We start from the raw sequence: 55,738 nt of genomic DNA, 5'->3' as shown, positions 1-55,738 counted from the left end.
GCGTCGTGATCCTCGCTCTGCCGACCCTGCTCGTGCTCGCGGGCGTCGGAGTCACCGCGAGTATCGCGATCTCGGTGCAGGAGACCAGCATTCGCGAGGCGACCGCCGACCGAGTGCGCGATGTGGCGACGAGCCTCGCGCAGCTCGACCAGGTGCGGGGCGTCCTCGACCACACGGGCGACGATCTCACCGCGGCGACCCGCGAACTGCAACCGCTCGCCGACGTCGTCGAGGAGGCAGCAGGAGTCGACTACCTCGTCATCACCGACAACCGTGGGCTGCGCATCACGCACCCGAACCCCGCCATGCGCGGCGGCAAGGTCTCGACGCCACTCGATGAAGTGCTCGACGGCGAGGAGTTTCTCGGCACCCAGGAGGGCACGATCGGCCGCACCCTTCGCGCGAAGGTGCCGGTGCGCGACGAAGCGGGCGACGTGGTCGGGTCGCTCTCGGTCGGCATCCTGGAGTCGCGCATTTCCGCCGATTTCGACGCCGCGCTCCGGCAACTGCTGCCCTGGGCGCTCGGCGCGCTGCTCGTCGGCACCGTCGCCAGCTCCTTGCTCGCCGCGCTGCTCGAGCGGCGATTCCGCCGTCTCGATGCGATCGCGCTCGAAGCCGAGAGCGCCCGTCGCACCGCCGCTGCGCTCCGCGAGCAAACGCATGAGTTCCACACCCGCCTGCACGTCATTCACGGCCTCGTCTCGCACGGCGACACCGCCGACGCACTCGCCTACATCGACCGCACGGCTCCCGTCGATGCGGGCACCACCGGCGCCACGACCGAGCCTCCGCTGCTCCGCGCCACGCTCGATGCGCTGCGCGCCGAGTTGGGGGGCCTCGGTGCGGTGCTCGAAACCGCGCTCGAGGTCGAATCGGATGTCGATGAGGGCGTCGTGCTCGTGCTCGCCAACCTCTGCCGCAATGCCGGCGAGGCCGGCGCCACGCGCGTGCGGTGCGCGCTCATCGAACGCGACGGAGCCTTCCACGGAGAGGTCGCCGACGACGGCCCAGGCATCGGCCCCGCCGCCGCAGACCGGGTGTTCGCGCGCGGGTTCTCATCGAAGCTCGATGCGACCGGCTTCGGGCGCGGCATCGGACTCGACCTCGTGCGCCGCACGATCGCCGACCGGGGTGGCATGATCGAGCTCGGGCGCTCCGACCTCGGCGGCGCCCGTTTCCGGTTCGAGTTGGAGGTGGGCACGTGAGCACTGCCGCACCTCCGCTGCGCGTGCTGATCGTCGACGACGACCCGGGCGCGCGCATGCTGCACAGCCGATATGTCGCCGGCGCTCCGGGGTTCGTGGTGACCGCGACCGTGGGAACGGGTCGCGCCGCGGTGCAGCACGGTCTCCGCGGCGATGTCGATCTGGTGCTGCTCGACATGCGCCTCCCCGACATCAGCGGCATCGAGGTACTGAATCGTCTGCGCACTCTGCACGAGGCGTCGCCCGATGTGCTCGTGATCAGTTCCTCCCGCGATCAGGTCACGGTGCGCCAGGCGCTTGCCGCGCACGTTGTCGGCTACCTCGTGAAACCGTTCACCGAAGAGGCGCTGCAGGCGCGTCTCGCCGCGTACCGCAGCGAGCGACGCACCGATGCCGGGGGCGCGCGGGAACTCGCGCTGGCGCAAGGCGAGATCGATCGACTGCAGTCGACGGGCCGGATCACCCTGCCGTCGCCTGCCGAGATCGACCGAGGTCGCGCAGCGCCGTCCCTGCCCAAGGGAATCTCGGAGGTGACGCTGGAATCCGTGCTGGAGGTGCTCGATCCGGTCACCCCGATCTCCGCGGTCGAGCTCGCGGCCCAGTGCCAGATCTCACGCCCCACCGCGCGGCGCTACCTCGACTATCTGGTCGACATCGGCGCGATCGATTTGGCCCACCGGTACGGCAAGCGTGGTAGGCCCGAAGTGCTGTACCGGCTCGTCCCCGCTCCGCCCGAGGGCTGACGCGGGCGCGGTCCGTGCGCTGCGCGGTCAGTGCGCTGCGCAGTCAGTGCGCGATGCCACCGAAGACGAGGCGTGCGGCGATCACGAGCATCGTCACCGCGACGATCCCGTCGAGAATGCGCCAGGATTTCGGGCTCGCGAAGAACCTGGTCAGCAGGCGGGCCCCGTACCCGAGCAGGAAAAACCAGCACAGGCTCGCAATCGCGCCACCCAGTACGAACCACCAGCGATCCGGATCACCCTGTGCGTTGCCGATGGTGCCCATCAGCACCATCGTGTCGAGATACACGTGCGGGTTCAGCAGCGTGATCGCGAGACACGCGAGCACCGTGCGGCGCAGCGTGGTCGACTCGCCGTCACTCGCGAGCAGTGCCTCGGGGCGCATCGCCCGTCGCGCGGCCGACCACGCGTACCAGAGCAGAAAAGCGACGCCGCCCCAGCGCACGATTTCGAGCAGGATCGGCGCGCGCTGCACAACGAAGCCGATGCCGGCCACGCCCAACGTCTCGAGCACCGCGTCGGCCAGCCCGCAGATGAGCACGACGGGCAGCACGTGCTCGCGCCGAATGCCCTGACGCAGCACGAACGCGTTCTGCGCACCGATCGCCACGATGAGCGAGAGTCCGCTGCCGGCACCGACGAGAAAGGGAATGATCACGCTCCGACGGTAGAGCTCGCCGACGCCTCCGCGCCACTTCAGCGCACCTCAATCTTCTTCAGTTGCATGAGCTGTGCTTAAGGTAGCCGTGTGGACTTCCCGATCGAGCACCTCGAGACCTTCGCCGCCATCATCGACGAGGGAAGCTTCGAGGGTGCCGCACGTCGCCTGCACGTGACCCCTCCGCCATCAGCCAGCGAGTGCGTGCGATGGAGCAGCGCGTCGGCACCGTGCTGATCGCCCGCACCCGCCCGGTCTCGGTCACCCCCTCCGGCGCCGTGGTGCTGCGCGCCGCACGGCAGATGCACCGCATCGCCGCAGATGTTGCGAACGAGCTCGGTCAGCACGGCGCCGACCGCAGTGCCGCGCTCATTCCCATCGTCGTCAACGCCGATTCGCTCGCCACGTGGTTCGTGCCGGCACTCGCGCGCGCCGCGCGCGAAACGGGCGCCACATTCGAGGTGCTGCGCGCCGATGAAACGATCTCCACCGAGCGATTGCGCAGCGGCGGAGCGGTGGCCGCGCTCACCCCCACCGCCGAGGCGGTTCCGGGCTGCACCTCGACTCGTGTCGGCACCGACCACTACCGCGCGGTCGCGAGCCCCGAGTTCGTCGCGACCCACTTCAGTGCGGGCGTCACCGCGCACGCGCTTGCGACGGCTCCCATGCTGGAGTTCGACCGGCACGATGCGTTCCAGCAACGATTCATCCGCCGCGTCACCCGCAGCCGAATTGATCCGCCGAAACACTTCATCCCCTCCTCCGCCGAGTTCGCCCTGGCAATCGAACTCGGTATGGGCTGGGGCATGCTCCCCGAGCTGCAATGCGCCGCAGGTCTCGCCGACGGCAGGCTCGTCGCGCTCGGAGATCGGCCGATCCTCATGCCGCTGTACTGGCAGCGGTGGAAGCTCGATTCCCCGATACTCGACGGCCTCACCCGGGTCGTGCTCGAGGAGGCTGCTACGGCGCTTGACACCGCCACGACGCCACCGCTCGCACCGCCCCTAGGATGAAAGGGGCGGGAGGGAGCTGAATGTTCGGGGTACTGCAGGGGTTCGCGCTCATTCTCGGAGTGATCGGAGCCGGCTACCTCACCGCCTTCTTCGGTGTCGTCAAGGGCGAACAGCGGCGCGTGCTCAACAACGTCGCGTTCTTCGTCGCGACGCCCGCGCTGCTCTTCACCGTGCTGCGCACCAGCGACCCGGCCATCGTGCTCTCACCGGTGATCCTGATCACCACGCTCGCCGCGCTGATCGTGGCCGCGCTGTTCGTCATCTCGTCGCGCCTCTGGTTCAAGCGCGACCTCGCGAGCACGACGCTGGGCGCTGCGGGGTCGGGGTACGTCAACGCCAACAACCTCGGACTCCCGGTCGCCGTGTACATCTTGGGTGACGCCGCCTACGTCGCACCGCTCATTCTCGTGCAGCTGATCTTCTTCGCCCCGACGATTCTCTCGATGCTCGAAACCACGCGCCGAGGTCGGCGCGGCGAGCTGTTCGGCGGAGACGCCACTACTCCTGCCGAACCTCGCGCTCAGAGCGGCGGAGCCCTGCGGGGTGCCGTGGCCGCACTGGGGCGTGCCGCCTCGAACCCGATCATCATCGCGTCCGTGCTGGGCCTGATCTTCGCACTGTTCGGTTGGGGCGTGCCCGACATCGTCTCCGCACCGCTCGAAATGCTCGGCAACGCCGCCATCCCGATGGTGCTCCTGAGTTTCGGCATCTCACTGCGCGGGCAGCGCGCACTGCAGCCCGGCACCGGTCGCGGAGCAGTCTTCGCCGCTTCGGCCCTCAAGCTCGTGCTGATGCCGGTCATCGCCTGGGGGCTCGCGAAGGCCTTCGGGCTCGCCGACCACGAGGTCTTCGTCGCGACCATCATCGCCGCGCTGCCGACCGCCCAAAACATCTACAACTACGCGGCCACGTATCGCCAGGGCGAGACGATGGTCCGCGACATCGTCTTCCTCACGACGTTCGCATCCCTGCCCATCATCGCCGCGATCGCGTGGCTTCTCGGCCCGCACTGAGTGCAACATTTCGAGCTGGGGAATACAGCGTCATGGTCGGGCGTTCTGCTGAGTCGGAAACCATCGCACGACCCAAGGAGCCTCCCGTGAGCCCGCGCACTGCCCAGACCAGCGCCCCCGTCATCGAACACCTCGCCGAGCGCTGGAGCCCCCGCGCGTTCGACGCCACCCACGCCTTCCCCGAGGGAGCTCTTCGCGGCCTGCTCGAGGCGGCCCGCTGGGCACCGAGCGCGAACAACTCGCAGCCCTGGCGATTCATCGTGGCCCGCCGCGGCAGCGAGAACTTCGAGCGCATCACCGAGACCCTCGCCGGCTTCAACCGCCAGTGGGCGGGGAGCGCAGCGGCGTTCATCGTGAACATCGCCGAGACCGCCGATGCCGAGGGCAACGCACGCCCGTGGGCGGAGTACGATCTCGGTCAGGCCGTGGCGCACCTGAGCGTGCAGGCGACCGCTGAGGGTGTGCACGTGCACCAGCTCGGCGGGTTCGATCGCGATGCGATTCGCACGGCATTCGGCCTGGAGGATCGCCAGCTCCCCGTGTCGATCAGCGTCGTCGGCAAGATCGGCTCCGCCGATGACTTGTCAGAGGTGCTCCGCGAGCGCGAGGTCGCTCCGCGCACGCGCATCGATCTCGACGCGCTCGTGCTCGTGCGCGACTGAGACGAAGCTCGGGCTCTGCGTCAGGCGCCGGCGTCGACCGCGGTCGCGCCGCCGTCGAGGCGCAGAGCCTGAATCAATTCGCCGGCGTGCACGGTCGACACGATCACCCGTGAGAAGTGGTCGAATTCGCCGTGCCAACCGTGATCTTCATCGGCCCCTTCGGGCGTCTCAAAGTCGATGACCACGGCCTTACGTCCGCGTCGAGCGAGCACGAAGTCCCGCCCTGTAAAATTACGCCAGGTGCCAGCGGCAAGTGTTCCGGGAAGCGACGCACCGGGTGCACGTACCCCGCGCACCCAGACCCAGGGGTCATCGGTGACGATGGCGGAGGTGATCGCGGTGCGATCGAGTTCGATATCTCGTCGGCGCATCGCCGCGATCTTTTCGGATGCGGTCAGCCGAATGATCACGCGGTCCGGGTGCACCTCGACTCTTGCCATCAGCTCAATCCAACATGTCGCTCTGGTCGATCACCGATTCGACCGTCTCGATCAGTGCGCGCTTCGGGGCGTACACCGGGTGCGACGGATCGTTGGCGTCGGCCGGAAGCCCCAGCGCCGCGGCGGCTTCGAGGGTGTTGACGCCGACGCAGGCGACGATGGTGTTCTCGGGGATGTCCGGGAACTGTGATGCGACCTCTTCGGCGATCTTCGCCGACGCGACGAGCAACGCGTTGATGCGGCCCGACTCGATGTCTTCTCGAATGTGCACCGACGCGGGCACTCCGACCGTGCGGAACGCCAGCACCTGGGTCACGTCGTGGCCGCGTTCGGTGAGGCCTTCGGTGAGCACGGGGACGGCGACGTCCGAGCGCAGGGTGAGCACTTTCAGCACCTCGTCGGTGTTGATCTCGCTCCACTCGTCAAGCAGTGCGTAGGTGCTGTTCTCTTCGCTCGGCGTGCGGGTGATCGGGTACCCCGCGTCCGTGAACGCAACGGCGGTGGCTTCACCGACGATCGCGACTTTCGTGTCGGGGTGAATCACTGCGTTGTGATGCTTGAGCACGTCGGCGACGGTGGAGCTCGTCGCTGTCATCCAGTCGAAGCTTCCTGCCTCGAGATCCTTGAGCGCATCGACCAGCTTGTCTTCTTCGCTCGTATGCGCGAAGTCGACGAGCGGCGCGATCACCGTGTGCGCTCCCCGCTCACGGAGAGCCCTCGAGACCAGATCGCCCCAGGTTCCGCCCCGAGGAACGAGCACCCGAAGACCACTGAGCGGCTTTGCCTCAGCAGACATACACCCCACTCACTCGACACCAATAAAAATGGCCGACACATCAATCTACCGGAGACTGCGGCCTGGCCCTTCACGGAATTCCGTTGACCCTATTCTTACCCTGCCACCGCGATGACGCAAAACGACGGCATCTGCGCAGGCGAACGCAACCGAACTGTGACCTGCAGTGAGAGTGTCTCGCCCGTCCGAGAAGCCTCAGCGAAGCTTCTTCGCGACCACCGAAGCGATACCCCACACGGCAAGGCCGGCGATTGCCGCGGCACCCGCCACTCCCGCGGCGAATGCGAGAGGGTTGCGCCGCTTTTCTGCGGCGATGCGCTGCTTCGCGTCATCAACGGCGTCGTCGACGCGCTGCGCGTAGTTCAATCGCACTTTCAGCTGTGAGAGCGTGTCGTAGAGCTCTGCGCGCGCCTGTGCCGCGTCTGCAACGCCCTGCAGCTTCTCTTCGTGGCTCATCGCCAGTTCCCTTCTTCTCCGACGCGAGGCATGCGCGAGGCGCGGTGCTGCTGCGGCGGTACCGGGGGCTCGGCGTTGATGCGCACCTCGCCCATTGCGGAGATGTCTCCCCCGACGCGATCGAGTGTTTCTTCGGGCACTGGGTTGCCGCGCTTGATCAGCGCGATTCCCGCCAGAATCGCGAGCGCCGCGAGCACGAGTAGACCCGCTGCGACGACGAGCGCTGCGAGCCACCATGGCCACACCAGTGCGAGTGCCGCGATCGCGGCGATGACCAGCGCTTCGAGCATGAAGAAGACGAAGAAGAGCGCGATCACGATGGCACCGGCACCGATGCCGGCCTTCTTGGCTTTCGATACGATCTCGCGTTTGGCGTTCTGGTACTCGACCTGCGCGAGCCCGACGATCTGCTGCGGCAGGCGACTCAGCAGTTCGAACGTGCCGGCTTCATCCCGGCGCTTGCGACTCATGCGCGCGCCTCGTCTGTGGTATCCGTGGCGTCTCCTGCTCCACTGTCACCGCCCAGCGACGTGGCCGTCGCCCCGCGCGGATTCGCGGTGGTTGCGGCGTTCCGATCAGCGGCTGCGGCAGTTCGCGCTGTCGGCGTTGCAGTGTCGGTGCGGCGATCCTGCTGATTCACGAGCGCGGTGAACGCGTTCTTGCCGGCACGAAGCGCAGAGTCCTTGATGTTTTCAACCGTGCCGCGCGTCGCGTCTTTGACGGCGTCGACGCCCTGCTGCACCGGAGCGGTTTGCCATACCTGCTCGGCCCCCCGCTTGATCTGTTCATAACGCTCGCGCCCTGCTCGACTCCCGAGAACATAGCCCACAGCTGCGCCGAGAACGAATGCGATCTTACCCTTCATGATGCCTCCAGTTCGTGGCGGTTCCTGGTCTTCGCCCAGCCTACTCCGGGTCGATGCCCGTTGCATGCGCCTTCGGTTATATACCCAGTCCTCCCAGGTGTCATTCGGCGATTCCCGTGAGGTGTCGGCGCAGCCGCACCGCCGCCTCACGCGCGTCGTGCACCGCAGTGGCGAGGTCTCCACTATGCCCACGGGTGCCCACCCGCAAACAAGTGGATTTCGCATCGCGAGACGACATGGTATGCACGAGCGCGCGGTCGCGATCGCTCTTCGCGGCGAAGGGAGCCAGCACGGTGAACGCATGCAGGCGACCGCCGGGCGCCCGCGTTGCACCTGCCGCTCCCAACGCCGCAGCTGCGGCCTGGTCACTATCGAGGTTACGCGCCACGCCGATCGAACTGCTCGCCCGAATCGTCCACGAGCCACTCCCCGCCGCATCGTCGGCACTGTGCGCAGTCGGGGCGTGCCAGCGCACGGCCCAGACGCTGCCCGAGTCATCGCGTACGAGTTCGACCAGGTCCCTCGCCGAAGCCGGATTCGTCGCAGCCCCGGCCCACTCGGGCTCGCTCACTTCCACGTTCACCACCCATCGGGCGTTCGGGTTCTCACCCGCACCCTGGAGTGGCGCGTCGGCGCCCGCTTCCGACTCACCGACCACCACCGCGCGCGCGGTGATCGAAGCCTCGCCGGCCGCGTCTCCCGATTCGACGACCTGCCAGGTCGCCTCGTCTGAAGCGGTCGTCTCAGACGACTCCGTCGCATCGAACGTGACTTCCGCGACCGTAACCACTCCCGTATCGACGATCTCAGTGCCGTAGAGCGCAAGTCGGTCGAGCAGTGTTTCGCGCAGCTTCTCCCACCCGTCAACCGGCTGCACGAAGGTTTCACGTGCAACGGAACGCGCGGCATATTCCATTGCGGCGCCGCAGAGAGAGCCCGCAGTCGTCACATCCTCGTTCAAACCAGGCGCCGCAATCGCCACATCGACCACGTCTGCGGAGACCCCATACTTTTCGTGCACCAGCGGCTCGACGAGACGTTGCAGCGCGGTCGCTCCGATGCGAGCGCGTACGAGCTTTCCGAGACGTTGGGTCTTGCCAATGGTCAGCAGCGGCATCACGCGATCAAGGAACGCACGAGTCGCCCCTGCCCCTCCGAGCACAGCCAGGCTCGCTTCCGAGAGCGGTACTGCAGGGATTCCGAAGACCGATGGCATCGGTTGTTCGACCGGGAGGCTCTTCGCACCCCGGAGCAGCACCGGCCCCGGTGCTGCGGCCAGCGGAGAAGCTCCCGGTGTCGCCGGGCCCCCAGTGGAAAGCGGTGCAGCGACGTGCGTGAGAAACTCACGCAGTGTGCCATTGGGATCGGTTACTCGATCCGGATCAAACGGCGCCAGCGCTTGTGCCGCTGTGCCTGCGTGTTCTGCGGCCGGCGCGCTCCCGCCTCGCGCGACTCGCACCGTGAGCCCCACCTCCGCGAGTTCGAGCGCGGCCGCAAGCTCAGGAATTCCATCTCCGATGACATAGACATCAACCACGCGGTTGCTCCTCTTCCGGCGAGACCGTGCCGGCCACCGGCATGGTCGGTGCGGGGCCAGGAACGGCAGCGCCACCACCCGCACCGGCACCCAGCGGAACTTCGATCTGCACGATATCAATGCGCGTACGCCCATAACCGTGCTTGCGGAACACCCGAATCACCAGCCAGATGAAGAGGGCGTACCCCACCACAGAGCCGATCAGTGACCCCACGCCCCCCGTCTGTTCGACCTGGGCGGTCTCGCCCCCGACGTTGAACGTCATGAAGCCGAATGCGATGAGGTTGTTGACGATGTGAATCGCGATGGCAGCTTCGAGCCCACCGGTGCGCCAGGTGAGCCAGGCGGCCACAACCCCAAGCAAGCCGACCGAGAGCAGCCCCCAGATGTCGTAGATGTGAGCGAGCGCGAACCCGATCGAGGGAATCAGAATGCCGAACCACGGGCTCTTCAGCCACGAACCGAGCACCTGCATGAACAGCCCACGGAAGACCACTTCTTCGGCAGTCGCCTGCAGCGGTACGAGGAGGATGACAATGACGAGCGAAGTCCACGCTGCGGTCCAGTCAAAATCTGCTGCGGCCGCCGTCGGGGCAGGCTCATTCAGCGATGCAGGGTTCAGTGCGATCTCCAACCCGATCGCAGCGACATTCATTACCCCGACCGCGAGCAGAGCCACGAGCGACAGTCGGCCGAGGAGACCCCAGCGGATGCGCGCAGCCACCGACCACACGCGCCCATTCGGCCGCATGTTCAAGGTGAGCATCGCAAGAATCACCGCGGGAATCATGATGATGATCGACACGAGACTCAAAAGCACCGACACCGGAACCTGCGTATCAAGCGCTGCACCCGTGCCCGTCGTCACCCCATTCAAATAATCGGGGTTCTGGAGCAGAAGCGGCAGGAACGCGACACTCACGATGATCGTGAAGATACCGAAGTACACCCCAGAGAGCAGCAAGAGCAGCAGCGGCTTCCACCAGCGGTAATTCTGCACTCCGCGGAGCAGTCGGTGGTACTCGAGCGGTTCGGTTTCGACCTGCTGGAGCTGCACTGCGGGGCGCGCCCACGCGTACTGCGGCGGCTCTACTGGTGCAGGTGCCGAAAATTCTGGGCGCTCGGAGGGCTCGGAACCAGTGCTCGTCATACGCTCCATCCTAGAAGCCGCCGCCGACATCCGCCCGAGTAGCGCAGGCGACCGCCTCCAGAACCGCAGGAGTTCTCCGCGCCTTCGGTCGAAAACCTGCAGTTCGGTCCGCAGGATCGAACTTCTCCTGCACGAACACCGAAACCCGCGCCGCACACGACGAAACCCGCCAAGATCCGAGATCTCAGCGGGGTTTCGATGCGTCACCGGCGCCGACCCCTCGCTGCGCTCCGTGGGCTGACGCTACGCGTCACCGGCGCCGACCGAAACGCGATGCGTTTCGCTAGGCGCCGCGCAAGCGCTCAGCGAGGAACGCGTGCAGCTCGGCACGCGGCACGCGCACCTGCTCCATCGTGTCGCGCTCGCGCACGGTCACCGCATCGTCGTCGAGCGAGTCGAAGTCGACGGTGACGCAGAACGGCGTGCCAATCTCGTCCTGTCGGCGGTAACGGCGGCCAATGGCTCCCGAATCGTCGAAGTCGACGTTCCAGTCGTCGCGGAGGTCCTGCGCGATCTCTCTGGCCAGCGGCGACAGCGCCTCATTGCGGCTCAGCGGCAGCACCGCGGCCTTGATCGGCGCGAGCCGCGGATCGAGCGCGAGCAGCGTGCGCTTGTCGGTGCTGCCCTTCGCATTCGGCACTTCTTCTTCGCGGTACGCGTCGACGAGGAAGGCCATCAACGAGCGAGTGAGGCCGGCGGCCGGCTCGATCACGTAGGGCGTGTAGCGCTCGTTCTTCGTCTGGTCGAAGAAGTTGAGATCCTTACCCGAGTGCTTCGAGTGCGTCGACAGATCGAAATCGGTGCGGTTCGCGATGCCCTCGAGCTCGCCCCACTCGCCGCCGGTAAACCCGAAGCGGTACTCGATGTCGGCGGTGCGCTTCGAGTAGTGCGACAGCTTTTCGGCGGGGTGCTCATAGAAGCGAAGGTTGTCGGGGTTGATGCCGAGGCCGGTGTACCACGACATCCGCTCATTCATCCAGTATTCCTGCCACTCCTCGTCCGTGCCCGGCTCGACGAAGAATTCCATCTCCATCTGCTCGAACTCGCGGGTGCGGAAGATGAAGTTGCCCGGCGTGATCTCGTTGCGGAAGCTCTTGCCGATCTGACCGATGCCGAACGGAGGCTTCATACGTGCCGCCTGCAGCACGTTCGCGAAGTTCACGAAGATGCCCTGCGCCGTCTCGGGGCGGAGGTAGTGCATGCCGGCCTCGTCATCGACGGGGCCGAGGTAGGTCTTCAGCAGACCCGAGAACGCGCGCGGCTCGGTCCACTGGCCGCGGGTGCCGCAGTTGGCGCACACGATCTCAGCGAGACCCCCCTCGGGCGCGCGGCCCTTCTTCTCCTCGAAGGCCTCGATGAGGTGGTCTTCGCGGTAGCGCTTGTGACACTGCAAGCACTCGACGAGCGGGTCGCTGAAGACCTCGACGTGGCCCGAGGCCTCCCAGACCTGCTTCGGCAGGATCACGCTCGAGTCGATACCGACGACGTCGTCGCGCTTCTGCACGACGGCCTTCCACCACTGGCGCTTGATGTTCTCTTTGAGAGCCGTGCCCAAAGGGCCGTAGTCCCAGGCGGAGCGCGATCCGCCGTAGATCTCACCGGCCTGGAAGACGAAGCCGCGGTGACGGGCGAGGGCGATGACCTTATCGAGGCGAGACTGCTCAGCCATTTTCTGAATTCACTCCAAGGTGCAAGCGGGGATCTTGGCACCGCAGCGCTCGTGGCGCAGCGGCATAGGGGTCCAGTCTACCGACCGCGACCGCGCACGGTCGGAGCGTTCATCCGCTGCTCAATTGGCGCCGAGAGTCTACGCGCGTGGTGTCAGGCCGAGCGCGCTGCGGCACTGAACTCGCGCCAGTCGAGTAGATCGGTGATGAGGGCGCTTCCCGGAGCGGCGGGCTCGTGCGTGGCACGCGGGTACTCCACTGCGGGGCGCTCGGGATCGCCTGCGGTCGCACCAGCGAAGCCTGGGTTGGCGGCTTCACCGCCGGCGCCCTCCCCCACGCGCGGCAGCCAGGGCAGGCTGATCGAGGAGGCCATCGTGCTCGACGGATCCCACACCGAGTGCGGCATCGGCAGAATCGGCAGGGCTGCCGTGGGCGTGATGATCATGTCTGGAGTGCTGGTGACCGCCGTGCGGCGGATCGCGACGAAGAGACCATACCCACCCATCAGTGCCCACACGACGTTCGAGACGAATGACGGCCAGGCGCCGAAGGCGATTGCCCCGCCCGCACCGAGAAACCCGCCGACGGTGTTGAGCACGAGATACCGTTTAGTCGTCGGGAGCCAGGTGCCGCGCAGCATCAGCACGTACGCGGTGAAAGTACCCAGGGTTCCGACCCAACCCAGAATGTTCCCGACGATCTCCTGCACTGCCTGCTCCTCTCGCGCTCAACTTGTGGCAGGTCGGGCTGCGGGTCGGCCGCTGAACGGGCCGTTGCTCCTGCAACTCGACAGGACTATCCTCAGGTGCCAACGCATCCAGCACAATCGAATCTTTCGTGATCCAGGGTGTAGAATTTCTAAACATGCGCATCGCAGTTTCGCGACTCCCGTTTCTGCTCCAGATTGCTCGGAGCGGCGGTGTGCTCGCTGCCGCCGAAGCGCTGACGCTGACCCCGTCGGCGGTGTCGCAGCAACTCGCGCGACTCGAGTCCGAGGTCGGTGTTCCGCTGGTGGTACGCAGTCCGCGCGGCATCACGCTCACCGCCGCCGGCCGCGAGCTGGTCGAGCTGGCCGAGAACGTCGAGCGGGAGGTCAACGAGGCGGCGTTGCGAGTCGGTGCGGCGAGCGAACTCCCCAGCGGTACGGTGCGCTTCGGCGCCTTTCAGAGCTTCATGAGCGGCGTGCTCGCGCCGGCGCTTCCTCGATGGCGCACCGAACTTGCCGGCGTTCATCTCGAGGCGGTCGAGGCCGACATGCCCGTCATGCTCCGCGGCCTGCGCGCCGCCTCCTACGACATCATCGCGATCGAGCGCGATGAGTCGGTGCCGCCACCGCCGCTCGGCCCCGGCGTGCGCGAAGTCACGCTTCTCGACGACCCCTGGGTGCTCGTCGCCCCTGCAGGAACACAGGCCGCAATGGGTGTGGTCGAACTCGATCGGCTGCGACTCCCGTGGCTGCAGATCGACCCCGGCTCAGGCGTGCATCACGCGTCGCAGCGGGTGCGCGCTCGCATCGAGAACTCGGCGATCGCCCCGCATCAATATGCAAGCCATCAGTCGGCGCTCGCGCTCATCTCCGCCGGCGAGGGCGTCGCGCTGCTTCCGCAGCTGGCACTCCGAGAGTTCTCGTTGAGCGGCGTCGAAACCCACGATCTCCCCGGGCTCGGAGTGCGGCACATCGCACTCCGGTATCGCGTGGGCCGCAAGCCCGATCCCGCGGTCACGGCCGCAGTGGAGTTCCTGCGCTTCCTCACGGCATCGAACGAGATCACGCAGGATCAACCGGCGCGCTGACGGGCTCTCGGCTTCGGTCAGTTCCACTCACCAAGCACGAGGTTCTCGGGGCGCTCCCCGCGCTGCAGATGCGCGATCTGGCGCTCGATGAGGCGTGCGACGCGCGGTAGCATCGCGCTGGAGTCGCCGCCGACGTGGGGCGTGATGAGCACGTTGGGCGCGCTCCAGAGCGGATGATCGTTCGGGAGCGGCTCGGGGTCCGTGACGTCGAGCGCGGCGCGCAGACGACCCGCGGAGAGTTCTGCAACCAGCGCATCGGTGTCGACCACCGGGCCGCGAGCCACGTTCACGATCAAGGCACCATCCGGAAGCGCGGCAAGCGCAGCAGCGTCGAGCAGGTGCGTGGTTTCGGCGGTCAGCGGCACCGCGATGATCACGATATCTGCGTCGGCGAGCGCCGCGTGCAGCCCGTCGAATCCCTGCACCGCAACCGAGGCTCCTGCCAGATTCTGCTGCTCTCTGGCCGTGCGGGCCAGTCGCGAGATCTCGACTTCGAACCCCGCGAGACGCGCTTCGATCGCCTGCGAGACGCCGCCGTACCCGATGAGGAGCACCCGGCGGTCGGCCAGGCTCGGGGTCGACCGTCCGATCCATTCCCGCGCATCGCCCTGGCGCACGAACTCCGCAAGCCCGCGCTGGGCCGCGATGGCGAGCCCGACCGCGAGTTCCGCAGTCGACGTCTCGTGCACCGTGGCCGCGTTGGCGACCGGCTGCTCGGCGCTCACGTACTTCGCGAGCCCGTTGTAGCCGATCGACTGCCACTGCACGAGGCGCACATCGACGCTCTTGAGCGCCGCGAGCGGCCGATTGCCACCCAGGTACGGGGGCACCACGATGTCGAAGCGCTCCCGCGGGGCCGGGCCGTCGAGATCCCACTCCACGAACTCGACTCCCTGCACATGCGCGAGTGCCTCGCGCAAACCGGAATCCGTGGGCAGTGAAACGACGAAGTCACTCATGCTCGCGAGTCTATCGACGGCGGCACTCCGGCCGCATGCGGATCGCGGTGCCCGAAGCGCTCGACATGCCACGGGGCACCGCGATCCTGCCCGCTAACGCGTCGTCACACGCCCGGTGCGTCGCCGAATCTCGTCGGCGACCTCCTTCGCATCGCCCTCGGGCGCACTCGACTGCGCATCCGGTCGTGCACCGAACAGGTACACGAGGCCGGTCACGAGCACCACTGCGAGGCCGATGAGCACGACATAGTCCGTCAAGAATGCTCCGGACGACCCTGGGATCGCCAGCAGTACCATCGCGAAGACCCCATAGGCGAGCGCGAGCACGTTCACGACGAGGCCCAGGGCACCGAGCGAGAACGGCCCGGCCGGTCGCCATCCGCGCAGACGCTGGCGCAGACTCGCGAACACGACCATCTGGAACGACAGGTAGATTCCGAGAATTGCGAACGACGTCACGGCAACCAGAATGCCGTCGTTGAAGAAGATCAGCAGGCAGATGAGGGCCGGCACCGTACACGCCACGATGAGCGCGTTCGTGGGCACCTTGCTGCGCTCCGAGACTTTCGACAGCCACACGTGGCCCGGCAGCATGCCGTCGCGTGCGAACGAGTACAGCAGGCGGCTGGCCGCGGCCTGCAGGCTCAGCACGCACGAAATGAACGCGAGGATCGCCACCGCCAAGAACACCTTCGCTCCGACCGCACCGAGCGTCGCGGTCAAGATCTCGGGGATCGGATCACCGACCTCGCCGGCGACGATTTGTTCCAGGTTCGGAGCCGCAAGCACATACCCGCCGAATGAGAACAGTGCCGAAACGGCACCGACCAGAATCGTCATGATCATGGCCTTCGGAATCCGTCTCGCCGGGTCGGCCACCTCTTCCGCAACGTCGCCGCAGGCTTCAAATCCGTAGAAGAGGAAGAGCCCGGCCAGCGCCGACGCGATGAACACTGGCAAGTACGACCCGTCGCCCGCGGTACCCATGGTGTCGAAGAACACCGAGAAATCATGCTTGCGCTGGAAGATGAGCAAGTACAGCCCGATCCCGATCACGCCGATGAGTTCGGCGAATAGTCCGATGCGCGCAATGCGTGCGAGCCATCGTGTCCCCGTGAAATTGATCGCGAGCGCCAGGAGCAGCAACGCGAGCGAGATGATCAGCGTGGACGCCGGCGTGAGTTCGATGCCGAGCAGCGCGGTCACGAAGCCCGCACCGAACTCGGCCACCGAGGTGATGGTCACGATCATCGCCCAAATGTAGACCCAGGCTGCAAGCCACGCGTAACGCCGGCCCCAGAGCCGCCGCGCCCACGGATAGATGCCGCCGTGGATCGGATACTGCGACACGACCTCCCCGAACACCAACGAGACGAGCAACTGCCCGCAGGCGACGATGACAATCCACCAGATCGAGGGCGGACCGCCCGTCGAGAGTGCGACGGCAAAGAGCGAATAGACGCCGACCAACGGCGACAGATAGGTGAAGCCAAGGGCAAAGTTCGCCCACAGGCTCATCGAGCGATCGAACTTCCCCTCGTAGCCGAGGACGGCGAGGTGTTCGTCGTCGGCGAGGCGCCCGTCTGATGAGGGAGCGGTCATGGTGTGTTCCTTTCGGATCGACGTTGATCCCGACGGATTCGATACCGTCGTCGAGCTGAGCATAGACCTGCCGCGCGGTCTCAGCCGGTATTGCGCGCTTCTTGAATTGAATCGGGGAGGCGCAGCACACTGACTCGCAGCAATCATCACGCGCAGCTAGCATCGGATGCATGTCGACAACGCACCGATCGGTGCTTCTGAGGGTCAAGATGCGTTCGTGTACCGCCACCAATCGGGTAATGCGTACTGGCGCGCTGTTCTCAGCCGGCCTGCTCACAGCGGGCCTGCTCGCGGGGTGCGCACCGACGACGGTGCCTGCGACAGACGCGGGGGCGAGCCCAGCCTCCGACGCAGCGCTGCGCGGGTTCCCCGCAGGCGGAGTCGTGGACTACCAACTGGGTGGGGCGTACACTCCGGCGCCCGAAGTCGAAATCGTCTCTCGGGATCGTATGGATGCACCCGACCCCGACCGCTACTCGATTTGCTACGTCAATGGATTCCAGACGCAGCCCGGCGAGCTAAGCGACTGGCCCGAGGACGCGCTGCTCACGAACGAGTCCGGGCCAGTGATCGACCCAGATTGGCCCGACGAAATACTGCTGAACACCGCCACCGTGGCTGCGCGCGCCCAGATTCTCGAAGTGGTCGCTCCGTGGATTACGAAGTGCGCGGAGGATGGCTACAACGCGGTCGAGTTCGACAATCTCGACACGTACACGCGTTCGAACGGTGCGCTGACGCGTGAGGGCAATGTCGCCCTGGCGCAGGCGTACGTAGAAGTCGCTCACGACGCTGGGCTCGACGCGGGCCAGAAGAACGCCGCGGAAGATGCGGAGCTGTTGCACGCAGAGGCAGGCTTCGACTTCGCAGTCTCAGAGGAGTGCGGCGCGTACCGGGAGTGTGCGGACTACACGGAGGTGTATGGCGATGCGGTGATCGATATCGAGTACACCGATGAGCTGCCTCGCAGCTTCGCGGAGATGTGCGCGGACCCTGAGACGCCGGCTTCGGTGGTGCTGCGCGATCGGGATCTCAGCACCCCTGATGACCAGGAGTACGTGTTCGAGACCTGCAGCTGATTCCTTTCATCGCAGGGCCCTGAAACACGAATGCCCCGCAGGCTTAAGCCTGCGGGGCATTCGTCACGCACCCACGCGGGTGCAGAAAAGGTTCGAGGGTCGTATCTGGTTTCACACACCGTCTTGGTATGTGCAACCTGATACGACCCTCGGTAAAAGGTGTCCGGCGGTGTCCTACTCTCCCACAAGGTCCCCCTTGCAGTACCATCGGCGCTGTCAGTCTTAGCTTCCGGGTTCGGAATGTGACCGGGCGTTTCCCTGACGCTATGGCCGCCGTAACTCTATTCACATATGACCACACCCCAACCATCTCGGGGGTGTGTGGCCGTACGTCTAGAACCACAAAGTGGACGCTTACATCGTTACTGAAGATACTCATGCCCCAACCACTCAAGGTTGGGAAGAAATCAAGTCATCGGCTTATTAGTACCAGTCAGCTCCACAAGTTACCCTGCTTCCACATCTGGCCTATCAACCCAGTCATCTACTGGGAGCCTCACCACCACAAGGGTGACGGAGATCTCATCTCGAGGCCGGCTTCCCGCTTAGATGCTTTCAGCGGTTATCCATCCCGAACGTAGCCAACCAGCCATGCCCTTGGCAGAACAACTGGCACACCAGAGGTCCGTCCAACCCGGTCCTCTCGTACTAGGGTCAGATCCTCTCAAATCTCCAACGCGCGCAGAGGATAGGGACCGAACTGTCTCACGACGTTCTAAACCCAGCTCGCGTACCGCTTTAATGGGCGAACAGCCCAACCCTTGGGACCAACTCCAGCCCCAGGATGCGACGAGCCGACATCGAGGTGCCAAACCATGCCGTCGATATGGACTCTTGGGCAAGATCAGCCTGTTATCCCCGAGGTACCTTTTATCCGTTGAGCGACAGCGCTTCCACAAGCCACTGCCGGATCACTAGTCCCGACTTTCGTCCCTGCTCGACCTGTCAGTCTCACAGTCAAGCTCCCTTGTGCACTTACACTCGCCACCTGATTGCCAACCAGGTTGAGGGAACCTTTGGGCGCCTCCGTTACTTTTTGGGAGGCAACCGCCCCAGTTAAACTACCCACCAGGCACTGTCCCAGAACCCGATCAGGGTCCGTAGTTAGATGTCCAATATGACCAGAGTGGTATTTCAACAACGACTCCACCCAAACTAGCGTCTGAGCTTCACAGTCTCCCACCTATCCTACACAAGCCACACCGAACACCAATACCAAGCTGTAGTAAAGGTCACGGGGTCTTTCCGTCCTTCTGCGCGTAACGAGCATCTTTACTCGTACTGCAATTTCGCCGAGTTCACGGTGGAGACAGCTGGGAAGTCGTTACGCCATTCGTGCAGGTCGGAACTTACCCGACAAGGAATTTCGCTACCTTAGGATGGTTATAGTTACCACCGCCGTTTACTGGGGCTTAAATTCAAAGCTTCGACCAAGGTCTAACCTCTCCTCTTAACCTTCCAGCACCGGGCAGGCGTCAGTCCGTATACATCCACTTGCGTGTTGGCACGGACCTGTGTTTTTAGTAAACAGTCGCTTCCCACTGGTCTCTGCGGCCACCACACCCTTTCCGGAGTAAATCCGTATAAGTGGGTGGCCCCCCTTCTCCCGAAGTTACGGGGGCATTTTGCCGAGTTCCTTCACCATGATTATCTCGATCTCCTGAGTATTCTCTACCTGACCACCTGAGTCGGTTTGGGGTACGGGCAACAGCAAACCTCACGTCGATGCTTTTCTTGGCAGCATAGGATCACCTGCTTCCCCAAACGGGTCCGCATCATGTCTCACCCAAAGCCGAAAACTGTTCATAATCGACGGGCTACACATTTACACCGGGACAACCATCGCCCGGCACAGGCTACCTTCCTGCGTCACACCTCACGCTCACCACCCCAGTTCGGGTTCGCAACCGCCACCCCACATCACCCGAAGGATCCATGAAGTATTGGATAGCTGAGCACTACTGGTTAGGTCTTTGACGGTTTACCGCCGGTACGGGAATATCAACCCGTTGTCCATCGACTACGCCTGTCGGCCTCGCCTTAGGTCCCGACTTACCCAGGGCAGATTAGCTTGACCCTGGAACCCTTGGTCTTCCGGAGGACGGGTTTCTCACCCGTCTTTCGCTACTCATGCCTGCATTCTCACTCGTGTGGCATCCACGACTGGTTCACACCGCCGCTTCACTCGCCACACGACGCTCTCCTACCCATCCATACGGCTGGACCACGAAGGCCTACCTGTTATATGAATGCCACAACTTCGGTGGCGTGCTTGAGCCCCGTTACATTGTCGGCGCGGAATCACTTGACCAGTGAGCTATTACGCACTCTTTCAAGGGTGGCTGCTTCTAAGCCAACCTCCTGGTTGTCACAGCAACTCCACATCCTTTTCCACTTAGCACGCGCTTTGGGACCTTAGTTGGTGATCTGGGTTGTTTCCCTCTCGACAATGAAGCTTATCCCCCACTGTCTCACTGCTGCGCTCTCACTTACCGGCATTCGGAGTTTAGCTGACGTCAGTAACCTTGTAGGGCCCATCGGCCATCCAGTAGCTCTACCTCCGGCAAGAAACACGCAACGCTGCACCTAAATGCATTTCGGAGAGAACCAGCTATCACGAAGTTTGATTGGCCTTTCACCCCTATCCACAGCTCATCCCCTCAGTTTTCAACCTAAGTGGGTTCGGTCCTCCACGACGTCTTACCGTCGCTTCAACCTGGCCATGGATAGATCACTTCGCTTCGGGTCTAGGACATGCGACTGAACCGCCCTATTCAGACTCGCTTTCGCTACGGCTACCCCACACGGGTTAACCTCGCCACATATCGCTAACTCGCAGGCTCATTCTTCAAAAGGCACGCTGTCACACCTACAAGGGTGCTCCAACGGATTGTAAGCAAACGGTTTCAGGTACTATTTCACTCCCCTCCCGGGGTACTTTTCACCTTTCCCTCACGGTACTAGTCCGCTATCGGTCATCTGGAAGTATTTAGGCTTATCAGGTGGTCCTGACAGATTCACACGGGATTTCTCGGGCCCCGTGCTACTTGGGATACACACCACGCGGTAAAACCATTTCGGATACGGGACTCTCACCCACTCCGGCCGCCCATTCCAAGGCGTTCTCCTATAGCTTCACTCTCACGTCCGAAGCTCAGCAGCGCTCCGAGGCATGTCCCACAACCCCGACCATGCAACCCCTGCCAGGTATCACACATGATCGGTTTAGCCTGATCCGGTTTCGCTCGCCACTACTCCCGGAATCACTATTGTTTTCTCTTCCTGTGGGTACTGAGATGTTTCACTTCCCCACGTTCCCTCTACCCGCCCTATATATTCAGGCGGGAGTCACCAGGTACGCACGCGCCCTGGCGGGGTTTCCCCATTCGGAAATCCTCGGATCACAGCCCGTTTATCGGCTCCTCGAGGCTTATCGCAGATTACTACGTCCTTCTTCGGCTCCAGATGCCAAGGCATCCACCGTTTGCTCTTTGAGACTTGAAATCACATAAGTATTCAGAACCACACACCCACCACCAAAACCCGAAAGCTTCGACAGTCAAAGTGTGTGACCAATGAAATTATTAGTATCAGCAGCACCAAACCACCCCGAACCACACCCAAAGGCATGTCCCTGATGTTTTGACGCTGCAAGATGCTCGCGTCCACTGTGTAGTTCTCAACGTACGGTCGATCCCACCCCTGAAGACAACACGTTCTCCAACAGTGGGTCAAGGATCCAGTCCACCACACCCCAAGGTGCGGCCGGCTGGTCTCCCAGGACCCAATAGTATGCACTCTTTACGCAAACCAGACCACTCACCCACGCGTTCCAATCACCCCGCCAAAACGGAAGTGACGTACTAGCACAGGCGAGCCATCAAAGCTTGCTTTGTCGTATGTTCCACCCATGAGCTGTGTGCGTCACGCGTTTGGTGACGATCACACATTCTCTGCACCAACCAATGGTTGGTGAGTGCTCCTTAGAAAGGAGGTGATCCAGCCGCACCTTCCGGTACGGCTACCTTGTTACGACTTAGTCCTAATCACCAGTCCCACCTTCGACGGCTCCCTCCACAAGGGTTAGGCCACCGGCTTCGGGTGTTACCGACTTTCATGACTTGACGGGCGGTGTGTACAAGGCCCGGGAACGTATTCACCGCAGCGTTGCTGATCTGCGATTACTAGCGACTCCGACTTCATGGGGTCGAGTTGCAGACCCCAATCCGAACTGAGACCGACTTTTTGGGATTCGCTCCACCTCGCGGTATCGCAGCCCTTTGTATCGGCCATTGTAGCATGCGTGAAGCCCAAGACATAAGGGGCATGATGATTTGACGTCATCCCCACCTTCCTCCGTGTTGACCACGGCAGTATCCCATGAGTTCCCACCATAACGTGCTGGCAACATAGGACGAGGGTTGCGCTCGTTGCCGGACTTAACCGAACATCTCACGACACGAGCTGACGACAACCATGCACCACCTGTTTACGAGTGTCCAAAGAGTTGACGATCTCTCGCCCGTTCTCGTATATGTCAAGCCTTGGTAAGGTTCTTCGCGTTGCATCGAATTAATCCGCATGCTCCGCCGCTTGTGCGGGCCCCCGTCAATTCCTTTGAGTTTTAGCCTTGCGGCCGTACTCCCCAGGCGGGGAACTTAATGCGTTAGCTACGACACAGAACCCGTGGAACAGGCCCTACATCTAGTTCCCAACGTTTACGGCATGGACTACCAGGGTATCTAATCCTGTTCGCTCCCCATGCTTTCGCTCCTCAGCGTCAGTTACGGCCCAGAGATCTGCCTTCGCCATCGGTGTTCCTCCTGATATCTGCGCATTCCACCGCTACACCAGGAATTCCAATCTCCCCTACCGCACTCTAGCTTGCCCGTACCCACTGCAGGCTGGAGGTTGAGCCTCCAGTTTTCACAGCAGACGCGACAAGCCGCCTACGAGCTCTTTACGCCCAATAATTCCGGACAACGCTTGCACCCTACGTATTACCGCGGCTGCTGGCACGTAGTTAGCCGGTGCTTTTTCTGCAGGTACCGTCACTTGCGCTTCTTCCCTACTAAAAGAGGTTTACAACCCGAAGGCCGTCATCCCTCACGCGGCGTTGCTGCATCAGGCTTGCGCCCATTGTGCAATATTCCCCACTGCTGCCTCCCGTAGGAGTCTGGGCCGTGTCTCAGTCCCAGTGTGGCCGGTCACCCTCTCAGGCCGGCTACCCGTCGTCGCCATGGTGAGCCATTACCTCACCATCTAGCTGATAGGCCGCGAGTCCATCCCGAACCAAAATTCTTTCCACCTACACACCATGCGGTGATAGGACATATCCAGTATTAGACGCCGTTTCCAGCGCTTATCCCAGAGTTCGGGGCAGGTTACTCACGTGTTACTCACCCGTTCGCCACTCATCCACCCCCAGCAAGCTGGGAGCTTCAGCGTTCGACTTGCATGTGTTAAGCACGCCGCCAGCGTTCGTCCTGAGCCAGGATCAAACTCTCCGTAAAAAACGATTGTCACAAGCTCCCGGGGAAAAACCGGAAACCGCAACGAGTTCAATCAGGCAACAGAACCATCAATACTGACGATTCTTGTTATCCAAAAAAGGAATCTCCCACACCCACACGAATGTGAATGTCGGGGATTGTTAAATAATTGGCATATGACAATTAAAAGTGCACACTATTGAGTTCTCAAAGACCAGACACCACCCGTCACCCCCAACCAAGGAAAGCTCCGAACAGCAACCTGTCATCAACCGCTGGGAGTGAAACACACTCCAGCTGGACCACCCTCTGGGCGTCCACCTTGCGGTGAGATCGAGTCTCTTACTTTACACGCTGCTGCATGACTTTTGCAAGTCTTGCTCATCGTAGCTTTCAGAGCCGATTTGCGATCCGATCCCGCCGCTTTCGCGTCGTTTTCCGTCTCGCTGACAAGGGAATACATTACGTGGGTCGACCCCGTGAGGGCAATTGCGCGCCCCATCCCGGGCGTGTCCCGCGTATTCGCGCGAATTCTGCTCCGAAGACCCAGATGCAGGCGCGTGCAACACGTACGAAACCCACGGGCACGGGCCCCGAAAACACCAAAAAGGCCCCGGTCTCGGTGATGTCTCACACGAGGCCGGGGCCTTGCTGGTGGCGGGTGAGGGATTCGAACCCCCGTAGGCAGTGCCAGCTGATTTACAGTCAGCCCCCTTTGGCCGCTCGGGTAACCCGCCGTCGGTTGCGCGTGCGCAACCAGGAAGCAACATTACCGTCTTCCCCGGGTGAAATGGAAATCGGACGTCTGCTTCGATGCTCTGCCGCCGGGCATCAGCACCGTGTGAGGATCGATTCATGACCACGCTGCCTGCTGAACTCACGCTCCACTCCGCCCACGTAAGTCACATCAACTCCCCCACGTTCTACCGAATCGCTGCGCTGCGCCAGCGTGTCTTCGTCGTCGAGCAAGACTGCGTCTACCTCGACCTCGACGGCCGTGACCTCGAACCCGAGACGCAGCAGGTCTGGGCCTCCGACGCGGTCGGCACCGTCGCCGCGACCGTGCGCATTCTCTCCGAGGATGCGCAGGAGCCCGGCCTTCGCAGCATCGGGCGCGTCGTCACCGATCACGACTGGCGCGGTCGCGGCATCGCCGCAGCGCTCATGAAGGCGGCCATCGCCACCTGCGGCGAGCACCCCGTCGTGCTGCACGCGCAGTCGCACCTCACCGATTGGTACGGCCGATTCGGCTTCAGCGCCGACGGGCCCGAGTACCTCGAAGACGGGATTCCGCACACCCCGATGCGGCTGACCGCTCGCTAGTCCTCGAGCCCGACGTCGAGGCCGGGCACCGGCACCGCCAACCCGTGGCGATGCGCACGCACGGAGACCGCCTGTTCGCGCAGCAGCGTCAGAAGTTCGACGGGCCCCGCCATCGTCACGGGTTCGCCCCAGATCGCCACGCGATCCTGCCCGCCCAACCATTCGGCCGCACGCACGCGATCTCCGTCGATGAGGCGCACTCGCAGTGCGACCTCGCCGCTCGCGCCCACGGGTCCGGTGACCGCAAGCCGCTCGACCCAGTCGTCATCGCGCTCGAGCGATACCTCGATGTCGCGACGCTCAAGAAACGCAGCAACTCCGGCGGGCAGCACCTCGCCGGTCGAGATCGTCACCGGGGCTTGCACCAGCAACGCGGCGGCGATGACGCGCACCAGGTGCGCCATCGCTCCGCCCTCCGCCAGTCGAATATGAGTCGGCACCGCTCGGTGCCGGAGCACATTGCGTTCGACTCCGAGCCCGACGACATCGCGGTCGACGCCAAAACTCGTGCGCCACGTCAAGGCATCGGCGAGAGCCGCGCGGCGCAGCGCATCGAACCCTGCGTAGTCGAGGTCCGCCTGCGCCGCCTCAATCAACAGCTGCACCTCTGCGTCCAGGCCGCGCAGATGCAAAGTCTCGCTCCGACTCCCCTCGCGGGGGCGCCATGCCCCGAGAGCGACCAACCGATTCGCGGCACCCGCGAGCGCAGCCAGCCCCATGCCGGCATCGTTCCAACCGCCACCGGGGTGCCGTTCGATCAGGGCACCGGTGGTCGGCCGATTGACGGCGAGCGCCGCGGCCTCGACCGATTCGAGCCAATCGGCGATCTCGTCGGCATCATGCGACTGCAGGGCAGCGACCCCGCCACTCCCCTCCGCGTTCTGCACAGCGATCGCCTCCGAAAGGGAATGCGCGGTGGCGATGCCGATGACCGGCACCGCACGCGAGTCATCCCAGAAAGTCGACGCTGCACTCACGCCGAGCCGCACGCCAGGGCTCCACAGCCGGCCAGCATCGTCCAGCCTGCGCGGTTGCACGAGCCACGATTCTCCACGGCCGAGCTCGGTCAGCGCTCGCAGTCCCGCGGCGTCGGGCGCTGCGATGAGCGGACCGATTGCGCCGTCGAGCGCATCGGCGTCACTCGGACGCGCGCTATCGACCACCGTGATCGCCCGTACCGCATCGGCGAGCCCGTCGCGGAATCTGCGGGATCGCGCGACGCTGCCGAGCAGCACTACGCCCCGAGCCGCCCGCGGGTCGCCTGCGTGAGCACCGAAGGCCGAAGCGACGATGTCGTCGATCGCACGGTCCAGGTCTGCGGAGGGCGTGACCAGCGTGGTGCCGCGCGCCCGGAAGCGCCCCTCCACCCGCAAATCGGGTCGGCGACGCGCGAGCTCCAGCGCATCCGAACGCGCACCGAGCACGACCGCGCGATCGATCCCGGGGTGCGCCGCGAGCTCGGCCACCGTGCGCCCGACGACGGTCGCTTCGAGTCGCACGACTCCCGGGGTGAGCCCTCCGACTTCGCACTCCTCGATGACCGCCGCGGCCGAATCGACCAGCGCCGCGGGTACCGACCACAGCACGCCACTGCCCGCCGCGAGGGCGGCGAACACGGATTCCGCCTGGATCGCGAGCGGCGTCGCCGCGTCGGCGACGACGAGCACGAGGCGATCCGGCACGAATGTCGCCCCGCGCACCGCGCCGAGCCCCTCGGCCAGCTGTCCGCTGTAGCGCGCCGCATCGATGAGGGTGTCGACCTCGGCATCGATCAACCACGGCGGCGCACCGGTATCAACGACGAGAGCTTGGATGAGACGATCACGCGCGGCCACCATCGCCAGCGCGGCGCGGCGGAGACGAGAGGCTCGGGTGCGGTGAGGTTGCGCCGACCACGCCTCGGCCTGGGCGCGCGCCTCATCGGCGACGTGCTGCGGGTCGAGGTCGGCTCGCGCGAGCGCAATGGTCGCGTTCGCTTCGTCGACCCGCTGAGCAGAAGCTGCGGCGTGCGCGAGAAGCTCGCGCACCCACTCGCGGTTCGCGGCGACCGTGGCGTCAGTGCCCGGTTCGTTCGCGAACCCCGAGTCGGAGACCACCGGAATCGCGCGCGGCGGTGCCAGCGCTTCCAAGGCGAATGCCCCCTCGGCACCGCGGGTCAACCCGAGCACGGCAGCGGTGAGCCCGCCCGTGTCGAATCGTGAGGGTTCATCGGGAGACCGATAGAAGAGCGCACTGTCGCGCTCGCTCGGATCCCACTCGCGCGCCCGCACCTGCGTGCGATGCGACGACGGAGCCGGATCGGCGGCCAGCTCTGCCGCAGCAGCGAATCGGCGCAGCGCAGCCGACATCGACGATTCCGGAAGCGGCGGTGCATCGTCCCCGGGTTCCGCGGCGATCAACGCCTCCAGTCGCGATATCGGCGACTCCGGGTCGGCGGCCTCGGCCGCAACTGCGACGAGCAGGTCGACCGCGCCGCCGAATTCCTTGGGAGCGACCACCGGAATCGCGACGCGCACCTCGATGTCGGCCGTTCGCAGTGCACCCGCCAACCCCGGAGCGACGCCGCTGCGCACCTGCAGTGCGGCGAGACCTCGAGCCGCGAGGTGCTCGGTCAGCGCGACGGTGCCGGCGAGGACCAGCAGATCCTCACTCGCGATCACCGGTCTCAGCACGGCAGCGCGGCCGGGATGCAGGGCCAGCTCGACGAGCCTGAGCATTTGGGCGGTCACCTCGGTCGGGTCTTCGAGCACCGGCACCGCAAGGCCGCTCGCAATCGATGCGATGCGCTCGGTACCAGCCACCCCACCGACACCGATGGTCACCTCGGCGGGAGCGCCACCGTCGGCGACTCTGCGCTGCGCCCACCGACTCAAACGTCCGTAGTACTCGCGTGACTCGGGCAGTTCGGCGAGCAGCCGCACCCCGATGCGGGCGCGGTCGAGAGCTGGATCGACGGTGGCGCGAATTGCGATGTCCGGAAGCATGCGAGCCCACCGCACCGTGCGCGCGGTCAAGTGCACCGTCGTTCCGTGCTCGGCAGCAGCCCGCAGCACGGGTTCGAGCGCCGCTGCCGCGCGGGCGACATCCGCGTCGTACGACCAGTCAGACCCACCGGGGGCGATCCGCGTGACATCGACGACGAGATGCCCGACGGTCGGGTGCGCTGCCAACGCAGCCAGTCGAGTGGCCTCGGCCGCAGCTCCCGCCGGCCCGTGCACCGCGTCGCCGAGCGGCTCGATCACCGGCTTCAGACCCGCGTCGGAATACTTGCGCAGGCCATCGGTGAGGCCAGCGAGGCGACCGTTACCGCCTCCTACTCCCGTCGGCAGCTTCGTCGCGAGCACGAGCCCCGAGACCCTGTCGCGCAGCCACTTGCGCGCCACCGGCATCACCGCCCAGGGCAGTCCGAGCGATGTCGCGCCACCCGCACGCACCGCCAACCGGTCGCGCACCGGCATCGACTCGGGAACCTCGCGAGCCATCGCGTGGAGACCGAGCGCCGAGGCGAAGGCGTCGTCCGTGCCCGCCACGAGTTCGAGCAGACGCCGCGTGAACTCGAAGCTCTCGGGGTCACGGCGCAGACCCTCGAGCAGGTGGTCGGCGCCACGCGCCTCGGCCTCGACATCGCGTTCTCGACCGCGGAGCGCCGCGACCCATTCGGTCGCGAGTGTCGACGTGCGCGCGGCGACGTCATCCCAGACCGAGACCGTCTCGATGGATTCACCTGCCATGTGCCCACTGTATGGGCGTGACCTGCGATTCCTGGGAGCGCGCGCCGAATGCGGATCAGGCGAGCAGCGCGCGATCGTCGAGCTGAGCGCCCTTGATCTTCGCGAACTCCTCAAGCAGCCCCGCAACCGTCAGCCGCTGCTTCTCTTCTGCCGAGGCCTCGAAGACGATGTTGCCCTCGTGCATCATGATGAGGCGGTTGCCGAGACGCAGCGCCTGCTCCATGTTGTGGGTCACCATGAGCGTGGTCAGCTTGCCCTGCGCCACGATGCGATCGGTGAGTTCGGTGACGAGCGCGGCGCGCTGCGGGTCGAGCGCGGCCGTGTGCTCATCGAGCAGCAGGATGCTCGGGTGCGTGAAGCCCGCCATGAGCAGCGACAGCGCCTGGCGCTGGCCGCCCGAGAGCAGGCCGACCTTAGCCGTAAGTCGGTGCTCGAGGCCGAGTTCGAGCGACTGCAGTTCGGTGCGGAACCGCTCGCGCAGCTGACGATTGAGGGCGAACCCGAGCCCCCGACTCTGGCCGCGGCGCACCGCGAGAGCGAGGTTCTGCTCGATGGTGAGGTCGGGTGCCGTGCCCGCCATCGGATCCTGGAACACACGGCCGATGTACTTGGCTCGCTGGTGCTCGCCCAGTCGGTTGACCCGCTTGCCATCGATCTCGATGCTGCCCGAGTCGACGGTGTAGCGCCCGGAGATGGCGTTGAGCAGCGTCGACTTCCCGGCGCCATTGGAGCCGATCACGGTGACGAAGTCGCCTTCGTCGAGTCGCAGGCTGAGGCCGGCGAGCGCGCGCCGCTCGTTGACGGTGCCGGGGAAGAAGGTCTTCTCGATGCGGTCGATGGTGAGCATGCGGCTACTTTCCGGCGGTGGGGTTCGAATGCGGGGCGGTGCCGGTCGCCACGGCGGGGGCCGGGTGAGCCGGTGCAGGATCTGCCGACGCCGCAGACGTCACGCCTTCGAGCACCACGCTGCCGTTCTTGCGGCGCAGCGCGGGGATCTTGCGCAGGAAGCCCCAGCGCGGCAGCAGCAGCGCGAGGATGACCAGGACGGCGGTGATGAGCTTCATATCGTTCGGGTCGAGCCCGGCCTGCAGCGCGAAGAAGATGATGAGGCGATAGACGACCGCGCCGAGCACGACAGCGAGGCTGGCGAGCCAGATGAAGCGCTGGCCGAAGATCGCCTGACCAAGGATGACCGAGGCGAGCCCGACCAGGATGAGGCCAACGCCCATGCTGATGTCGGCAAAGCCCTGGTACTGCGCGACGAGTGCCCCGCAGAGCCCGACGAAGCCGTTGGAGATCGCGAGGGTCAGAATCTTCGTGCGGTCGGTGCTGACGCCGAAGCTCCGGATCATCGGGCCGTTGTCGCCCGTCGCCTGAATGGCGAGGCCGAGGTTCGTCGACAGGAACCAGTCGACGATGAACTTCAGCACCAGCACGGCGACGAGGATGATCGCGACGCCGCCCCAGGTGCCGAGCAGGTCGGCCTCACGGGGCGGGGTGAACACGGTATCTGCGCGCAGCAGCGGCAGGTTCGCCGCGACCGCGGTGCCCTCTTTCGCGGTTCCCATGATGCGGAGGTTGATCGACCACAGCGCGATCATCGTGAGGATTCCGGAGAGCAGCCCGTCGATGCGGCCCTTCGTATGCAGCAGGCCGGTGATAATGCCTGCCAGGAGCCCCGCCCCGCCACCGGCGAGGGTGGCGAGGACGGGGTTTTGACCGTTCGTGATCAGCGCGGCTGCGACTGCGGCGCCCGTGGTGAAGCTTCCGTCAACGGTGAGGTCTGGGAAGTTGAGCACACGGAACGTCAGATAGACGCCGAGCGCCATCACGCCGTAGATGAGGCCGAGTTCGAGCGCGCCGATCATGCGGTGGTCTTTCTGTTCGTGTCGAGAGTTCGGATGGAGCCCGAGTTACTCGACGGTCTCCGCCTGATCGAGGATATCCTTCGGGATCTCCACGCCCATGCGCTCAGCGGCACCCGGGTTCACGACGTAGGTGAAGCTCTTCGAGACCTCGACGGCCATGTCTGCCGGATCTGCGCCATCCTTGAGAATCTTGATGGCCATCTCACCGGTCTGGTGGCCGAGGTCGGTGTAGTCGATGCCCAGCGTCGCCACAGCGCCGCCCTCGACCGTGCCGGCCTCCGCGCCGATCACGGGGATCTGCTTCGTCTCGGCAACCTGCACGAGCGAGGCGATGCCCGAGACGACGAGGTTGTCGGTCGGCACGTAGATCGCGTCGACGTCGCCGAGCGCCTCGGTGGCCTGCGCGATGTCGTTGGCGGTCGTGACCGTCTTGGTCACGATCTCGAGATCCAGATCTTTCGCGGCCTCCTCGGCGGCCTTCACCTGCACCTCGGAGTTGACCTCACCCGAGGCGTAGACGATGCCGACCTTCTTCGCACCGGGCACGATCTCCTGGATGAGCTTCAGCTGCTCGTCGAGCGGAGCGAGGTCGCTGGTGCCGGTGACATTGGCGCCCGGCTTCTCATTGGAGTCGACCAGCTCGGCCGAAACGGCGTCGGTGACGGCGGTGAACAGCACCGGCTTGTCGGTGATCGCCTGAGCCGCAGCCTGAGCCGCGGGCGTGGCCACGGCAAGAATCAAATCGTCGTCGGAGTTTGCGAACCCCTGTGCGATGGTGACCGCGGTCGCCTGTTCGGCGTTCGCGTTCTGCTCATCAAACTCGACCGTGTCGCCCTCGACATAGCCGGCGTCGATAAAGGCCTGCTTGAAGCCCTCCGTGGCGGAGTCGAGCGCGGGGTGCTGCACGAACTGGCTGATGCCGATCTTCACCTTCTCGGCCGCGGCGCCATCGCCACTGCCCGAGTCGTTGGAGGAGCAAGCGCTCAGGGTGAGAGCGGCCACAGCGGTGAGGCCGGCAACGGCGAGAGCGCGGCGGCGGAACGAGGTCTGTCGCATGGGTATCGGATCCTTCGAGTGGGGCGTCGCCGGGTCAGCACCGCGGCGAACTGAGGAATCGGCGCGAGAAAGCGCCGATTCCAGCATGCTAGACGGTGCGGGGCAGATCACACACACCGAGGGCGGCGTTCGTGATGGAGCCGTTGTGTTGATCCGGCCCCCGCGATGCGCTGGTCGTAAGCACCGCAGCCGCGGCTACGCGGCTCCGCCGAACTCCCCGGTCGCCACGATGAGCGCGCGAGCCAGCACGGCATCGCGCATCGTGAACCCCATCACCGCCGGCGTTGCACCCGGATCGACGTCGATGCGATCGACACTGAGTGCGTGCACGGCGAACCAGTAGTGGTGCACCCCCGTGCCCTCGGGCGGGGCCGCACCCGTGAACGACGGCTCGCGCATCTCGTTCGGCATCGTCAGCGCCCCGTCGGGCAACAGGTCGCTGCCCGGGCTGCCGGCCAGTGCACCGGCTCCGGCGGCCAGCTCGGTCACACTCGCCGGAATATTCGCGACTGACCAGTGCCAGAAGCCCGAACCGGTCGGCGCATCGGGGTCGAAGCAGGTCACGGCGAAACTCCGCGTGCCCTCGGGGAATCCTGACCAGCGCAGGTGCGGCGATCGATTCGACCCACCGGCGTACTCGGCGTAGACCTCGGCGGGCAGCGGCTCGCCGTCTTGAATATCACTGCTCGAGAGGGTGAACCCCGGCACCTCGCGCATGCCCGCATAGGGGTTGATGGCTCCGCGGCCCTGTGTTCCGGTCACTGCGTTCCCCTGCGTCATAGCGCTCCCTTGTCGGCTCGGAGCACGCGCTCGGACAGCGTCGTGCCACGCTTCACAGCCTAGGGCGCGCGGTGAGCGAAACCAATGGTCACGACCCGGAAACGCTCATCTCGCCCGGATATACTGGCACCTCAGCACCGGCGCACTTCGCGCCCGACGAATCGGAGCGGCTATGGCAGCGACCACTGGGTCAGATCGAGCACGCGCGACGCTCGCTTACCTGCGTCGCAAGATCACCACCGGAGAGTGGCCGGTCGGTGGTCGCATTCCCATCGAGCCCGAGCTCGCCGAGCAGACCGGCGTCGGCCGCTCGACCGTGCGCGAAGCCGTGCGCTCGCTGGCCAGCATCGGCATGCTCGAGACGTTGCCGGGTCGCGGCACGTTCGTGCGCTCGGCTGCCCCGACGAGCACGCTGTTGAACGAGTTCTTGAGCGATTTCACGCTCGAGGAGATTCTGAGCTACCGCCGCGCCCTTGAGATCGAGGCCGCGCAGCAAGCTGCGCTGCACCGCACCGATGAAGACGTCGCCGCGCTGGAGCAGGCCGCGCTCGAGGAAGTCGGCTGCACGCGCTGCCCCGTGCTCGGGTTCGCGGGCGACGTCGACACCGCCTTCGACAGCCGCTTCCACCGCCTCGTCTTCGACGCCGCGAAGAACCGCCTGCTCGCGTCGCTGTACGCCGGCATCAACGACCGTCTGCGCACCCCCGAGCACCGCGGCCGCCTGGCCAACGTCGCGACGGGTGCCGAGATGGAGCGCGACCACGCACGCGTGCTCGACGCGATCCGCCGGCAAGACTTCATCGACGCCGTGCACGCAATGGTCAACCACGTCGACCACGACGTCGTGATCGTCAACGACCAGCACGAGGTCGTGCCGCCGCTCGTGCGCTCGCCCGAGCAGCAGCAGCGCATCGACGAGGCGCAGCTCGCGCAAGATTACACGCAGGCGCAGGCCGAGGACCGCGAGCGGGTGTAACCGCCGCTCCTGTGCAGCCCCCGTCGCGTTCGCGCGGCGGGGGCTGCGTTGTGTACGCCCGTCGGCACGGCTGCGGCGTTTTTCGACGTGCTGGATCGCCCCGACACCATTAACTTGCACTACACACGCAGCACAAGTTGTGATAACTTCACAGCACAAGAATTGCTCGCGGCACCGCGCCGCCCGACGAATGGAGCTGTGTGGACATCGTCTTCTGGATTCGATCCCTGCTGCTGCCGGTGCGCGAAGTCTTTCCCATTGAAGCCGCCTCGACGCTCGGCCTGCTGCTCTTCGGTCTCTCGTGGGTGCAACGACGCAGCATCGTCGCTCTGCCTCAGGGGCGGCGTCGGAGCACGCTCGGCACCATCGGCATCGCCGGAGCTGCGGCAGTGCTCGCCGTCGGCACGGCCGCGAGCTACGTCTCGGCAGCGAACCCCATCACAGGTTGGGGCGGCTGGTGGCTGCGACCGGCGCCGCTCCTCGCTGTCGCTCTGGCGCTCGTGATCTTCACCGTGATGCTGCGCCGCGAGCCGCTCCCGGCACCCGGTGAACGGGCGATCGCACCGCGCCGCCATTGGTGGTCGTTCGCGCCGTCTCCGCTGCTGTGGACGACGGGCATCACCGCAGCGCTGCTGCTGCTCACCGCCACCTGGCAGACCGCGATCGGGGTCCCGCTACCGAAAGACGGCGACACCTACGGCGTCGGACCGACGGTGCACGGGCCCCCGGCTTACATGGAGCTGCAGCACGGCTTCGGATACGTGTGGGGCGCCGGGTGGCCCAACCACGCGCTCACGCTCATCGCGCTCGCCCTGAGTGGCGCCGCGCTGGTGCTGGTGCTGAGCGGCGACGCGAACCGTCCGGTCTTCGCCCGGGTCACCGCCGCGGAGGTGCGACAGGATCGCGCCGCGACTGCACGCATCGTGACGCTGATCGCGCTCGGCGGCGCACTCCTCACACTCGGTGCGGTGTGGGCGTTCATCGGCTTCAACGGAGATCGCTTCGTCATGCTCGGCGAACCCGACGCGAACGGTGCGGCAGACGCGATGATCGGATCCCGCTACCAAGACTTCGCGGGAATCTTGCACCTCGGCGGCTACCTCGTACAAGGCCTCGGCGCCGCACTGCTCATGCGCCTCGCCGTCGACACCTGGCGAGAGTTGCGTGCCGGACGACGTCGAGCCACGAGCCTGTCGGGCGATCCGGCCGCGACCACCAACGTCGCATCGCAAACCCCGACGCCACTGCGCGAAACTGGGTCGCGCCGATGACCGGATCGGCCGAAGAGATCGCCGCGCTCTTCCGCGGTGCGATTCAGACGGGCCAGCTCGGCGACAACGAACGCCTGCCGACCGTGCGTCAGACCGCGCGCGACTTCGGCGTGGCACAGGCGACGGCCGCGAAAGCGTATCGCGCGCTTGAGCAAGAGGGGCTCACCGTCACCCGCACGGCGGCGGGCACGCGCGTCGCGCCCGGAGCTTCGCGTGCGGCAGGTGCGGTTGTGGAGCGAGCGCGAGCGTTCGCCGAGTCAGCGCAGCAGGAGGGCACGAGCTTCGAAGACGCGGTCGCCGTGCTGCGGGCGGTGTGGCCGCCCAGCGAGTGACAGCGGGTCGCGTCAGCCAGCGGTGTCGCAGTAGGTCTTGAGATTTGCCTCATGGGTCTGCAGTGCTGCGTCCCACGCCTGGGTTGCCTCAGTGGCCTCGTCAATGTTGGCGTTGAGCTCATCGAGGCTGAGCTCTTTCACCTGCTCGATGGTCGGCGCCGTGGCGATCCAGTCATTGGCGTAGTCCAGATACAGGTCATACATGGCCCCGAGCTCGTCGTACGCTTGCCCGGCATCGACCTGCACGAGCACCGTTCGCATGCGCTCCATCGCTGCCGTCGCCTGCTCCATGCCCGCACTGGGATCACCATTGCCGGCAACACTGGTCGCGCTGTTGTACGCCAACCCCGCGTCGACCCAGTCGGTGTTGATGAGGTCGCAGACCTCACTGGCGGGCTGGTCGCTCTGCGTCGGGCCGCAGATGTCGTAGCGCTGCTCGTCGGCCGCGGCCATGTCGGCCTTGAGGTCGGCGGTCAGCTGCCCCAAGACCGCATGCGCACTCTGAGGATCATTCAGATCGACGGGCGTACCTACGGGAATGGCCTCGAAACCCGACCAGACCTGGTCGGCGTACTCCTGGTGCGCGGCGATCGTCGCGTCGAGTGCCTGCCGCAGTTCGGGCAACTCGACGCGATCCGCGATGCCCTGCAACGACGTGATCATCGCCAGTTGCTCGGAGCGATCCTGCTCGAAATCACGGTGGCCCTCACGCGCCTCGATCACCCGCCACGGTTCGAGCGCGTATCCCCATTCTTCCCACACGATGGCGCACGCACCTTCGATATCTTGCCCGCCCGCTGCATTCTCTGACGGGCTTGGAGACACGTCTGAGGCAGTGGTGTTGCCCGGGATCGCAGGAAGGAGTGCTGAGCACCCTCCGACTCCCATCATGAGCGCGAGACTCACGGCGATGATTCCGGCTTTCTGAGTGGATCTGAGCAAGGTTTCCCCTTATCGTTCGTTTCCCCGTGACCCAATTTAGTCGAGGAGCGGCGTCTCGGTATCCGCGTCGTCGCGCACGACGGAGTCCACCTCATCAACCGCGTGCAGCAGCGCGTCGCGCACGAACGTGGCTCCCTGCAGCCCGCCGTAGTTCGCCGCGAAGCGGTCATCGGAGACGTAGAGTTCGGCGAGCCCACGGATGTAGCCGGTGACGTCGCCGTCCGGGTCGGCCGCCGGCGTGCCCGGAATACCCCGAAGCCAGTCGATGTGGCGTGCGGCGAGCTCCTGCGCTTCCGCCGACGCCGGATCGGCTCCGCGATCCGCCGCCGCCATCCAAGCCGCAGCCAGTTGGGCTGAGCGCTCCTGCCAACTCGAACGCTCGTCGGCGCCGAGACCGCGCCACCAGCGATCTCCGGCGGCGTATGCGTCGGCGCTCCAGCGCTGCTCCACCTCCGCGCGGTGCTCCGTGTGGTCGAATCCGTCGAACATGCGGTGGGTCATGAGGTCTCCTTCCATGCGTTCGGTGCCGGATCGCCGCAGCGCGGTGATGGTGCGCTCGACGGCACTGATCTGTGCCTGCAGCCGGTCGCGTTCGCAGTGCAGGATCGCGAGGTGCGTCTGCAAGATCTCGGCCTCGGCGGTCGGCGCCGGGTGACCGCGCGCCTGCTCGTCTTGCGTGTCGAGTACGCGCGCGATCGTCTCGAGCCCCAGACCCAGCTCTCGCAGCAGCAGGATGCGCTGCAGGCGCACCAGCGCGCGGTCGTCGTAATAGCGGTAGCCGTTCGCGCCCATCTCGGTCGGCGGCAGCAGGCCGATGCGGTCGTAGTGGCGCAGGGTGCGCGATGTGGTGCCCGAGGCTCTGGCGACCTGCTGCACACTGCGCAGCGGCGTGGTGTCGGTCATGTTCGTCTCCGTTCACGTGCAACGGTAGATGTTGACGTCACGTCAATGTCAAGTTGCGAGCAAGGCGATCCCCTGCGGATTCCACCGCTCGCCCCGACGCGTACGATTGTCGGGTGAGCGAGCCCAAGATTCTGCTGTACTACGTCTTCGCACCGATCGCGGATCCCGAAGCCGTGCGCCTCTGGCAGCAGCAGCTCTGCGAATCGCTGGGGCTGCGCGGGCGCATCATCATCTCCTCGCACGGCATCAACGGCACCGTTGGGGGCGAGCTCGACGCGTGCAAGCAATACGCGCGCCGCACCCGCGAGTTCGGGCCGTTCGCCGGCCTCGAAGTCAAGTGGAGCGAAGGCACCGCTCTGATCGACGCCCCCGAAGAGCGGCTGCACGGCGTCGATCGCGCGCCGCGGTGGAAGCGCATCACCGACTTTCCGAAGCTCAGCGTGAAGGTGCGCGACGAGCTCGTCGCGTTCGGCATTCCTGGAGAGACCCGCGTGAACGCCGATGGAGTGATCGGCGGCGGTCAACACCTCTCGCCGCAGCAGGTCAATGAACTCGTGGCCGACCGCGGCGACGACGTCGTATTCTTCGACGGACGCAACGCGTGGGAGGCCGAGATCGGGCGCTTCCGCGGCGCCGTCGTGCCCGACGTGCGCACCACCCACGACTTCATCGCGCAGATCGACGCCGGCGACTACGACGATCTCAAAGGCCGGCCCGTGGTCACCTACTGCACTGGAGGCATTCGGTGCGAGATCCTCTCGGCCGCCATGCGCGAGCGCGGCTTCGGTGAGGTCTACCAGGTCGACGGTGGCATCGTGAAGTACGGGGAGGCGTTCGGCAACGACGGGCTCTGGGAGGGATCGCTCGCCGTCTTTGACGGGCGCGAATCGCTCGACTTCGCTCCCGGCGCTGCCGTCATCGGGCGTTGCCGCGTGTGCGATTCGCGCTCGAGCACCGTGGTCAACTGCGCGAACCCCACGTGCAAGCACCGCTTCGTCGTGTGCGCCGAGCACACCGGCGCCTCGTGCGCGGAGCACGCCGCGGCGTAGCGCTCGGGGCGGAGCGCGCCCATTCGTGGGAGCGGGGTCACTTTCGGAGGGTGTCGCGCATGCCGCACCCTCCGAAAGTGACCCCGCTCGCACGGGCAGCGGCCGCGGGACGCATACGCCTGATCTGCAGGGCCGTGCTCTACGCTGTGCGGCATGACCACTCCGTCGCGCCGCGAGCGCGTAATCGCGCGCTTCACGCAACCTCGCAAGGCTTCGGAGGGCGAACCCCGACCCATCGTTGAGCGCTCGATCGATCGCCTGCTGGCCGTGCAACGCCCGCCGGTGCTGGCGCACCTGCGTCGTATTCGCAAGAAGTACCCGCAGGCGACGCCCGACCAGATCGTGCGAGTGCTCGAGGTGCGCTATCTTGCCACTGTCACGGCTGGCGGCGCTGGGGTCGGCGCTGCCGCGGTGATTCCGTCGGTCGGCACCGGCATCGCGCTCGGGCTGGCAAGCGCTGAGACGATCGGCTTCGTCGAGGCCACGGCGCTCTTCGCGCACTCGGTTGCCGAGGTGCACGGCATCACGACGACTGATCGCGAGCGCACTCGCGCGCTCGTACTCGCACTGATGCTCGGGCAGGAGGGCGCCGACCTCGTGCGCCAGGTCACGATGCAGGCGGTCGGTGGCGGCGGATCGCGCCGCGACTACTGGGGCAAGATGCTCACCTCTGCGCTGCCGCGCTATGCGGTGGGGCCGCTGCTCGATCGGTTGAAGACCTCGTTCTTCCACCGACTCGCAGGCGTCGGCGGGGCCTCGGTGATCGGCAAAGTGCTGCCTTTCGGCATCGGTGCCGTCGTCGGCGGCACGGGCAACCATTTGCTCGCGCGCCGCGTCGTGCGCGCGGCTCGCGATGCGTTCGGGCCCGCTCCGTTGTCGTTGCCGAGCGACCTCGAACCCGTGCGCGGGCAGCTCGCACCGCCCGAGCCAGTTACCTACGTTGAGGTGACCGACGACGCGAGGGAGACCGCAGGCACCGCAGCGCTGACCACCGCGTCGGCTCACGAGGTGGTCGATATCACCTCGCTACCGCCGCGGCAACCGTAACGCCTACCAGATCGACACGCGCTCGGCTGGGTCGAGCCAAAGCCCGTCGCCGGGCTTCGTATCGAACGCCTCATGGAACGGGGCCAGGTTGCGTACGATCTGATTGCAGCGGAACTCGTTGGGCGAGTGCGGATCGATCGTGAGTAGTCGCACCGTCTCTTCAGGGCGCGATTTCTGCTGCCAGGCCTGCGCCCACGCGAGGAAGAACCGCTGGGCACCGGTGAGACCGTCGATCACGGGCGACTCCGCACCGTTGAGCGAGCGGAGGTACGCCTTCCACGCGATCTCGAGACCGGAGAGATCGCCAATGTTCTCGCCGATGGTGAGCTCGCCGTTGACCGTCTGGCCCTCGGCGCCCTCCGGCGACAGCGCGTTGTACTGGCCGATGAGCGCACCGGTGAGCTGTTCGAAGGCTGCGCGATCCGCCTCTGTCCACCAATCGGTCAGACGGCCATCACCGTCGTAGCGGGAGCCCTGATCGTCGAAGCCGTGCCCGATCTCGTGGCCGATGACGGCGCCGATCGCGCCGAAGTTGGTGGCCGCGTCCCACGTCACGTCGAAGAACGGCGGCTGCAGAATCGCAGCGGGGAAGACGATCTCGTTGAACCCGGGGTTGTAGTACGCGTTGACCGTCTGCGGTGTCATGAACCACTCGTCGCGATCGATGGGCTTGCCGAGCTTGCCGATCTCGCGCGCGAACTCGAACTCGGCGACGCGTCGCGAGTTGCCGAGCAGGTCACCGGCGTCTACTGCCAGTGCGGTGTAGTCGCGCCACTTCACGGGGTAGCCGATCTTCGGGGTGAACCGGTCGAGCTTGTCGAGTGCACGCTGACGTGTCTCTGCCCCCATCCACTCGAGGCGCTCGATGGAGTCTCGGTAGGCCTCGATGAGGTGGTCGACGAGCCCATCCATAGCGGCCTTGGCGCGCTCATCGAAGTGGCCCTCGACGTAGAGGCGCCCGACTGCTTCGCCCATGGCGCCCTCAACGAACGACACGCCACGCCGCCAGCGGTCGCGCTGCTCGGGAGCCCCGGTGAGAGCCGTGCCGTAGAAATCGAAGTTCGCTCGCGACAGCTCCTGCGAGAGCACCGACGCGGAGGCGCGAACGATGCTCCAGACCAGCCAGGCACGCCACGCCTCGAGTTCGGTCTCGACGAGCAACTCGGCGAGACCGGAAATGGCCTCAGGCTGCGCCGCGACCACCTCGGCGAAGGCGGACTTGGGCGCCCCGAGCGCGGCGAGATACGCAGTCCAATCGAACTGCGGCGTGAGGTCTTGCAGCTGCGCGAAGGTGCGCAGGTTGTAGAGCTTCTGGATATCGCGGCTCGCCACCTTGTCCCAGTGGCTCGCGGCGATGCGGCGCTCAAGCCCGTAGGCGAGCTCGGCCAGGCGATCCGCCTGCTCGACACCGGCGAGACCCAGCATGCGTGCGATGTGCGCCTGGTACTGCTCGCGAATCGCAGCGAACTGCTCTTCTCGGTAGTAGGACTCGTCTGGAAGGCCGAGACCGCCCTGCATCACGAACACGATGTAGCGCTCGGGGTCGCCCGGGTCGTTGTCAATGTACATGCCGTAGAAGCCGCCGAGACCCTGCCGCTCGAAGTCGGCGACCGCGGTCAGCAGTTCATCGATCGACGCGACCGACTGCGCCCGCGCGATGTCTGCGGCGATCGGCTGAGCGCCAAGCGCGTCGACCCGGTCGGTGTCCATAAAGCTCGCGTACAGCGCGGCGACCTTGTCGGCCTCGGTGTCGGCCGGAGCCCCGGGTGCGGGCGAATCGGTACCGGTGATGATGTCGCGCACCGCCTCTTCGGCGTTCTCTGCCAGCACCGCGAACGAGCCGTATCGCGCTTTGTCGCCGGGAATCTCGGTGCGCGAGATCCAGCTGCCGTTCACATGCCGATACAGATCGTCTTGCGGCCGCACCGCAGGGTCGAGTTCGGTGAGGTCGATGCCGGAGGCCGTCGCTGCAGTGCTCATGCGACCACCCTACTGGGGGGCCTCGGACAACGGGCAGAGTGTTTCGCGGAGCGCGATCTACGGGTGATGATCAGGCCACAGAGGCTGCGGGATCGACCGGCGTGCGGCACCACCCCCACGATTTCGGCGGCCGACGATACCGTTGGTCCATGCCCACCACAGCCGCCCGCGACGATCGCCGTCGCATCGACCGGAGCATTGCGCACCTCGCGGTTCCGGCGCTCGGTGCGCTCATCGCGGAGCCGCTGTTTCTCATCGTGGATTCGGCACTGATCGGGCACCTCGGTGCCGAGCCGCTCGCCGGTCTCGCCGTCGCCGGCGCCGTGCTGCAGACGGCGGTGGGCCTGATGGTCTTCCTCGCATATGCAACGACCCCCCTGGTGGCGCGCCGACGCGGGGCAGGCGACCTGCGCGGCGCCGTGCAGGCCGGCGTCGACGGCCTCTGGCTCGCGCTCGGCATCGGTCTTGCGGTCGGCGGCGCACTCTGGTTCGCCAGTCGCCCGATCGTCGTCGCGTTCGGCACGGCGACCGGCACCGCCGAGCAGGCACTCGCCTACCTCACCGTTTCGTGCCTCGGCATTCCAGCGATGCTCGTCGTCTTCGCCGCGAGCGGCCTGCTGCGCGGCTTGCAAGATACCCGCACCCCGCTCGCCGTCGCGGCAATCGGGTTCACCGTGAACGCGCTGCTCAACTGGTGGTTCATCTACGGCTTAGGGCTCGGCATTGCCGGCAGCGCATGGGGCACCGTCATCGCGCAGTGGTCGATGGTCGTGGTCTACCTCTGGGTGATCGCGGGCCACGCACGTCGCGCGGGGGCGAGCCCCCTGCCGCATCGCGACGGGCTGTCTCATGCCGGGCGCAGCGGCGGCTGGCTCTTCATACGCACCGTCGGGCTGCGCGCGGCGACCCTGGCGACGGTCTTCGCCGCGACGAGCCATGGCACCGTCGCGACAGCCGGCTATCAGATCGTCTTCACCATCTTCTCCACGGCGGCGTTCGCGCTCGACGCCCTCGCTATCGCCGCGCAAGCCCTCGTGGGCGACGCCCTCGGCGCGAGCAACGCTCCGCGGGCGCGAGCGGTGGTGCGACGCGTCATGTTCTGGGGCGTGGGCTGCGGCGTTGTCATCGGCGGAGTGCTCGCGCTGTCGAGCCCGGTCATCGGTCGCGTCTTCACCGACGACCCGTCGGTGCTCGCAATACTGCCGGCGGCGATGCTCGTGCTGGGGGTGTCCCTGCCACTCGGGGGCTACGTCTTCGTACTCGACGGCGTGCTCATGGGCGCGGGCGACGCCCGGTATCTGGCGTGGACGAGCCTGGTGAACCTCGCGATCTACCTCCCTATTCTGTGGGCGCTCACGGTGCTCGTGCCCTCCGGCACCCCCGCGCTGATCGCACTGACGATCGGGTTCGCCGTCGTGTTCATGGGTGCCCGAGCGCTCACGCTCGGCATTCGTGCCCGCGGCGATCGCTGGGTGCGCCTCGGCGTCTGAGCGCTGGAGCGCCTCGGCGGTGGAGCCAACTGAGCGGCATCTGCCCGATTCAGTCGTCGGTGCAGACGGTGCCGCGATCCGGCAGCACGCCGTCGACCAGGTACGCCGTCGCCGCCGCATCGATGCACTGCGAACGGCCGGTGTAGGAGGCGGCGTGCCCGTTGCCGTCCAGCGTCAGCAACCGGGCATTGCCCAACTGACGCACCATTTCTTCGGCTCCCTGGTAGGGGGTCGCATGATCGCCGGTAATGCCGATCACCAGAATCGGCGCGTCGGGGGAGCCCGAGAATGCGTCGGTGATGTCGTCGCCGCTCTCCGCGAGCGAGAAGCAGGAGAGGTCGAGGAAGGGCTCGAGAGTCTCGTCCGAGATCTCGGGGCCGCCGTTCAAGCGCGGCAGGCCCGCACGCTCGATCTCGGCAATCGTGCCGGCGATGTCGGGGTCCGCGGGGAAAGAGTGGCAGCGCACGAAGGTGCCCGCCAGACCAACACTTGCCCCACCCGATTCCATCTCGGTGGCGATGCCGTCGATCGCACCCTGGTCGCCGAACGCCGCAAGCGCGACGGTTTCGAGCGCGATCTCTCGGCCTGCCGTGCGCTGGTAGAGCGCCGAGGTGAGATACCCGAGCAGCGTCTCGCGGTCGATGGAGGTCCCGTCGCTCGCCTTCCAGGGGGTCTGCTCGAGATCGTCGAGCACGCTGATGAGCGACTCCTCGTCGGCGAACGGGCAGACCTCGACCTCATAGGCGCTGCCGCAGGAGGTCGCGAGTTCGACGAGTGAACGTGAAATTGCGGTGCTCTGCTCGAAATCGCCCGCGAGGCTCGCCCAGTCGGCGGCCGATGCACTGTCGAGCAGCATGCGCCCCACCCGTTCGGGGAAGAGCGTCGCGTACGTCGCACCGAGCATCGTGCCGTACGAGTAGCCGAAGTAGTCGAGGTGATCCGCCGCGACCAGCGTGCGCAGCAGCTCCATGTCGCGAGCCACCTGCGACGTGCCCATCGAATGCGCCAGCGGTTGCTGCTCCGCGCACTCCGCGAGCTCGACCGACATGATCCCCGACACCTCGTCACAGACGATCGGGGTACTGCGACCGATGCCGCGAGGGTCGAACCCGAGCAGATCGTAGTGCTCGCGCACATCGGCGAAGCCCGGAGCGGTCGACATGTCAAAGGCGAAGTCGAGGCCGCTGCCACCCGGCCCGCCGGGGTTACCCAGCAGCGTTCCCTGCGGTTCTGCGCCGGTGGCCGGGATCAGCGAGATCGCCAGATCGACCGTCTCGTGATTGCGGGGTTCGTTCCAGTCGAGCGGAGCCTGCACGATTGCGCAGCGGAACGTGTCGGTGTCGGCACCGCCATCGCGCAGTGCGGTGGCGTACTCGGTCGAGAGACCGTGCTCAGCGCCGCAATCGCCCCACTCGATCGATTGCGCGTAGGCGGCCGGAAAACGCTCGGCCTGCAGCGCACTCTCAGAGGTGTCGGGTTGCGGGCTGCACCCGCTCATCGCGAGCGAGACACCAACCACGGCGACGACGGCGCCTTTGCCCCAAGCGACCATTCCGACTCCTCGCCGACACTCCGATGGACTGGGTCCACTCTAACGCGGCAGATGCTCAGGTCGTTGCTACGCTGAGCACATCGTTCAGGCAGTCGGCCCATAGGAGCTCCGTGACTCGCACGTCATCCGCCCGCTTCGCGAGGCAGTGGACCACCGGCGTCATCATCATCTTCGCGCTGCTCGGATTCGGGTTCGGCAGTTGGCTCGGGCGGCTCCCCGCACTGCGCGATCACCTGGGCGCGAGCACGCTCGAGATGAGCTGGTTCGGGCTCGCCCTCGCGCTCGGTTCACTCACCGGGCTCGTCTTCTCGGGCCGAACGGTCTCATGGTTGGGCCCGCGCAAGGCCCTCGCGATCGGCATCACCGGTCAGGCGATCTCACTGCCGACCGCCGCGACCCTCTTCTGGTTCGACGCGCCCATCGCGGCCGTCGTCTTCCTGGTGATCTACGGGCTGATGTTCGGCACCTCGGATGTTGCGATGAACGTCAGCGGCGCTGGAGCCGAACGCGCCCTCGGCAAACCACGCATGCCGCTGATGCACGCCGCGTACAGCCTGGGCAGCGTCAGCGCGATGGGCGTCTCGGCACTGGCCGAGTCGGCGAAGCTCGCCGTGCCCGTGCACCTCGGTACGGTATATGCGCTGATCCTGATCGCCGCGATCTTCTCACTGCCGAATCTGCCGCCGGGCAATCATGACGAGCCCGAGGCCGACAGCCTGCGCAACGTGCACACGGGCCCGATCCCGATCCCGACCACCACCGGCAACGTGCCGGTCGCGCGACGACCCTACAGCCCGTGGCGCGACCCGCGTATCGTCGTGATCGGCCTCATCGCGATGTCGATGGCGCTCGCCGAAGGCACGGCCAGCGACTGGCTGCCGCTCGCGCTCGTCGACGGCCGCGGATTCACGAACGAGGCGGCGGCGCTCACCCTCGGCGTGTTCTTCGTCTCAATGACCCTGACCCGCGTGGCCGGGTCGGTGCTCCTCACGCGCTTCGGCCGAGTCGTGGTGCTGCGCGGCGGCGCGGTACTCGTGCTCGCCGGCCTCGCACTGGTGACGCTGGTGCCGCTGACCTGGGCGAGCGTTATCGGGTCGGTGCTTTGGGGAGTCGGGTGCGCGTTCGGGTTTCCGATCGGCATCTCGGCCGCCGCCGACAACCCCGCAACCGCCACGCGCGATGTCGCTGCGGTCTCGGCCATCGCCTACACCGCGTTTCTGCTCGGCCCCATGTCGATCGGATTCTTCGGCGAGCACGTCGGCCTGCTGCGCGCATTCTGGCCACTCGCGTTCTTCGCGCTCTTCGCGTTCGTCTTCGCTCGAGCGGCACGCGAACTGACCCCGGTGCGGGAGTCGTCGCTGCACGCATGAGCCGGTAAACTTCTGCGGGTGCGAATCGTTGTTGCAGACTGCTCCGTTGACTATGCGGGGCGCCTGTCGGCGCACCTGCCGCGTGCAAAGCGCGTGCTTATGCTCAAAAACGACGGCAGCATCCTGGTGCACTCCGACGGTGGCTCATACAAGCCGCTGAACTGGATGAGTCCGCCGTGCACCCTCGCTCCGCTCGAGCTCGACGACGATCAGACGAGCGCGGGCATCGTCGAAGCGTGGGAAGTCACGCACAAGAAGACCGCTGATCGCCTCATCGTCTCGCTCTTCGAGATCTTCCACGACAGCTCGCACGACCTCGGCATCGACCCCGGCCTCATCAAGGACGGCGTCGAGGCCCACCTACAAGAGCTGCTCGCCGACCAGATCGAACTCGCCGGCGAGGGCCACACCCTTGTACGCCGCGAATACATGACCGCGATCGGCCCGGTCGACATTCTCGCGAAAGACGAGAATGGTGGATCAGTGGCCATCGAAATCAAGCGCCGCGGCGGCATCGACGGCGTCGAACAGCTCACCCGCTACCTCGAACTCATGAACCGCGACCCGAAGCTCGCACCCGTCACGGGCGTCTTCGCCGCGCAAGAGATCAAGCCGCAGGCGCGCACACTCGCCGAAGATCGAGGCATTCGCTGCCTCGTGCTCGACTACGACGCGATGCGCGGCATGGAGGATCAGAACACGCTGTTCTGAATTAGGCGTTGCGACGCCTACGAAGTAGCGGGGATAGTCCGCGAGGAGTCCGCAGTAATCTCCGGACGCTCCTCAAACACTGCTGCGACAGCGCGCCGTGCGGACTCGTCTGAGTCGGGCCAGAGATGCCCGTAGATGTCGAGCGTCGTCTTCGCTGACTTATGACGGAGACGCGCTTGCACCGCTTTCACGTCACAGCCTGATGCGATCAGCATCGACGCGTAGTAATGCCGGAGGTCGTGGATCCTGAAGCCCTCGGGCAGCCCTTCGACTTCATTACGGGCGGTAACGAACGTCGCGTTGAGAAGCTTCGGAGTTGCCGCCCGTCCGCGCTCGTCGACGACGATCGTCTCACTCCCCCACTTCGCCGGCATCTTATTCAGCTCGAGAGCGAGCTCTTGCGGGATTGGAATGGGTTGCCGCGACTCGTCGGTCTTGAGCGGGTCTGCCGGGTACTGGATCGCAGGGGTGATGATGCCGCGCATGAAGTCGACGTCGGAGACGCGCAGCGCAGCAATCTCGCCGCGGCGCAGCCCAGCGAAGGCACCGAGCAGAACAGCGGCTCTAACGTGTTCGGGCAGCGCATCGTGGAGCGCCCAGATCTGCGCGGTCGTGGCGACATGAGGGCGCTGAGAGGGCGTCGGAGGCGATGTACGCTTTGAGGCCGGTGAGCGCGGTATAAGGCCGTCTAGGACTGCGTCGCCGAAGATCTGCGCGAAGCGCTGGTGTGCGGCTCTCACGGTGGCGGGTGCGAGCCCTGCGGACTGCATCTCACCGATCCACGCCTTCACTTCCGACGGTCGGATGGAGACGAGTGTGCGCGTTCCAAATCGGGCGTTGATGCGTTTGATCTGAGTCTTTGCTTGCGCAACGGAGCGCGGGCGTTTCGCGTAGCCCTTGACCCATGTCTCGCACCATTCAGCGACGGTGAGTTTCGCCTTCTTCGGGTCGACGTAGTTCCCGGTGAGGGTGGCTGTGGTGACCTCGTCGAGCCAGCGTCTCGCGTCGCGCTTCGTATCGAAGTGGCGCGCGTGCTCTTTGCCGGCGTCGTCGCGGTATCGGGCCCGCCACTTACCGTTCGGGCGTTGCCTGATGCTCGACATGCGCTTCTCGATCCCATCGGACTTCGCTGCGAGTCTTCGCAGAGAACTCCATCCACCCGACGTTCTTCACTTCCTCGGCGCCGAGGCCCAAGACCAGGTCGATCCTTCCAAACCAGTCCATTTCAAGCTGCGGGGTATTCAACCACGCGGGGACAGATCGAGACACGAAAGCACGCTCGTCGTCTGAGATGAGCGGGCTCTCTCCGATAGCCCAAGCCCACAATTTCGCATTGCTCGCGCGCATGCCCGTCACCTCGACGACCGCATCGGGGGAATCCCGAGGGAGCATGAGACCAACTGGCGATGTGTCCAAGGCCGTGGCGATTGCAAGCAGGTCGTCAACGTCTACACGGCGTTCTCCGCGTTCGATCTTGCTGAGCCCCGAGAGACTGATACGTCGACCCAATCGCGTTAAGCGCTCTTCGACCTCCTGAAGGCTGAGCTGCTGGCTCTTCCGCGCCCTGGAAATGTTTGCCGCAACGGTTTTGCCAGTCGCACCGATGTCGTTGCCGCGCTGTCTCTCGTTAGCCATAGAAGCGAATCTATTCGCTGTAGTTGACAAATGCAACCGGCATACGCATCATTGTCCTATACCGCCAATCGTTGGCCGTATTGGAGAAAAGAGGCAGATGTGTTTGACAAGCTGATGTACGTGCCCGAGGTCGCAGAGCGTCTCCGGCGATCCGAAGCGCAACTCCGATGGATGATGCACGCCGGCACCGCGCCGCGCCACGCCAAGATCGCGGGTCGCATCGTGTTCAAAGAGTCCGAGGTCGAGGCGTTCATCGCGGCAGCCTTCGACGAGGCATCGGCGCAGGTGACCCAGTGAGCGCCAACAAAGCCGCCGCCGAGTTGCACCTCGACGACGGCCAGAAGTCCGCTGAAAACCTAGCCAGGTCACGAACCACGCCCATTCTCGCACCGGCCGCCGCGCCCGTCGAGTCGCGATTCGATACCGCGTTCACGCTGTACCTCGGATCGCACCAGAAAGCCACGGTGCGGCCGTGGACGCTCACGGATGGATCTCCGACTGTTGAGCTCGATTTCGGTGACGAGGGTGGCGTCCGCGTGATGCGACTGCATGAGGCGCGATCGCTCGCGGCCGCGCTGCAGGCCGTGGCATTGTTCCAGGACGAGCAGCCGCGCGAGCTTCACCGTCGCGCGGAACTCGCAGCGGCGCCGGAGACCGACGGTATCGGGGGCGGACTGTGAACATGACACTCATTCGACCGGGCGCAGCGCAAACGCGCGTGCAGGACGACGCTGCTGCCCTGTGGGCGGCTTCGCACCTCGCAGACCTCCCCACGGTCACCCGGTTCACTGAAAAGCCCGTACGCCTCATTCCTGACGCGCAGGGCCGGTGGGTGCGATCGGCGTTCACCGTGACGATCCGCCTCGAGGAGCCGCAGCGCTTCATGATCCACCTGCACGCGGAGGCGTCACTGCTCGACGTTCAAACCGCGCTACAGGTTATCGAGCGGGCGAAGGCGTGCGGCGTCGGCGACCAGGTGCACGGCGATGACCTCTGGGATCGCACCGAGTACGGGTGGCGGTGGATGGGCTGCGTCGTGCAGGACGGCACCGAACGCCACGACCGCAAGATTCGTGAATGCGCTGAGACTGCGTGCGTTGAGCAGTTCCACGAATGGAATGACGACGGGCCGACAGAACCCTGCATGCTCGAGCCCCAGCATCCGGCGGACTGGTGCAGCGTGTACGCGTTCCGCTTCCCCGGCCGCGACTGGGAAACGTCGGCATCAGCCGGCGACCCATCCGAAGGGCCGCAAGGTCTGCAGGAAATCCAGGCTTTCGCCGCAGCCTATGAGCGGATGCAGGCCGAATGCGATCGGCTCAACAACCAGACGACCGGAGTAACAGCATGACCGAAATGCATCACACCACGCCCATGAGCAGCCCGCTGGACACTCTGAAAGCTCTGGTGCTGCGCAATATCGACGCGCTCGATTACCTCGGGTCCGAGCTCGCGGGCGGCGATGCGGAAGTGCCCGAGAGCGTGCTCGAGTACATCGACGCGATCCGACAGCAGCAGTACCGCGCGATTGCTGAACACCTTCCTGTCGGCCGCGACGAGCAGCTCGGAGATCTGCGGATCCTGCCGCCTGCCGCTCGTGCCTATGACGATGGGACACCAGTGGTGGAGGGGTTCCGCAGTGGCACTGTGGTGTCGTTCTACTATCCGCGGTACGACGGAGATCGGGTGGAGTTCATCGAGCGCCACAGGGTCGCAGTGAGCGAGATTACGGCGGGTATCGCTGCTGCATCTGCTCCAGCGATGATCTCGGACATCAACGAGTGGCGTCGGTCGGCGGCGAGCAGGGGCGGCGTCGGGGAGGGTGACGGTGACGCATGAGCCTATCCGCCCGCAATTGGGCGTGGGCGGTGCGCGAGGTCCACAACCGAAAGATCAAGCCCGGCGAGAAGCTCGTGCTGCTCTGCCTCGCGGAACACGAGAACCCCCAGCTGGGTTACGCGTTCCCAAGCCAAGAGCGGATCGCGGAGTGGACAGGGCAGTCATCGAGAACGGTGCGGGAACACCTTGCATCACTGGAGATCGTCGGCGCCTTCTTCATGGAGAAGCGACGCTCCCCGAAGGGGCGCTGGATGCACAACGTCTATGTGCTTGAAGTACCAGAGAAGTTTCGCGAGTCCGACCCTGAGTGGATCCGCGAACAGGGCATTTGGCCCGAGTGACCACAGGCAGTTTTCGCCGGTTCTTTTGCGCACCACCGGAAGATTTCGCACTACCGTCGGCAATTCTCGCCAGAACCACCGGCGATTTTCGCCAAACCGACCGGAAGATTTCGCCTACTAACAGTTAGAGACCAGTTAGAGATCAGTTATTCAGATCAGGGTTTGTCCGATCCGCAAGCGAATCGGACTAACCGCGATTGAAAAACCTATTCAGAGAGAAGAGATTATGAGCACAACTTGCTCAGTAACCGGGGAGGCTACCCTCGCTGTCGCAACCCAATCCGGCGAGCTCCTTAGGTCACGATCGCTCGAACCATCAATTGACGACGAAAGTCTTGAAGACGTCGTCGTGTTGCTTGAGCCGAGGCACGGTGACTTTCAATGACTCGGGAGCGGACGGCTGCGGGCCTCGCGGATGAGGCGGCGCGGTGGCGTCGGAAGTACCGCACCGCTGAGCAAGTCATTAGCGAGCAGAACCAGATCATGCTGGGCCTGTTTCTGCGGGAACGTCTCGCGGACCCGTCCGACTTCGGCACGTATGTGGATCTCGCGATGGTCGTCGATCAGCGGGGTGCGATCGTGTGGTCGCGGGTCGATCTCCTCCTCGAGGAACTGCTCAATGCGAAACCGCATCTCGCATTGACACCCGACGATGCGAACCCGTTCAGGCAGGGGGTGAGCGCGGTAGAATGGTTCACGAACGGGACGCGGTGAGCCAGGGGCCCGCGTTCACGGTTCAGGAGCCCAGGGGGCAACGCGCAGCGAGTCGGTGACCGGCGCGACAGGTCGAAATGACTGGAGCTCTCTCATGTCTCACCACACCATCGTTCGCGGGCTGACTGGTCCCGATCGTTTCCACGGGGCCGTGCGGCCGGCGCGCAGTGACGCGTCGGCCGCTTCTGCGTCTCGGAAGACGTTCCTCGCGCGCCTCGGATTGCCCGAGAACGCGACGAAGGCCGAGTTCGAGGCCGCACTCGACCAGATCAAGCCGAAGGGTGCTGCGCGGGCGCCGCTGAGTGCCGACGACGCACTGTACGAAGCCATGTACGGCCAAAAGCCCGTGTCGGAGCTGACGGCCGACGACGAAGCGATCTACGCGGCGATGGGGTGGTCCTGATCATGGGCGACTACCTGCCGAAGTTTCAGGACGGAGCCGCCGTCACGTTCACCGCGGAAGAGACGATCATCGGGGGCCGTCTCGTCGAGGCAGCCGGACCGCGGAGCATAGTCACCGCGGTCGACGGTTCAGACGCCGTTGTCGGGGTCGCCGGCTTCGACGTCGAGAGTGGCGATCGCGTCACCGTGTTCACCAGGGCGGGGGGTGTGCATCCGCTCGTCGCTGCAGCTTCCGTCGACGCGGGCGCCCGAGTCGGTGCGGCAAGCGCTGGCCGTGTGCGCCCGGTCGCGTCAGAAGAGGTTGGGATCGGGGTCACGTTGACAGCTGCGGCGGCCGGCGCGACCGTGGAGGTGCTGTTTGCATGAGTGAACCGATCAACCCGTACTTGCTCGGCGATACCCGCTATCGCGTGGTCGCACCTTGCGTTGTCGCGCGCCTCACGGGAGGGCAGGAGCGGTACATCTATCGCGGCGCCGTCCTCCCCCTCGGCACGCTCCCGTCGCATATCGAGCACATGCTCGCGAGCGGCCTGATCGTGAAGGTGGATGCACGATGAACTTCGACCCGAAGCGTCTGAACTTTGCGCAGGCCAAAGTGTTCACGAAGCACGTCACGGCTCTCGGGCTGACGCCGCCGGCGGCGATCGAGCGGGCGTTGAAGCTCCTTGCTGTACTCGAAGAGCACAAGCGTCAGCCTGAGGGGCCTGTGCTTGAGATGACGCCGAAGCAGGCCCGAGACCGCGTGACGGAGATCTCGATCCGCAGGCACAACAGCGGGAAGGACTCGGAGCGCGGTATGAACGCCGGCATCGATGTCTTCCGTGATCAGCTCGCAGAAGAGGCCCGCACTGCTGCACTGCCCGAGCTCGAGGAACTGGTGCGGTCGCTGCAGGCCCGCTTCGCAGAGCTCGCGGCCCCGCTCGAGCTTGCCGCGCAGAAGTACGGGTTCACCGCGCGCACGACCTCGGATCAGGTGATCGAGCTCGCCGACGAGGACGCGAGCGCAGCATGGCGCGGCGCCCGTAAGGCGTGGAGCGAGATCTCCGCGATCGTCGCGCTGCGTATCGAGATCTCGAAGGTGTTCAACGTGAGCCCGACGCGGGAAGACATGAGCTGGCAGGTGTTCCCGCGCATGCTCGGCGATTCACCCGTGAACTTCTCCGTGGCCTTCGCTGCGGGGGAGAACTGGTCTGGGGAGGGCGGCTACTACCTCGAGGGGCGCACGGTGGGACACCTCGACTGGCTCGCTCTCGCCGCCGGCGGTCTACGCCTCAACACCCCTGAGGAGACGGCTGCGAAGATCGCTGAGCGCCCGAACCCTCGCCTGAGCGTCGAGCCTGAGGACGACAGCGATCTCGACGCTCCGATGCCGATCTACCGGTAGGGCAGAAGACGTGCGCCGGCGAACAGGGTCGAGAGTCGGCGCTCGAGCGCGGTGGGGTAATCGGTTCCGCATCATGCGGCCCACCACGCACCGAGCGGGGGTTCAGCAGCACACCAGCTGCAGGGCCCCCGCTCTCCTGCATCCACGCGCATCACATCGCTCGTCCGGTTCAGCGCCCGCGGCGACTCGCGAGCGAGATCGGTGGAGCAGGCTGCGGCTCGTGCTCGCACTGTTCACCAGCGACCCACGCATCAACGCACTCACCGCGGGTGCGCCACGTGCCACCACTACCACGCTGCTGCCCGTGCAGGACGCCCTCCCGCAGTGCTCTACGCACGGTCTCAGCACACCGCCCCGCACGGCGCGCAGCATCAGGCACGCGTAACCACACGTCACCCACCGGCTCGACCGGCGCCGACGTCGTCACCACGGCCTCTACGCGCATCAACATCTCATCGAGAAGCCGCGCAGAGACACGCTCCAGCTCCTCCCGCACAATACTTCGAACGATCACCTCGATACTCATCACACGATCCTCCGGCCACCCGCATGCAGGGGTCGAAAAAACCAGCAACCCCAACCCGCTGCCTCGCTCCCGCGCGTCCGAGGCGCGTATCCCCCCGCGCGAATTCGCGCATTTGACTCGAATTGAATCCTGACTCGAATTGGAGATTGATCATGGCTCGTCCGAAGGCCCCGTGCGGGACGTATCCCGCGTATCAGCGGCATTTGCGTGAGAAGAGCAAGGTAGATGCGGCGTGCCGGCGCGCGCAGCGGGAGCATGACGAGGGGCGCGGGAGACGTTCTCGCGCGTCGGATCGTGGCGAGGTGCGACTTACACCGGTGCCCGTAGTCTCAGGCCTCGAGGAGCGCGCCGAGGCGCTGCGGGCCCGGTATCTCGGTCTGGTTCGCGCGCTTGAGCTCCTGATGATCGATGACGATCTGTACGGTGTGATCGACACGACGCAGGAGATGGAGGAAGTGCTCGACGAATGGCTTGATGCCCGTGATCAACTTCGGGACATGTGAAGCAGACAACACACCCCCGCCTATGCTCGCGATGCTTGAATCGGAGCAATATCCAACATTGCTGAGTCATAAGGCTTGTGCGTGTAGATCATAGTGTGCCAATGTCGATTCATGCCGAAGCGGACCCTCACGATTTCTTTGCTCACTGCCACCGTCAAGAAGGGGTCCAAAGACGACCTAATTCCCCTCGATGACATTCACGGTGAGTCGATTCTCGAACTTTTCCAGGACTGGGTTGAGAATCTCGACAAAGCGACGTTGGTTAACCGCTCTAAAGAGCAGTACACCTCCATCGAGACTGTGCAGTTTGAAGGACGCTCTGCTTTCGTTGAGGGCCTTAACGGGCGATTCGGATCTCCCGGAGTGACCGTACAGGTCAACACTCATAACGTGGAGCACACGCGCGACAATGACCATGCGGCGACAATCCCAACGCGCACGGTAGTGACGGCTCCGCCGGGGGCGACCCACGCGGCATTTGCGATCGAAAGGCAGAGCAATTCAGGTAGCGGGACTGGCATTCTGCTTGGATTCCAACATCACCTCACTAAGCGCTTCAACGACATCTCGTTCTCAATCGCGACCTTTCAACAGTCAGATCTGTGGCTGAACAAGGCTGAGCTGCTCTCAGTAACCGCAATCGAGTACGCTCGGCCTCTCGATCCGGCCGATGGCCTGAACGCCGAAAAGGGTGTGGTCGGTCAGGTTGAGACGAAGTTTCGGCCGGTCAAAGGCGACCACTCGCTCCCAAGACGCGTCCTCGACTGGGTACGAGGGCGCTCGCTTTCACCGAATGCCGCGCTTTCAATTCCCGATGCCGCAGACGGGGACGTGGTCGTTGAGCTCGAGTTGAATGAGCAGACGAAGAGATTCTCGATTGATCGAGAGAGTGCGCCAGCATTCCGAGCACTTCTTAACAATGATGGAGAAGTGCCGCTTACGGACGAAGCGTTTCTCGATGAATGTCGGACCCAGGTGGCAGACTGCTACAGCCGGTACGGACTGAGTTGGGAGGGGTCATGGCTAAATCGCAAGATCCTGGGGGCTCCAAAGATCGAAGGGGCGGTATTGTCCGCGACCATTTCCTGACACTGTCGGGAACCAACGATGCCCCGTTAGCTCGTCACATTCTCGTTCAAATAGAGATTCCTTTTGCTCTGGGGATTCTGACCGCAGTGACGGAAACGAGACTTCACAGTTTCGATTCACTACTGGCTGGAATGTCCGTCATGGCTGGGTTTCTATTTGGCCTCGTCCTATATGTGTTTCAACTTCGTCGGGAGCTTGCCAAGAAGATCGAGAAGCAACACGCCGCGGGATTGAAGACGTTCATCGACGAGCTCTTTTCCAATGTCCTATATTCCGTTCTCGCTGCGTTGTCCGTCGTGGGAGTCCTGACACTCGTGACAGCGCTTGGTTACGACACAAAAGTGGGAGTGAATCCTTGGACGTCTGCACTTGTCGTTTTCCTTATGGCTCATCTGATCGCAGTCATTCTGATGTGCCTTAAGCGCACGAGGCGCGCTTACCTGGAACTGAAAGGTCTCGAATAGTCAGCGGGGTGCGCGGGATCAGATACGCGTGGCAACAAGACCGAGCCGCACACGCACGCCCACCAGCGCCCAGTCGCTTGCATCGGGTGGAGGTCGCAGGCTGGGCACGACGGGACGCGCAGGTCGCAGTACTCATCACAGTTCAGATGCGGTTCGCTCACGGGATCATTCGACCATGACCGACTACCGGCTCCCCGCTAAGGAGGAATGCCGGAAGGTCGCGGGCCGCGCCCTCACCGCAGGATTTCTCGAGATGCTCGTCCTCGACCCCCGCGATGCAACAGTCGCCGCTTACATCCCGAACGTTACCCGCTCAGTGGAAGAGCTTGAGGCCACTATTCGTGAGCTTCACGCCGCAGCAGATCGGCGCCAGAAAGAGGCTGAACGTCGCGCCGACGCTCGAGCGAAACCTACCTAGGTCGCGCGGGAATGGGGAAGCGCCAGACCAGCGGAGTGTCCTCATTATCGGTGCGCCAAGTAACAACGATGTCCTTGACCCACGGATCCGCGAGAGAGGATGCGTACATGATCTTGACCGCACTTCGGGCGCCAATTGCCGAGCGGGGTTGCATGCCAACATCGATCTGAAGTCGATTCGGGTCTGTGGAGATCTCAACATTTAGTGCATCGCGGGAACTGGTATTGGTGAGCAGGAACGTGTCTCCGCTCCACCATTCAAAATTCCACGGCGGACTATTGAAGATGCTCTCCTGCATCACGAGAGCGCGCTCGTCTGCGACAGCGGCCCTCTCAGCAGCAGCAGTCGCAGCATCCTGGGCCTTCAGGGCGTCGGCGCGAGCGAACCATGCAACCACCGCCGAGGCAACCGCCGACGCAGTTCCGAAAAGCGCGATCCAGAGAGAAGCAGCTTCCATTCCCCAACCTTAAGGCGAGTCCGCAGCGAGTCCGCAAGAACCCCATGTTTCCCCCGTTACGGACAAGCACTGACTAGTGCGAAAACGGCAGAAACACGCGCTACCCAGCAATACCCCATGATTCACTAGCAGACATAAAGAGAACACGCTGTTCTGAGAAACCCCACCACTTTGTGACCGAGCCCTTCGGAGATTTGGAACCTTATCCCGAGAAGGCGATGTTGCTTCAGCCCGAGATCGCAGCCGAGTCGCGCGAAATTTCTGCATCGCGTCGTCGTTGCGTTGCGGCGCTTGGCGAGTATTGATGCCAGGATTCAGAAGTCACCGCATGCCATCGCGCCTTGCGCTGAGCATCGACTTGCTGCGCTTCCGAGAGCGGAAACGGATGTTCGACGTGTTCTGTGTCGAGACGCTTCCTGAGCCGAAGCTTGAGAGCCTCGAGTGCGCGTGTTGC

General features: G+C 65.1%; 56 protein-coding genes, 1 tRNA gene and 3 rRNA genes (1 of these 60 running past the window's edge). 31 read left to right on the top strand and 29 right to left on the bottom strand.

Annotated elements, in window-relative coordinates; translation table 11 throughout:
* A protein-coding gene (locus ACZF5Y_RS01400) for a sensor histidine kinase (RefSeq protein WP_497534039.1) crosses the window boundary here: on the top strand, positions 1–1,205 show its 3' portion. Its footprint begins 91 nt before the window's first position; only the last 1,205 of its 1,296 coding nucleotides appear in the window; its start codon lies off the left edge, out of view; the stop codon is at positions 1,203–1,205.
* Entirely contained in the window at positions 1,202–1,948 is a 747-nt protein-coding gene (locus ACZF5Y_RS01395) for a response regulator (protein ID WP_497534038.1), read from the top strand. The genes ACZF5Y_RS01400 and ACZF5Y_RS01395 overlap by 4 nt, the downstream gene beginning before the upstream one ends.
* A 43-nt stretch (positions 1,949–1,991) precedes the next feature.
* Here the strand turns inward: ACZF5Y_RS01395 and lysE are convergent, their stop codons facing one another.
* On the bottom strand, positions 1,992–2,606 hold the full coding sequence (gene lysE, locus ACZF5Y_RS01390; RefSeq protein WP_497534037.1) for an L-lysine exporter: 615 nt from the start codon (positions 2,604–2,606) through the stop codon (positions 1,992–1,994).
* Between the two features lie 90 nt (positions 2,607–2,696).
* On the opposite strand from lysE, the gene ACZF5Y_RS01385 reads away from it, so the two are divergent.
* From ACZF5Y_RS01385 to ACZF5Y_RS01370, 4 genes are all read left to right on the top strand, one after another.
* Complete coding sequence (locus ACZF5Y_RS01385) at positions 2,697–2,843, top strand: LysR family transcriptional regulator (RefSeq protein ID WP_497534035.1); 147 nt, start codon at positions 2,697–2,699, stop codon at positions 2,841–2,843.
* Positions 2,816–3,619 carry an ArgP/LysG family DNA-binding transcriptional regulator gene (locus ACZF5Y_RS01380; protein WP_497534034.1) on the top strand — a complete coding sequence of 268 codons (804 nt, stop codon included), beginning with the start codon at positions 2,816–2,818 and terminating at the stop codon, positions 3,617–3,619. Before ACZF5Y_RS01385 ends, ACZF5Y_RS01380 begins: the two co-directional genes overlap by 28 nt.
* A 20-nt stretch (positions 3,620–3,639) precedes the next feature.
* The gene (locus ACZF5Y_RS01375) at positions 3,640–4,632 is read left to right on the top strand and encodes an AEC family transporter (RefSeq protein WP_497534032.1); all 993 of its coding nucleotides are present in this window, start codon (positions 3,640–3,642) and stop codon (positions 4,630–4,632) included.
* 86 nt (positions 4,633–4,718) lie between these two features.
* Complete coding sequence (locus ACZF5Y_RS01370) at positions 4,719–5,294, top strand: nitroreductase family protein (RefSeq protein WP_497534030.1); 576 nt, start codon at positions 4,719–4,721, stop codon at positions 5,292–5,294.
* Positions 5,295–5,314: 20 nt separating this feature from the next.
* Here the strand turns inward: ACZF5Y_RS01370 and ACZF5Y_RS01365 are convergent, their stop codons facing one another.
* The 9 genes from ACZF5Y_RS01365 to ACZF5Y_RS01325 form a co-directional block, all read right to left on the bottom strand.
* Positions 5,315–5,734: a hypothetical protein gene (locus tag ACZF5Y_RS01365; protein WP_053351221.1), complete on the bottom strand. Its 420-nt coding sequence runs from the start codon at positions 5,732–5,734 to the stop codon at positions 5,315–5,317.
* 4 nt (positions 5,735–5,738) lie between these two features.
* Positions 5,739–6,530 carry a uroporphyrinogen-III synthase gene (locus ACZF5Y_RS01360; RefSeq protein WP_497534029.1) on the bottom strand — a complete coding sequence of 264 codons (792 nt, stop codon included), beginning with the start codon at positions 6,528–6,530 and terminating at the stop codon, positions 5,739–5,741.
* A 195-nt stretch (positions 6,531–6,725) separates the two neighbouring features.
* Complete coding sequence (locus tag ACZF5Y_RS01355; RefSeq protein ID WP_497534027.1) at positions 6,726–6,986, bottom strand: DUF3618 domain-containing protein; 261 nt, start codon at positions 6,984–6,986, stop codon at positions 6,726–6,728.
* On the bottom strand, positions 6,983–7,456 hold the full coding sequence (locus ACZF5Y_RS01350) for a phage holin family protein (protein WP_497534025.1): 474 nt from the start codon (positions 7,454–7,456) through the stop codon (positions 6,983–6,985). The genes ACZF5Y_RS01355 and ACZF5Y_RS01350 overlap by 4 nt, the downstream gene beginning before the upstream one ends.
* Positions 7,453–7,851, bottom strand: coding sequence for a YtxH domain-containing protein (locus ACZF5Y_RS01345; protein WP_497534024.1), 399 nt, complete (start codon positions 7,849–7,851; stop codon positions 7,453–7,455). The genes ACZF5Y_RS01350 and ACZF5Y_RS01345 overlap by 4 nt, the downstream gene beginning before the upstream one ends.
* A 100-nt stretch (positions 7,852–7,951) precedes the next feature.
* Complete coding sequence (locus ACZF5Y_RS01340) at positions 7,952–9,388, bottom strand: hypothetical protein (protein ID WP_497534022.1); 1,437 nt, start codon at positions 9,386–9,388, stop codon at positions 7,952–7,954.
* Positions 9,381–10,538: a CPBP family intramembrane glutamic endopeptidase gene (locus ACZF5Y_RS01335; protein WP_497534020.1), complete on the bottom strand. Its 1,158-nt coding sequence runs from the start codon at positions 10,536–10,538 to the stop codon at positions 9,381–9,383. Before ACZF5Y_RS01335 ends, ACZF5Y_RS01340 begins: the two co-directional genes overlap by 8 nt.
* 283 nt (positions 10,539–10,821) lie before the next feature.
* On the bottom strand, positions 10,822–12,207 hold the full coding sequence (locus ACZF5Y_RS01330; RefSeq protein ID WP_497534019.1) for a glycine--tRNA ligase: 1,386 nt from the start codon (positions 12,205–12,207) through the stop codon (positions 10,822–10,824).
* Positions 12,208–12,359: 152 nt separating this feature from the next.
* Positions 12,360–12,914, bottom strand: coding sequence for a CBU_0592 family membrane protein (locus tag ACZF5Y_RS01325; RefSeq protein ID WP_497534018.1), 555 nt, complete (start codon positions 12,912–12,914; stop codon positions 12,360–12,362).
* Positions 12,915–13,069: 155 nt separating this feature from the next.
* Here ACZF5Y_RS01325 and ACZF5Y_RS01320 point away from each other — a divergent pair, with 155 nt between their 5' ends.
* Positions 13,070–13,999, top strand: coding sequence for a LysR family transcriptional regulator (locus tag ACZF5Y_RS01320; RefSeq protein WP_497534017.1), 930 nt, complete (start codon positions 13,070–13,072; stop codon positions 13,997–13,999).
* 17 nt (positions 14,000–14,016) lie between these two features.
* Here ACZF5Y_RS01320 and ACZF5Y_RS01315 read toward each other — a convergent pair whose 3' ends face one another.
* The gene (locus ACZF5Y_RS01315) at positions 14,017–14,958 is read right to left on the bottom strand and encodes a 2-hydroxyacid dehydrogenase (protein ID WP_497534016.1); all 942 of its coding nucleotides are present in this window, start codon (positions 14,956–14,958) and stop codon (positions 14,017–14,019) included.
* 93 nt (positions 14,959–15,051) lie between these two features.
* Positions 15,052–16,560: an APC family permease gene (locus ACZF5Y_RS01310; RefSeq protein ID WP_053351211.1), complete on the bottom strand. Its 1,509-nt coding sequence runs from the start codon at positions 16,558–16,560 to the stop codon at positions 15,052–15,054.
* A gap of 239 nt (positions 16,561–16,799) precedes the next feature.
* Between ACZF5Y_RS01310 and ACZF5Y_RS01305 the strand changes: the two genes are divergently transcribed.
* Positions 16,800–17,639, top strand: a complete 840-nt coding sequence (locus ACZF5Y_RS01305) for an endo alpha-1,4 polygalactosaminidase (RefSeq protein ID WP_497534013.1) — start codon at positions 16,800–16,802, stop codon at positions 17,637–17,639.
* Positions 17,640–17,800: 161 nt separating this feature from the next.
* Here ACZF5Y_RS01305 and rrf read toward each other — a convergent pair.
* The 4 genes from rrf to ACZF5Y_RS01285 all read right to left on the bottom strand — a co-directional run bounded on the left by rrf (position 17,801) and on the right by ACZF5Y_RS01285 (position 23,868).
* Positions 17,801–17,917 (bottom strand): 5S ribosomal RNA (gene rrf / locus ACZF5Y_RS01300).
* Positions 17,918–18,042: 125 nt separating this feature from the next.
* Positions 18,043–21,143 (bottom strand): 23S ribosomal RNA (locus tag ACZF5Y_RS01295).
* A 483-nt stretch (positions 21,144–21,626) separates the two neighbouring features.
* Positions 21,627–23,152: ribosomal RNA gene (locus ACZF5Y_RS01290) — 16S ribosomal RNA — on the bottom strand.
* Together the 16S, 23S and 5S rRNA genes form the textbook arrangement of a ribosomal RNA operon.
* 631 nt (positions 23,153–23,783) lie before the next feature.
* A tRNA-Tyr gene (locus ACZF5Y_RS01285) sits at positions 23,784–23,868 on the bottom strand.
* A gap of 118 nt (positions 23,869–23,986) precedes the next feature.
* On the opposite strand from ACZF5Y_RS01285, the gene ACZF5Y_RS01280 reads away from it, so the two are divergent.
* A complete protein-coding gene (locus ACZF5Y_RS01280; protein ID WP_497534012.1) occupies positions 23,987–24,454 on the top strand; it encodes a GNAT family N-acetyltransferase in 468 nt (155 codons plus the stop codon).
* On the opposite strand, the gene ACZF5Y_RS01275 is transcribed toward ACZF5Y_RS01280, so the two are convergent.
* From ACZF5Y_RS01275 to ACZF5Y_RS01255, 5 genes are all read right to left on the bottom strand, one after another.
* On the bottom strand, positions 24,451–28,185 hold the full coding sequence (locus ACZF5Y_RS01275) for a proline dehydrogenase family protein (RefSeq protein ID WP_497534011.1): 3,735 nt from the start codon (positions 28,183–28,185) through the stop codon (positions 24,451–24,453). The two genes, ACZF5Y_RS01280 and ACZF5Y_RS01275, sit on opposite strands and share 4 nt — an antisense overlap.
* 55 nt (positions 28,186–28,240) lie before the next feature.
* Positions 28,241–29,032, bottom strand: a complete 792-nt coding sequence (locus ACZF5Y_RS01270) for an ABC transporter ATP-binding protein (RefSeq protein ID WP_053353748.1) — start codon at positions 29,030–29,032, stop codon at positions 28,241–28,243.
* Between the two features lie 4 nt (positions 29,033–29,036).
* Positions 29,037–30,053: an ABC transporter permease gene (locus ACZF5Y_RS01265; RefSeq protein ID WP_497534010.1), complete on the bottom strand. Its 1,017-nt coding sequence runs from the start codon at positions 30,051–30,053 to the stop codon at positions 29,037–29,039.
* 45 nt (positions 30,054–30,098) lie between these two features.
* Positions 30,099–31,109, bottom strand: a complete 1,011-nt coding sequence (locus ACZF5Y_RS01260) for an ABC transporter substrate-binding protein (RefSeq protein ID WP_053353746.1) — start codon at positions 31,107–31,109, stop codon at positions 30,099–30,101.
* A gap of 195 nt (positions 31,110–31,304) precedes the next feature.
* Positions 31,305–31,889 (bottom strand): YbhB/YbcL family Raf kinase inhibitor-like protein, encoded by a 585-nt coding sequence (locus ACZF5Y_RS01255; RefSeq protein ID WP_497534009.1) that lies wholly within the window; start codon positions 31,887–31,889, stop codon positions 31,305–31,307.
* Positions 31,890–32,061: 172 nt separating this feature from the next.
* On the opposite strand from ACZF5Y_RS01255, the gene ACZF5Y_RS01250 reads away from it, so the two are divergent.
* The 3 genes from ACZF5Y_RS01250 to ACZF5Y_RS01240 all read left to right on the top strand — a co-directional run bounded on the left by ACZF5Y_RS01250 (position 32,062) and on the right by ACZF5Y_RS01240 (position 34,468).
* Complete coding sequence (locus ACZF5Y_RS01250) at positions 32,062–32,865, top strand: FadR/GntR family transcriptional regulator (RefSeq protein ID WP_053387578.1); 804 nt, start codon at positions 32,062–32,064, stop codon at positions 32,863–32,865.
* 200 nt (positions 32,866–33,065) lie between these two features.
* The gene (locus ACZF5Y_RS01245) at positions 33,066–34,136 is read left to right on the top strand and encodes a hypothetical protein (RefSeq protein ID WP_497534007.1); all 1,071 of its coding nucleotides are present in this window, start codon (positions 33,066–33,068) and stop codon (positions 34,134–34,136) included.
* Positions 34,133–34,468, top strand: a complete 336-nt coding sequence (locus ACZF5Y_RS01240; protein WP_497534006.1) for a GntR family transcriptional regulator — start codon at positions 34,133–34,135, stop codon at positions 34,466–34,468. Before ACZF5Y_RS01245 ends, ACZF5Y_RS01240 begins: the two co-directional genes overlap by 4 nt.
* A gap of 12 nt (positions 34,469–34,480) precedes the next feature.
* On the opposite strand, the gene ACZF5Y_RS01235 is transcribed toward ACZF5Y_RS01240, so the two are convergent.
* Together ACZF5Y_RS01235 and ACZF5Y_RS01230 are read right to left on the bottom strand one after the other, a co-directional pair.
* Entirely contained in the window at positions 34,481–35,410 is a 930-nt protein-coding gene (locus ACZF5Y_RS01235; RefSeq protein WP_497534005.1) for a hypothetical protein, read from the bottom strand.
* A 36-nt stretch (positions 35,411–35,446) separates the two neighbouring features.
* Positions 35,447–36,313: a MerR family transcriptional regulator gene (locus ACZF5Y_RS01230; RefSeq protein WP_497534004.1), complete on the bottom strand. Its 867-nt coding sequence runs from the start codon at positions 36,311–36,313 to the stop codon at positions 35,447–35,449.
* Between the two features lie 113 nt (positions 36,314–36,426).
* On the opposite strand from ACZF5Y_RS01230, the gene ACZF5Y_RS01225 reads away from it, so the two are divergent.
* Positions 36,427–37,362 carry a tRNA uridine(34) hydroxylase gene (locus ACZF5Y_RS01225; RefSeq protein ID WP_497534003.1) on the top strand — a complete coding sequence of 312 codons (936 nt, stop codon included), beginning with the start codon at positions 36,427–36,429 and terminating at the stop codon, positions 37,360–37,362.
* A 153-nt stretch (positions 37,363–37,515) separates the two neighbouring features.
* On the top strand, positions 37,516–38,409 hold the full coding sequence (locus ACZF5Y_RS01220; RefSeq protein WP_497534002.1) for a hypothetical protein: 894 nt from the start codon (positions 37,516–37,518) through the stop codon (positions 38,407–38,409).
* A gap of 3 nt (positions 38,410–38,412) precedes the next feature.
* On the opposite strand, the gene ACZF5Y_RS01215 is transcribed toward ACZF5Y_RS01220, so the two are convergent.
* Entirely contained in the window at positions 38,413–40,389 is a 1,977-nt protein-coding gene (locus ACZF5Y_RS01215; RefSeq protein WP_497534001.1) for a M13 family metallopeptidase, read from the bottom strand.
* 149 nt (positions 40,390–40,538) lie between these two features.
* Between ACZF5Y_RS01215 and ACZF5Y_RS01210 the strand changes: the two genes are divergently transcribed.
* A complete protein-coding gene (locus tag ACZF5Y_RS01210) occupies positions 40,539–41,879 on the top strand; it encodes an MATE family efflux transporter (protein WP_497534000.1) in 1,341 nt (446 codons plus the stop codon).
* A 49-nt stretch (positions 41,880–41,928) separates the two neighbouring features.
* On the opposite strand, the gene ACZF5Y_RS01205 is transcribed toward ACZF5Y_RS01210, so the two are convergent.
* Positions 41,929–43,431, bottom strand: a complete 1,503-nt coding sequence (locus tag ACZF5Y_RS01205) for an alpha/beta hydrolase (RefSeq protein ID WP_497533999.1) — start codon at positions 43,429–43,431, stop codon at positions 41,929–41,931.
* A 110-nt stretch (positions 43,432–43,541) separates the two neighbouring features.
* Here ACZF5Y_RS01205 and ACZF5Y_RS01200 point away from each other — a divergent pair, with 110 nt between their 5' ends.
* Positions 43,542–44,801, top strand: coding sequence for an MFS transporter (locus tag ACZF5Y_RS01200; protein WP_497533998.1), 1,260 nt, complete (start codon positions 43,542–43,544; stop codon positions 44,799–44,801).
* An 18-nt stretch (positions 44,802–44,819) separates the two neighbouring features.
* Complete coding sequence (gene nucS, locus ACZF5Y_RS01195) at positions 44,820–45,512, top strand: endonuclease NucS (protein ID WP_053353733.1); 693 nt, start codon at positions 44,820–44,822, stop codon at positions 45,510–45,512.
* A gap of 17 nt (positions 45,513–45,529) precedes the next feature.
* On the opposite strand, the gene ACZF5Y_RS01190 is transcribed toward nucS, so the two are convergent.
* Positions 45,530–46,615 (bottom strand): tyrosine-type recombinase/integrase, encoded by a 1,086-nt coding sequence (locus ACZF5Y_RS01190; protein ID WP_497533997.1) that lies wholly within the window; start codon positions 46,613–46,615, stop codon positions 45,530–45,532.
* Positions 46,584–47,147: a helix-turn-helix domain-containing protein gene (locus tag ACZF5Y_RS01185; RefSeq protein WP_497533995.1), complete on the bottom strand. Its 564-nt coding sequence runs from the start codon at positions 47,145–47,147 to the stop codon at positions 46,584–46,586. Before ACZF5Y_RS01185 ends, ACZF5Y_RS01190 begins: the two co-directional genes overlap by 32 nt.
* Positions 47,148–47,246: 99 nt before the next feature.
* On the opposite strand from ACZF5Y_RS01185, the gene ACZF5Y_RS01180 reads away from it, so the two are divergent.
* From ACZF5Y_RS01180 to ACZF5Y_RS01135, 10 genes are all read left to right on the top strand, one after another.
* Positions 47,247–47,444 (top strand): helix-turn-helix transcriptional regulator, encoded by a 198-nt coding sequence (locus ACZF5Y_RS01180; RefSeq protein WP_497533994.1) that lies wholly within the window; start codon positions 47,247–47,249, stop codon positions 47,442–47,444.
* Entirely contained in the window at positions 47,441–47,827 is a 387-nt protein-coding gene (locus ACZF5Y_RS01175) for a hypothetical protein (RefSeq protein ID WP_497533993.1), read from the top strand. Before ACZF5Y_RS01180 ends, ACZF5Y_RS01175 begins: the two co-directional genes overlap by 4 nt.
* A 170-nt stretch (positions 47,828–47,997) precedes the next feature.
* Positions 47,998–48,498, top strand: a complete 501-nt coding sequence (locus tag ACZF5Y_RS01170) for a hypothetical protein (protein ID WP_497533992.1) — start codon at positions 47,998–48,000, stop codon at positions 48,496–48,498.
* Positions 48,499–48,521: 23 nt separating this feature from the next.
* The gene (locus ACZF5Y_RS01165) at positions 48,522–48,986 is read left to right on the top strand and encodes a hypothetical protein (RefSeq protein WP_497533991.1); all 465 of its coding nucleotides are present in this window, start codon (positions 48,522–48,524) and stop codon (positions 48,984–48,986) included.
* Positions 48,983–49,327, top strand: a complete 345-nt coding sequence (locus ACZF5Y_RS01160) for a helix-turn-helix domain-containing protein (protein ID WP_497533989.1) — start codon at positions 48,983–48,985, stop codon at positions 49,325–49,327. Before ACZF5Y_RS01165 ends, ACZF5Y_RS01160 begins: the two co-directional genes overlap by 4 nt.
* 381 nt (positions 49,328–49,708) lie before the next feature.
* The gene (locus ACZF5Y_RS01155; RefSeq protein WP_497533988.1) at positions 49,709–50,041 is read left to right on the top strand and encodes a hypothetical protein; all 333 of its coding nucleotides are present in this window, start codon (positions 49,709–49,711) and stop codon (positions 50,039–50,041) included.
* Between the two features lie 94 nt (positions 50,042–50,135).
* Entirely contained in the window at positions 50,136–50,444 is a 309-nt protein-coding gene (locus ACZF5Y_RS01150) for a hypothetical protein (protein WP_497533987.1), read from the top strand.
* A complete protein-coding gene (locus ACZF5Y_RS01145; protein WP_497533985.1) occupies positions 50,435–50,809 on the top strand; it encodes a capsid cement protein in 375 nt (124 codons plus the stop codon). The genes ACZF5Y_RS01150 and ACZF5Y_RS01145 overlap by 10 nt, the downstream gene beginning before the upstream one ends.
* On the top strand, positions 50,806–51,000 hold the full coding sequence (locus ACZF5Y_RS01140; protein WP_497533984.1) for a hypothetical protein: 195 nt from the start codon (positions 50,806–50,808) through the stop codon (positions 50,998–51,000). The genes ACZF5Y_RS01145 and ACZF5Y_RS01140 overlap by 4 nt, the downstream gene beginning before the upstream one ends.
* Positions 50,997–51,827 carry a hypothetical protein gene (locus ACZF5Y_RS01135; protein ID WP_497533983.1) on the top strand — a complete coding sequence of 277 codons (831 nt, stop codon included), beginning with the start codon at positions 50,997–50,999 and terminating at the stop codon, positions 51,825–51,827. Before ACZF5Y_RS01140 ends, ACZF5Y_RS01135 begins: the two co-directional genes overlap by 4 nt.
* A 169-nt stretch (positions 51,828–51,996) precedes the next feature.
* Here the strand turns inward: ACZF5Y_RS01135 and ACZF5Y_RS01130 are convergent, their stop codons facing one another.
* The gene (locus ACZF5Y_RS01130; RefSeq protein ID WP_497535354.1) at positions 51,997–52,272 is read right to left on the bottom strand and encodes a helix-turn-helix domain-containing protein; all 276 of its coding nucleotides are present in this window, start codon (positions 52,270–52,272) and stop codon (positions 51,997–51,999) included.
* A gap of 233 nt (positions 52,273–52,505) precedes the next feature.
* On the opposite strand from ACZF5Y_RS01130, the gene ACZF5Y_RS01125 reads away from it, so the two are divergent.
* From ACZF5Y_RS01125 to ACZF5Y_RS01110, 4 genes are all read left to right on the top strand, one after another.
* The gene (locus tag ACZF5Y_RS01125; RefSeq protein WP_497533982.1) at positions 52,506–52,856 is read left to right on the top strand and encodes a hypothetical protein; all 351 of its coding nucleotides are present in this window, start codon (positions 52,506–52,508) and stop codon (positions 52,854–52,856) included.
* Positions 52,857–52,967: 111 nt separating this feature from the next.
* Entirely contained in the window at positions 52,968–53,945 is a 978-nt protein-coding gene (locus tag ACZF5Y_RS01120; RefSeq protein WP_497533981.1) for a hypothetical protein, read from the top strand.
* The gene (locus ACZF5Y_RS01115; protein ID WP_497533980.1) at positions 53,876–54,409 is read left to right on the top strand and encodes a hypothetical protein; all 534 of its coding nucleotides are present in this window, start codon (positions 53,876–53,878) and stop codon (positions 54,407–54,409) included. Before ACZF5Y_RS01120 ends, ACZF5Y_RS01115 begins: the two co-directional genes overlap by 70 nt.
* 175 nt (positions 54,410–54,584) lie before the next feature.
* On the top strand, positions 54,585–54,827 hold the full coding sequence (locus tag ACZF5Y_RS01110) for a hypothetical protein (RefSeq protein WP_497533979.1): 243 nt from the start codon (positions 54,585–54,587) through the stop codon (positions 54,825–54,827).
* Here the strand turns inward: ACZF5Y_RS01110 and ACZF5Y_RS01105 are convergent.
* Positions 54,820–55,284, bottom strand: a complete 465-nt coding sequence (locus ACZF5Y_RS01105) for a hypothetical protein (protein ID WP_497533978.1) — start codon at positions 55,282–55,284, stop codon at positions 54,820–54,822. The genes ACZF5Y_RS01110 and ACZF5Y_RS01105 overlap by 8 nt on opposite strands.
* Positions 55,285–55,738 lie beyond the last annotated feature (454 nt).

This window comes from Leucobacter sp. WKLB1, assembly GCF_059696215.1.
Note: the sequence above shows the minus strand (reverse complement) of the source record. Positions and strands in the feature narration are given on the sequence as shown.

Coding starts and splice junctions, on each gene's coding strand:
- ACZF5Y_RS01380 (WP_497534034.1), top strand. CDS start 2,816: ATGGAGCAGCGCGTCGGCACCGTGCTGATCGCCCGCACCCGCCCGGTC.
- ACZF5Y_RS01375 (WP_497534032.1), top strand. CDS start 3,640: ATGTTCGGGGTACTGCAGGGGTTCGCGCTCATTCTCGGAGTGATCGGA.
- ACZF5Y_RS01365 (WP_053351221.1), bottom strand. CDS start 5,734: ATGGCAAGAGTCGAGGTGCACCCGGACCGCGTGATCATTCGGCTGACC.
- ACZF5Y_RS01360 (WP_497534029.1), bottom strand. CDS start 6,530: ATGTCTGCTGAGGCAAAGCCGCTCAGTGGTCTTCGGGTGCTCGTTCCT.
- ACZF5Y_RS01355 (WP_497534027.1), bottom strand. CDS start 6,986: ATGAGCCACGAAGAGAAGCTGCAGGGCGTTGCAGACGCGGCACAGGCG.
- ACZF5Y_RS01350 (WP_497534025.1), bottom strand. CDS start 7,456: ATGAGTCGCAAGCGCCGGGATGAAGCCGGCACGTTCGAACTGCTGAGT.
- ACZF5Y_RS01345 (WP_497534024.1), bottom strand. CDS start 7,851: ATGAAGGGTAAGATCGCATTCGTTCTCGGCGCAGCTGTGGGCTATGTT.
- ACZF5Y_RS01335 (WP_497534020.1), bottom strand. CDS start 10,538: ATGACGAGCACTGGTTCCGAGCCCTCCGAGCGCCCAGAATTTTCGGCA.
- ACZF5Y_RS01330 (WP_497534019.1), bottom strand. CDS start 12,207: ATGGCTGAGCAGTCTCGCCTCGATAAGGTCATCGCCCTCGCCCGTCAC.
- ACZF5Y_RS01320 (WP_497534017.1), top strand. CDS start 13,070: ATGCGCATCGCAGTTTCGCGACTCCCGTTTCTGCTCCAGATTGCTCGG.
- ACZF5Y_RS01315 (WP_497534016.1), bottom strand. CDS start 14,958: ATGAGTGACTTCGTCGTTTCACTGCCCACGGATTCCGGTTTGCGCGAG.
- ACZF5Y_RS01310 (WP_053351211.1), bottom strand. CDS start 16,560: ATGACCGCTCCCTCATCAGACGGGCGCCTCGCCGACGACGAACACCTC.
- ACZF5Y_RS01305 (WP_497534013.1), top strand. CDS start 16,800: ATGCGTACTGGCGCGCTGTTCTCAGCCGGCCTGCTCACAGCGGGCCTG.
- ACZF5Y_RS01280 (WP_497534012.1), top strand. CDS start 23,987: ATGACCACGCTGCCTGCTGAACTCACGCTCCACTCCGCCCACGTAAGT.
- ACZF5Y_RS01275 (WP_497534011.1), bottom strand. CDS start 28,185: ATGGCAGGTGAATCCATCGAGACGGTCTCGGTCTGGGATGACGTCGCC.
- ACZF5Y_RS01270 (WP_053353748.1), bottom strand. CDS start 29,032: ATGCTCACCATCGACCGCATCGAGAAGACCTTCTTCCCCGGCACCGTC.
- ACZF5Y_RS01265 (WP_497534010.1), bottom strand. CDS start 30,053: ATGATCGGCGCGCTCGAACTCGGCCTCATCTACGGCGTGATGGCGCTC.
- ACZF5Y_RS01260 (WP_053353746.1), bottom strand. CDS start 31,109: ATGCGACAGACCTCGTTCCGCCGCCGCGCTCTCGCCGTTGCCGGCCTC.
- ACZF5Y_RS01255 (WP_497534009.1), bottom strand. CDS start 31,889: ATGACGCAGGGGAACGCAGTGACCGGAACACAGGGCCGCGGAGCCATC.
- ACZF5Y_RS01250 (WP_053387578.1), top strand. CDS start 32,062: ATGGCAGCGACCACTGGGTCAGATCGAGCACGCGCGACGCTCGCTTAC.
- ACZF5Y_RS01240 (WP_497534006.1), top strand. CDS start 34,133: ATGACCGGATCGGCCGAAGAGATCGCCGCGCTCTTCCGCGGTGCGATT.
- ACZF5Y_RS01230 (WP_497534004.1), bottom strand. CDS start 36,313: ATGACCGACACCACGCCGCTGCGCAGTGTGCAGCAGGTCGCCAGAGCC.
- ACZF5Y_RS01220 (WP_497534002.1), top strand. CDS start 37,516: ATGACCACTCCGTCGCGCCGCGAGCGCGTAATCGCGCGCTTCACGCAA.
- ACZF5Y_RS01215 (WP_497534001.1), bottom strand. CDS start 40,389: ATGAGCACTGCAGCGACGGCCTCCGGCATCGACCTCACCGAACTCGAC.
- ACZF5Y_RS01210 (WP_497534000.1), top strand. CDS start 40,539: ATGCCCACCACAGCCGCCCGCGACGATCGCCGTCGCATCGACCGGAGC.
- ACZF5Y_RS01205 (WP_497533999.1), bottom strand. CDS start 43,431: ATGGTCGCTTGGGGCAAAGGCGCCGTCGTCGCCGTGGTTGGTGTCTCG.
- ACZF5Y_RS01190 (WP_497533997.1), bottom strand. CDS start 46,615: ATGTCGAGCATCAGGCAACGCCCGAACGGTAAGTGGCGGGCCCGATAC.
- ACZF5Y_RS01185 (WP_497533995.1), bottom strand. CDS start 47,147: ATGGCTAACGAGAGACAGCGCGGCAACGACATCGGTGCGACTGGCAAA.
- ACZF5Y_RS01165 (WP_497533991.1), top strand. CDS start 48,522: ATGAGCAGCCCGCTGGACACTCTGAAAGCTCTGGTGCTGCGCAATATC.
- ACZF5Y_RS01160 (WP_497533989.1), top strand. CDS start 48,983: ATGAGCCTATCCGCCCGCAATTGGGCGTGGGCGGTGCGCGAGGTCCAC.
- ACZF5Y_RS01155 (WP_497533988.1), top strand. CDS start 49,709: ATGACTCGGGAGCGGACGGCTGCGGGCCTCGCGGATGAGGCGGCGCGG.
- ACZF5Y_RS01150 (WP_497533987.1), top strand. CDS start 50,136: ATGTCTCACCACACCATCGTTCGCGGGCTGACTGGTCCCGATCGTTTC.
- ACZF5Y_RS01140 (WP_497533984.1), top strand. CDS start 50,806: ATGAGTGAACCGATCAACCCGTACTTGCTCGGCGATACCCGCTATCGC.
- ACZF5Y_RS01135 (WP_497533983.1), top strand. CDS start 50,997: ATGAACTTCGACCCGAAGCGTCTGAACTTTGCGCAGGCCAAAGTGTTC.
- ACZF5Y_RS01130 (WP_497535354.1), bottom strand. CDS start 52,272: ATGCGCGTAGAGGCCGTGGTGACGACGTCGGCGCCGGTCGAGCCGGTG.
- ACZF5Y_RS01125 (WP_497533982.1), top strand. CDS start 52,506: ATGGCTCGTCCGAAGGCCCCGTGCGGGACGTATCCCGCGTATCAGCGG.
- ACZF5Y_RS01120 (WP_497533981.1), top strand. CDS start 52,968: ATGCCGAAGCGGACCCTCACGATTTCTTTGCTCACTGCCACCGTCAAG.
- ACZF5Y_RS01115 (WP_497533980.1), top strand. CDS start 53,876: ATGGCTAAATCGCAAGATCCTGGGGGCTCCAAAGATCGAAGGGGCGGT.
- ACZF5Y_RS01110 (WP_497533979.1), top strand. CDS start 54,585: ATGACCGACTACCGGCTCCCCGCTAAGGAGGAATGCCGGAAGGTCGCG.
- ACZF5Y_RS01105 (WP_497533978.1), bottom strand. CDS start 55,284: ATGGAAGCTGCTTCTCTCTGGATCGCGCTTTTCGGAACTGCGTCGGCG.